This window comes from Variovorax sp. 10N420, assembly GCF_056394705.1.
Genome location: NZ_JBFTIJ010000012.1, coordinates 1 through 56,846 on the forward strand (window position 1 = coordinate 1; position 56,846 = coordinate 56,846).

At 65.2% G+C, this 56,846-nt stretch carries 53 protein-coding genes and 1 pseudogene (1 of these 54 running past the window's edge); 21 read left to right on the forward strand and 33 right to left on the reverse strand.

All coding sequences use genetic code 11. The annotated features are described in order from the left end of the window. The 3 genes from garD to AC1DEK_RS24500 all read right to left on the reverse strand — a co-directional run. Window positions 1–1,484 (reverse strand): galactarate dehydratase (gene garD / locus AC1DEK_RS24490; protein WP_478127906.1); only part of this gene is annotated, 1,484 nt, incomplete at its 3' end. Window positions 1,485–1,507: 23 nt separating this feature from the next. Beyond that, window positions 1,508–2,806 carry an MFS transporter gene (locus AC1DEK_RS24495; RefSeq protein ID WP_478127907.1) on the reverse strand — a complete coding sequence of 433 codons (1,299 nt, stop codon included), beginning with the start codon at window positions 2,804–2,806 and terminating at the stop codon, window positions 1,508–1,510. After that, a complete protein-coding gene (locus AC1DEK_RS24500) occupies window positions 2,803–3,612 on the reverse strand; it encodes an NAD-dependent epimerase/dehydratase family protein (protein WP_478128028.1) in 810 nt (269 codons plus the stop codon). Before AC1DEK_RS24500 ends, AC1DEK_RS24495 begins: the two co-directional genes overlap by 4 nt. Window positions 3,613–3,859: 247 nt before the next feature. Between AC1DEK_RS24500 and AC1DEK_RS24505 the strand changes: the two genes are divergently transcribed. Further along, entirely contained in the window at window positions 3,860–4,696 is an 837-nt protein-coding gene (locus AC1DEK_RS24505) for a FadR/GntR family transcriptional regulator (RefSeq protein WP_478127908.1), read from the forward strand. Window positions 4,697–4,703: 7 nt separating this feature from the next. Here the strand turns inward: AC1DEK_RS24505 and AC1DEK_RS24510 are convergent, their stop codons facing one another. Continuing rightward, a complete protein-coding gene (locus AC1DEK_RS24510) occupies window positions 4,704–5,807 on the reverse strand; it encodes an ATP-dependent DNA ligase (RefSeq protein ID WP_478127909.1) in 1,104 nt (367 codons plus the stop codon). Between the two features lie 91 nt (window positions 5,808–5,898). Here AC1DEK_RS24510 and AC1DEK_RS24515 point away from each other — a divergent pair, with 91 nt between their 5' ends. From AC1DEK_RS24515 to AC1DEK_RS24525, 3 genes are all read left to right on the forward strand, one after another. Beyond that, the gene (locus AC1DEK_RS24515) at window positions 5,899–6,954 is read left to right on the forward strand and encodes an RNA methyltransferase (protein WP_478127910.1); all 1,056 of its coding nucleotides are present in this window, start codon (window positions 5,899–5,901) and stop codon (window positions 6,952–6,954) included. A gap of 216 nt (window positions 6,955–7,170) precedes the next feature. Next, window positions 7,171–7,452, forward strand: a complete 282-nt coding sequence (locus AC1DEK_RS24520; RefSeq protein WP_478127911.1) for an immunity protein Tsi6 family protein — start codon at window positions 7,171–7,173, stop codon at window positions 7,450–7,452. A gap of 34 nt (window positions 7,453–7,486) precedes the next feature. Next, the gene (locus tag AC1DEK_RS24525) at window positions 7,487–8,620 is read left to right on the forward strand and encodes a serine hydrolase domain-containing protein (RefSeq protein WP_478127912.1); all 1,134 of its coding nucleotides are present in this window, start codon (window positions 7,487–7,489) and stop codon (window positions 8,618–8,620) included. A 31-nt stretch (window positions 8,621–8,651) separates the two neighbouring features. On the opposite strand, the gene AC1DEK_RS24530 is transcribed toward AC1DEK_RS24525, so the two are convergent. Beyond that, window positions 8,652–9,098, reverse strand: coding sequence for an SRPBCC family protein (locus tag AC1DEK_RS24530; RefSeq protein WP_478127913.1), 447 nt, complete (start codon window positions 9,096–9,098; stop codon window positions 8,652–8,654). A 199-nt stretch (window positions 9,099–9,297) separates the two neighbouring features. On the opposite strand from AC1DEK_RS24530, the gene AC1DEK_RS24535 reads away from it, so the two are divergent. The 3 genes from AC1DEK_RS24535 (at window position 9,298) to AC1DEK_RS24545 (ending at window position 10,990) form a co-directional block, all read left to right on the forward strand. After that, window positions 9,298–9,654 (forward strand): hypothetical protein, encoded by a 357-nt coding sequence (locus AC1DEK_RS24535; protein ID WP_478127914.1) that lies wholly within the window; start codon window positions 9,298–9,300, stop codon window positions 9,652–9,654. 115 nt (window positions 9,655–9,769) lie between these two features. After that, complete coding sequence (locus AC1DEK_RS24540; RefSeq protein ID WP_478127915.1) at window positions 9,770–10,315, forward strand: gluconokinase; 546 nt, start codon at window positions 9,770–9,772, stop codon at window positions 10,313–10,315. A 306-nt stretch (window positions 10,316–10,621) separates the two neighbouring features. Then, window positions 10,622–10,990, forward strand: a complete 369-nt coding sequence (locus AC1DEK_RS24545; protein ID WP_478127916.1) for a M23 family metallopeptidase — start codon at window positions 10,622–10,624, stop codon at window positions 10,988–10,990. 62 nt (window positions 10,991–11,052) lie between these two features. On the opposite strand, the gene AC1DEK_RS24550 is transcribed toward AC1DEK_RS24545, so the two are convergent. The 14 genes and pseudogenes from AC1DEK_RS24550 to AC1DEK_RS24615 form a co-directional block, all read right to left on the reverse strand. After that, on the reverse strand, window positions 11,053–11,871 hold the full coding sequence (locus AC1DEK_RS24550; RefSeq protein WP_478127917.1) for an ABC transporter substrate-binding protein: 819 nt from the start codon (window positions 11,869–11,871) through the stop codon (window positions 11,053–11,055). Then, window positions 11,868–12,488: pseudogene (locus AC1DEK_RS24555) on the reverse strand (ATP-binding cassette domain-containing protein); the annotation flags it as partial. The pseudogene AC1DEK_RS24555 and the gene AC1DEK_RS24550, both read right to left, overlap by 4 nt. A gap of 62 nt (window positions 12,489–12,550) precedes the next feature. Beyond that, window positions 12,551–13,300 (reverse strand): ABC transporter permease, encoded by a 750-nt coding sequence (locus AC1DEK_RS24560; protein WP_478127918.1) that lies wholly within the window; start codon window positions 13,298–13,300, stop codon window positions 12,551–12,553. Beyond that, the gene (locus tag AC1DEK_RS24565) at window positions 13,297–15,228 is read right to left on the reverse strand and encodes a molybdopterin biosynthesis protein (protein WP_478127919.1); all 1,932 of its coding nucleotides are present in this window, start codon (window positions 15,226–15,228) and stop codon (window positions 13,297–13,299) included. Before AC1DEK_RS24565 ends, AC1DEK_RS24560 begins: the two co-directional genes overlap by 4 nt. Further along, window positions 15,225–16,478: a molybdopterin molybdotransferase MoeA gene (locus AC1DEK_RS24570; protein ID WP_478127920.1), complete on the reverse strand. Its 1,254-nt coding sequence runs from the start codon at window positions 16,476–16,478 to the stop codon at window positions 15,225–15,227. Before AC1DEK_RS24570 ends, AC1DEK_RS24565 begins: the two co-directional genes overlap by 4 nt. Window positions 16,479–16,566: 88 nt before the next feature. Beyond that, complete coding sequence (locus AC1DEK_RS24575) at window positions 16,567–16,965, reverse strand: hypothetical protein (RefSeq protein WP_478127921.1); 399 nt, start codon at window positions 16,963–16,965, stop codon at window positions 16,567–16,569. Then, window positions 16,962–18,158, reverse strand: coding sequence for a formate dehydrogenase subunit gamma (locus AC1DEK_RS24580; RefSeq protein WP_478128029.1), 1,197 nt, complete (start codon window positions 18,156–18,158; stop codon window positions 16,962–16,964). Before AC1DEK_RS24580 ends, AC1DEK_RS24575 begins: the two co-directional genes overlap by 4 nt. Before the next feature lie 18 nt (window positions 18,159–18,176). Then, window positions 18,177–18,428 carry a hypothetical protein gene (locus AC1DEK_RS24585; protein WP_478127922.1) on the reverse strand — a complete coding sequence of 84 codons (252 nt, stop codon included), beginning with the start codon at window positions 18,426–18,428 and terminating at the stop codon, window positions 18,177–18,179. Continuing rightward, complete coding sequence (gene fdh3B / locus AC1DEK_RS24590; protein ID WP_478127923.1) at window positions 18,425–19,051, reverse strand: formate dehydrogenase FDH3 subunit beta; 627 nt, start codon at window positions 19,049–19,051, stop codon at window positions 18,425–18,427. Before fdh3B ends, AC1DEK_RS24585 begins: the two co-directional genes overlap by 4 nt. A gap of 8 nt (window positions 19,052–19,059) precedes the next feature. Next, complete coding sequence (locus AC1DEK_RS24595) at window positions 19,060–22,047, reverse strand: formate dehydrogenase subunit alpha (protein ID WP_478127924.1); 2,988 nt, start codon at window positions 22,045–22,047, stop codon at window positions 19,060–19,062. Window positions 22,048–22,407: 360 nt separating this feature from the next. Continuing rightward, window positions 22,408–23,025: a TorD/DmsD family molecular chaperone gene (locus AC1DEK_RS24600; RefSeq protein WP_478127925.1), complete on the reverse strand. Its 618-nt coding sequence runs from the start codon at window positions 23,023–23,025 to the stop codon at window positions 22,408–22,410. Then, complete coding sequence (locus tag AC1DEK_RS24605; RefSeq protein WP_478128030.1) at window positions 23,022–25,100, reverse strand: 4Fe-4S binding protein; 2,079 nt, start codon at window positions 25,098–25,100, stop codon at window positions 23,022–23,024. The genes AC1DEK_RS24600 and AC1DEK_RS24605 overlap by 4 nt, the downstream gene beginning before the upstream one ends. Beyond that, entirely contained in the window at window positions 25,060–25,698 is a 639-nt protein-coding gene (locus tag AC1DEK_RS24610) for a DUF3306 domain-containing protein (protein WP_478127926.1), read from the reverse strand. The genes AC1DEK_RS24605 and AC1DEK_RS24610 overlap by 41 nt, the downstream gene beginning before the upstream one ends. Then, window positions 25,691–26,281: a DUF3305 domain-containing protein gene (locus AC1DEK_RS24615; protein ID WP_478127927.1), complete on the reverse strand. Its 591-nt coding sequence runs from the start codon at window positions 26,279–26,281 to the stop codon at window positions 25,691–25,693. Before AC1DEK_RS24615 ends, AC1DEK_RS24610 begins: the two co-directional genes overlap by 8 nt. Before the next feature lie 217 nt (window positions 26,282–26,498). Between AC1DEK_RS24615 and AC1DEK_RS24620 the strand changes: the two genes are divergently transcribed. From AC1DEK_RS24620 to AC1DEK_RS24630, 3 genes are read left to right on the forward strand one after another with little or no spacing between them, the layout of a single operon-like run. After that, window positions 26,499–28,397, forward strand: coding sequence for an NADH-ubiquinone oxidoreductase-F iron-sulfur binding region domain-containing protein (locus AC1DEK_RS24620; protein ID WP_478127928.1), 1,899 nt, complete (start codon window positions 26,499–26,501; stop codon window positions 28,395–28,397). Then, window positions 28,394–31,279, forward strand: coding sequence for a formate dehydrogenase subunit alpha (gene fdhF, locus AC1DEK_RS24625; RefSeq protein WP_478127929.1), 2,886 nt, complete (start codon window positions 28,394–28,396; stop codon window positions 31,277–31,279). Before AC1DEK_RS24620 ends, fdhF begins: the two co-directional genes overlap by 4 nt. Next, the gene (locus tag AC1DEK_RS24630) at window positions 31,276–32,193 is read left to right on the forward strand and encodes a formate dehydrogenase accessory sulfurtransferase FdhD (RefSeq protein WP_478127930.1); all 918 of its coding nucleotides are present in this window, start codon (window positions 31,276–31,278) and stop codon (window positions 32,191–32,193) included. The genes fdhF and AC1DEK_RS24630 overlap by 4 nt, the downstream gene beginning before the upstream one ends. Window positions 32,194–32,415: 222 nt before the next feature. On the opposite strand, the gene AC1DEK_RS24635 is transcribed toward AC1DEK_RS24630, so the two are convergent. After that, entirely contained in the window at window positions 32,416–33,279 is an 864-nt protein-coding gene (locus tag AC1DEK_RS24635; RefSeq protein ID WP_478127931.1) for a LysR substrate-binding domain-containing protein, read from the reverse strand. Between the two features lie 172 nt (window positions 33,280–33,451). Here AC1DEK_RS24635 and phnD point away from each other — a divergent pair, with 172 nt between their 5' ends. From phnD to phnY, 6 genes are read left to right on the forward strand one after another with little or no spacing between them, the layout of a single operon-like run. Further along, on the forward strand, window positions 33,452–34,333 hold the full coding sequence (gene phnD, locus AC1DEK_RS24640) for a phosphonate ABC transporter substrate-binding protein (protein WP_478127932.1): 882 nt from the start codon (window positions 33,452–33,454) through the stop codon (window positions 34,331–34,333). Then, window positions 34,330–35,145, forward strand: coding sequence for a phosphonate ABC transporter ATP-binding protein (gene phnC / locus AC1DEK_RS24645; protein WP_478127933.1), 816 nt, complete (start codon window positions 34,330–34,332; stop codon window positions 35,143–35,145). Before phnD ends, phnC begins: the two co-directional genes overlap by 4 nt. 2 nt (window positions 35,146–35,147) lie before the next feature. Next, window positions 35,148–35,963 carry a phosphonate ABC transporter, permease protein PhnE gene (gene phnE / locus AC1DEK_RS24650; RefSeq protein WP_478127934.1) on the forward strand — a complete coding sequence of 272 codons (816 nt, stop codon included), beginning with the start codon at window positions 35,148–35,150 and terminating at the stop codon, window positions 35,961–35,963. Then, on the forward strand, window positions 35,963–37,201 hold the full coding sequence (gene phnA / locus AC1DEK_RS24655) for a phosphonoacetate hydrolase (protein ID WP_478127935.1): 1,239 nt from the start codon (window positions 35,963–35,965) through the stop codon (window positions 37,199–37,201). Before phnE ends, phnA begins: the two co-directional genes overlap by 1 nt. Before the next feature lie 8 nt (window positions 37,202–37,209). Continuing rightward, a complete protein-coding gene (gene psrA / locus AC1DEK_RS24660; protein ID WP_478127936.1) occupies window positions 37,210–38,307 on the forward strand; it encodes an iron-containing alcohol dehydrogenase PsrA in 1,098 nt (365 codons plus the stop codon). Beyond that, a complete protein-coding gene (phnY, locus tag AC1DEK_RS24665; RefSeq protein WP_478127937.1) occupies window positions 38,304–39,749 on the forward strand; it encodes a phosphonoacetaldehyde dehydrogenase in 1,446 nt (481 codons plus the stop codon). The genes psrA and phnY overlap by 4 nt, the downstream gene beginning before the upstream one ends. A gap of 5 nt (window positions 39,750–39,754) precedes the next feature. Here the strand turns inward: phnY and AC1DEK_RS24670 are convergent, their stop codons facing one another. The 13 genes from AC1DEK_RS24670 to dctP form a co-directional block, all read right to left on the reverse strand. Beyond that, window positions 39,755–41,209 carry an amidase gene (locus AC1DEK_RS24670; RefSeq protein ID WP_478127938.1) on the reverse strand — a complete coding sequence of 485 codons (1,455 nt, stop codon included), beginning with the start codon at window positions 41,207–41,209 and terminating at the stop codon, window positions 39,755–39,757. Beyond that, window positions 41,173–42,594, reverse strand: a complete 1,422-nt coding sequence (locus tag AC1DEK_RS24675; RefSeq protein WP_478127939.1) for an enolase-like domain-containing protein — start codon at window positions 42,592–42,594, stop codon at window positions 41,173–41,175. Before AC1DEK_RS24675 ends, AC1DEK_RS24670 begins: the two co-directional genes overlap by 37 nt. 57 nt (window positions 42,595–42,651) lie before the next feature. Next, window positions 42,652–43,521: an ABC transporter ATP-binding protein gene (locus tag AC1DEK_RS24680; protein WP_478127940.1), complete on the reverse strand. Its 870-nt coding sequence runs from the start codon at window positions 43,519–43,521 to the stop codon at window positions 42,652–42,654. 5 nt (window positions 43,522–43,526) lie between these two features. Next, window positions 43,527–44,552 carry an ABC transporter substrate-binding protein gene (locus AC1DEK_RS24685; RefSeq protein ID WP_478127941.1) on the reverse strand — a complete coding sequence of 342 codons (1,026 nt, stop codon included), beginning with the start codon at window positions 44,550–44,552 and terminating at the stop codon, window positions 43,527–43,529. Window positions 44,553–44,603: 51 nt separating this feature from the next. Next, window positions 44,604–45,374 (reverse strand): ABC transporter permease, encoded by a 771-nt coding sequence (locus AC1DEK_RS24690; RefSeq protein WP_478127942.1) that lies wholly within the window; start codon window positions 45,372–45,374, stop codon window positions 44,604–44,606. 22 nt (window positions 45,375–45,396) lie between these two features. Next, entirely contained in the window at window positions 45,397–46,455 is a 1,059-nt protein-coding gene (locus AC1DEK_RS24695; protein WP_478127943.1) for a dihydrodipicolinate synthase family protein, read from the reverse strand. Between the two features lie 4 nt (window positions 46,456–46,459). After that, window positions 46,460–47,329, reverse strand: a complete 870-nt coding sequence (locus AC1DEK_RS24700) for a GNAT family N-acetyltransferase (protein WP_478127944.1) — start codon at window positions 47,327–47,329, stop codon at window positions 46,460–46,462. Then, the gene (locus AC1DEK_RS24705; protein WP_478127945.1) at window positions 47,316–48,395 is read right to left on the reverse strand and encodes an NAD-dependent epimerase/dehydratase family protein; all 1,080 of its coding nucleotides are present in this window, start codon (window positions 48,393–48,395) and stop codon (window positions 47,316–47,318) included. Before AC1DEK_RS24705 ends, AC1DEK_RS24700 begins: the two co-directional genes overlap by 14 nt. A gap of 128 nt (window positions 48,396–48,523) precedes the next feature. Continuing rightward, window positions 48,524–49,174, reverse strand: a complete 651-nt coding sequence (locus AC1DEK_RS24710) for a TetR/AcrR family transcriptional regulator (protein ID WP_478127946.1) — start codon at window positions 49,172–49,174, stop codon at window positions 48,524–48,526. Window positions 49,175–49,271: 97 nt separating this feature from the next. Further along, window positions 49,272–49,715, reverse strand: coding sequence for a type II 3-dehydroquinate dehydratase (aroQ, locus tag AC1DEK_RS24715; protein ID WP_478127947.1), 444 nt, complete (start codon window positions 49,713–49,715; stop codon window positions 49,272–49,274). A gap of 36 nt (window positions 49,716–49,751) precedes the next feature. Beyond that, complete coding sequence (locus tag AC1DEK_RS24720; RefSeq protein WP_478127948.1) at window positions 49,752–51,050, reverse strand: TRAP transporter large permease; 1,299 nt, start codon at window positions 51,048–51,050, stop codon at window positions 49,752–49,754. Continuing rightward, window positions 51,047–51,559 carry a TRAP transporter small permease gene (locus AC1DEK_RS24725; RefSeq protein WP_478127949.1) on the reverse strand — a complete coding sequence of 171 codons (513 nt, stop codon included), beginning with the start codon at window positions 51,557–51,559 and terminating at the stop codon, window positions 51,047–51,049. Before AC1DEK_RS24725 ends, AC1DEK_RS24720 begins: the two co-directional genes overlap by 4 nt. A 45-nt stretch (window positions 51,560–51,604) precedes the next feature. Then, window positions 51,605–52,591: a TRAP transporter substrate-binding protein DctP gene (dctP, locus tag AC1DEK_RS24730; protein WP_478127950.1), complete on the reverse strand. Its 987-nt coding sequence runs from the start codon at window positions 52,589–52,591 to the stop codon at window positions 51,605–51,607. A 202-nt stretch (window positions 52,592–52,793) separates the two neighbouring features. Here dctP and AC1DEK_RS24735 point away from each other — a divergent pair, with 202 nt between their 5' ends. From AC1DEK_RS24735 to AC1DEK_RS24755, 5 genes are all read left to right on the forward strand, one after another. Next, window positions 52,794–53,477 (forward strand): GntR family transcriptional regulator, encoded by a 684-nt coding sequence (locus tag AC1DEK_RS24735; protein ID WP_478127951.1) that lies wholly within the window; start codon window positions 52,794–52,796, stop codon window positions 53,475–53,477. A gap of 22 nt (window positions 53,478–53,499) precedes the next feature. After that, window positions 53,500–54,522: a Gfo/Idh/MocA family protein gene (locus AC1DEK_RS24740; RefSeq protein ID WP_478127952.1), complete on the forward strand. Its 1,023-nt coding sequence runs from the start codon at window positions 53,500–53,502 to the stop codon at window positions 54,520–54,522. 14 nt (window positions 54,523–54,536) lie between these two features. Beyond that, window positions 54,537–55,232 (forward strand): hypothetical protein, encoded by a 696-nt coding sequence (locus AC1DEK_RS24745; RefSeq protein WP_478127953.1) that lies wholly within the window; start codon window positions 54,537–54,539, stop codon window positions 55,230–55,232. Between the two features lie 104 nt (window positions 55,233–55,336). Then, window positions 55,337–56,197 carry an HTD2 family dehydratase gene (locus AC1DEK_RS24750; RefSeq protein ID WP_478127954.1) on the forward strand — a complete coding sequence of 287 codons (861 nt, stop codon included), beginning with the start codon at window positions 55,337–55,339 and terminating at the stop codon, window positions 56,195–56,197. Between the two features lie 33 nt (window positions 56,198–56,230). Continuing rightward, on the forward strand, window positions 56,231–56,846 hold the 5' portion of the coding sequence (locus tag AC1DEK_RS24755; protein WP_478127955.1) for a CaiB/BaiF CoA transferase family protein. Its footprint extends 575 nt past the window's final position; the window shows 616 of its 1,191 coding nt (coding positions 1–616); it begins with the start codon at window positions 56,231–56,233; the stop codon falls past the right edge of the window.

Here is a 56,846-nt window from a genome sequence, read left to right on the forward strand (position 1 = left end):
AGCATCAGCCTGAACATCTCCCAGCCGACGTCGGCGATGGTCTTCTCTCCGGTGGCGATGGTTCCGGCATTGATGTCCATCAAGTCGTGCCAGCGGCGCGCGAGGTCTTCGCGCGTGGCGACCTTGATGACCGGCACCTGCGCCAGGCCGTAGGGCGTGCCTCGGCCCGTGGTGAACACATGCAGATTCATGCCGGCAGCCAACTGAAGCGTGCCGCAGATGAAATCGCTCGCCGGTGTGGCCGCATAGATCAGCCCCTTCTGGCGCACCTTCTCGCCCGGCGAGATCACGCCCGAGATCGGCGCGCTGCCCGACTTCACGATCGAGCCCATCGCCTTCTCGACGATGTTGGACAGGCCGCCCTTCTTGTTGCCCGGCGTGGTGTTGGCGCTGCGGTCTACGCGGCCCTTGTCCAGGTAGGCGTCGTACCAGGCCATCTCGCGGATCATCGCTTCGGCCACTTCGGGCGTGGTCGCGCGCGAGGTGAGCTGGTCGATCCCGTCGCGCACTTCAGTCACTTCAGAGAACATCACCGTGGCGCCCGCGCGCACGAGCAGGTCGGTGCAAAAACCCACTGCCGGGTTGGCCGTGACGCCGGAGAACGCATCGCTGCCGCCGCACTGCACGCCCACGACCAGTTCACTCGCAGGCACGGTCTCGCGGCGCCGCGCGTTCAGGCGCTCCAGATGCTCTTCGGCCTGGCGCATGATCGAATCGATCATCGACATGAAGCCCACGTGCGCTTCGTCCTGCAGGCAGACGACGTCGAGCTTGCTGTCCGCGTTCTCGCCGACGTCCGCCACATTTCGCTCGTCGATCAGAGGAATCGTGCCCGGCGGCATCAGGCGCTCGGGCTGCAGCTTCTCGCAGCCCARGCTCACCAGCATCACYTCGCCGCCGAAGTTCGGATTGAGGCTGATGTTGCGCAGCGTGCGGATCGGCACGACGGCGTCCGGCGCATCRATGGCCACACCGCAGCCGTAGGTGTGCTCCAGCGCCACCACGTCATCGACGTTCGGGTATTTCGGCAGCAGCTCAGCCTTGATGCGCTGCACCGCGAAGCCTGTCACGCCCGCCACGCACTGCACGGTCTGCGTGATCGCCAGGATGTTGCGGGTGCCGACGGAGCCGTCCGGATTGCGATAGCCCTCGAAGGTGTAGCCCTCCAGCGGAGGCATCTCGGGGGGCTTGACCGTCGCGATGGGCAGGCCCGTGAGCTCTCGCGCGGCCGGCATCCTGAGCAGCCGCTCGTGCACCCAGCTGCCTGCGGGGATGTCCTTGAGCGCATAGCCGATGGTGACGTTGTAGCGGCGCACTTCGCCGCCTTCGGGGATGTCCACCAGGGCTACCTTGTGCGCCTGCGGGACCTTGTCGATCAGCGTCAGCCCCGAGGGAAACACGGTGCCGGCGGGCAGGCCGCCGTCGTTGGCCACGATCGCGACGTTGTCACGATCGTGCATGGTGATGTAGAGGGGCTTTGTCATATTGCCCGAGTTGCTCAGGTCGCTCACTTGGCCATCGCTCCTGCGCCCACGGGCGCCCAACGGGCGGTAGGTGTCCGATCGCCGCTTCGAGCCAGCAGGCACACGACCACTGCCGCGATGATGTCGAAGACCGCGAGCACGACGAAGAGCGGGCTGTAGCCGATTTGCGTGACGAGCACGCCGAACAACGCCGTGAACGCGGCAGCGCCCAGGTAGCCCGCCATACCGCCCATCCCCGTCGCCGTGGCGACCTCGTTCTTCCCGAACATGTCGGAGGTGATTGAATACAGCGCGCCCGAGAGCGTCTGGTGCGCGAAGCCGCCGATGCACAGCAGCGCGATCGCCATGTAGGGGCTCTCGACGAAGCCGACGCTGGCCGGGCCGATCATGAACAGCGCGCCGACGACGAAGACCATCTTGCGCGACGTGAACAGCGACACGCCGAAGTACTTGTGGAACAGCGGACTGAGATAGCCGCCCAGCACGCAGCCGATGTCCGCCGCGAGGAAAGGCATCCACGCGAACATCGCCACTTCCTTCAGGTTCATGTGCCGCTCGGTCATCATGTAGAGCGGGATCCAGGCGTTGAAGGTCTGCCAGGCGGGCTCGGAGAGAATGCGCGGAATGCCGATGGCCCAGAAGTCGCGGCTGCGGATCATCTCGGTCCAGCGACGCTTGGTCGCGCCGGCATCGCTGTGCTTGGCTTCCTGGCCGGCGAGGATGTAGTCGCGCTCGGTGTCCGACAGGCGCTTCTGGTCACGCGGATGGCGATACAGCAGCATCCAGACGAAGCTCCAGACGATGCCCAGGCCGCCGACGATCAGGAAAGCCCATTGCCATTGCCCGTGCATCAGCGACCACACCACCAGCGGCGGCGCGAGCAGTGCGCCGATCGACGAGCCGATGTTGAACCAGCCGATTGCAACCGACCGCTCCTTGGCGGGGAACCATTCTGTCGTCGCCTTCACGCCCGCCGGAATGCCGGCCGCTTCGGTGAGCCCCAGCAGTCCGCGAAAGAACGCAAGGCTCTGCCAGTTGGTCGACCAGGCCGCCGCAGCGCAGGCCAGCGACCACGCCAGCGCGAAGAGCCCGAAGCCGAGCTTGGTGCCGATCGTGTCGAGCAGATAGCCCGCGACCGGCTGCATGAATGCATAGCAGAGCTGCCAGGCCACCACGATGTGCGAGTACTGCTCGGTCGTGATGTTCAGGTCTTTCATCAGCGTGGGGGCCGCCACCGAAAGCGTGTTGCGCGCGAGGTAGTTGACGATCAATCCGGCCGAAACCAGAGCGACCATCCACCAGCGAATGCCCTTGATCTTCATTGCGTGTCTCCTTGGTCTTTGCGCGAGTAGTCCAGGCCGACGAAGCTGCCGCCCTGAAAACGTTGGCCCAAGGCATCGAGTGGGTTCGGCCGGGCCAGGATTTCCGCGGCGTACGCCTCCGCGTCTTGCGTGGGCCGAAAGCCCAGGTGTTCGGCGCCGCGGTTGTTCCACCAGCTGCGCTTGTTGGCCGAGACGCCCCACACGACGGTGAACCCCACGTGCTCGGCTTCGATGCAGCGATCGATGAAGTGCAGGAAATCCTCGTGGCCGAACCACGTGCTCAGGTGGCGCGGTTCGGTCGGCCGTTCGAGGCAACTGCCGATGCGCACGCAGACGCTTTCGATGCCGTGCTTGTCCCAGTACATGCGCGCAAGCGCTTCGCCCCAGACCTTGCTCAGCCCGTAGAAACCGTCGGGGCGCAACGCGCAATCGAGGCCGAGATGCTCGGTGACCGGGTACATGCCGATCGCATGGTTGGAGCTCGCGAAGACGACGCGGCGCACTCCCTGCCGGCGCGCACCTTCATAGACCGCGACCAGGGCGCTCAGGTTGTTGTCGATGATCTCGGGCAACGGGCGCTCCACGCTCGTGCCTGCAAGGTGGATCAGCACGTCGACGCCTTCGAGCAGCCGGTCGACCACGGCGCCATCGCGCAGGTCGCCGTGCATCACGTCTTCGCCGTCGACCAGCGGCACGAGCGCCGTGCGGCCGGCGGCGGAGCGCAAGGGGAGCCCTCGGGCGACCAACGCCTTGCGCAGAACGGCGCCGAGCTGGCCGCCCGCGCCGCTCAACGCGATTTTTTTCAACGTAATTTCGGGTGAAGGGGGCATGAAAGTCTCCGTCTACTCATCAGATGTCCTATGACAAGTAGCGACTATGTTCGATCTTCTGGCCGGCTTTTATCAGGGTAAACCCAGGTTTATGCGGGGGATTTGTAGCTGAATGCTGCCACGTGATTGCGAAAACGCGCAACCCATCATTGGATGTCCTACAACAAAGCGACTTGTTGTTGGAAGTGCTAGGACAACCTCCGCACAGTTCTATGATTGGCGCATGCAAGAACCTTCGCCCACCCTTGAGGAAATCTCCGCGGACACCAATCTGCGCGCCGCGTCACTGGCCGGCCGCCGACCGGGCAAGGGGCTGACGCACGAGCTGGTCGAGGCTCTCGGCGGGCAGCTCAAGAGCCGGGCGATCAAGCCAGGAGACAAGCTGCCGACGGAGGCGGTGATCATGCAAACCTTCGGCGTCAGCCGCGGCGTGGTGCGCGAAGCCTTGTCCCGCCTGCAAGCCGCCGGCATGGTCCAGACGCATCACGGGGTCGGAACCTTCGCCCTCGAAGTGGCGGCGCCGGGCCGCTTCCAGTTCGGCAATGCGGCATCCAGCGGCGGCGGCATCTTCGACATGCTGGAGATGCTCGAACTGCGCACCAGCATCGAATCGGAAGCTGCCGGGCTCGCGGCACTGCGCCGAAACGACGAGCATCTTCAGGAGATGCGCAGCGCGCTCGACGACTTCGAAAAGCACCTCGCGACCGTCGGTGAAACGGTATCGCCCGATTTTCGATTTCACCTCACCATCGCACGGGCCACCGGCAACCATTACTTCGGCGAATTGATGAGCCATCTGGGGCTGGAAGTGATCCCGCGCACGCGGATCTCATCGTCATGGCTGAACGTCGAGCAACGCGAACAGCATCTGCAGAAGGTCAATCAGGAGCATCAGGATATCTATGCGGCCATCGAGCGCCGCGATCCCGATGCGGCGCGTGCAGCCATGCGCATCCATCTGGTCAACAGCCGCGAGCGCCAGCGCAAGGCGCACGCGGAGCCCTCGCGCGCGAATTCGGGCGCGAATTCGAGTGCGAGCTCGAACTTGCCCGAGGGCTGAGTCGCGCTCAACGCTCGCCGGCGAACACCTCGGCGAGCGCATAGGGCGCGACCACTTCCAGCTGGTCGAAGCGGCATGCATCGGGCGGCTTGTCGAAACGCCAGCGCATGAAGATGGCGGCGTGCCGGAAGCGCCGTCCCTGCAGATGGTCGTACCTGGCTTCGCACACACGCTCGATGCGCAGCGGTTGCCAGCTCAGATCCTTGCCGCTGCTCCATCGGCTCTGCGCCCCAGGCATGCGCTGCACCGCCTGGCCGTTCGGATCGCCCCAGCGCGCCCACGGATGGCCGTCCAGTGTCTTCGGCCGCAATGGCGCCAGTTCCTTGGCGAGTGCGCGTCGCGTCTCCATGCTGAAAGCCGACGTCGAACCGACATGCTGAAGCACGTTGTCGTCGTCGTAGAGGCCCAGCAGCAGTGAGCCGACCGCATCCTCGCCGCTCTTGTGCCAACGAAAACCGGCGACCACGCAATCGGCGCTGCGCACGTGCTTGATCTTCAGCATGGCGCGCTGGCCCTGGCGATACGGGCTGTCCGCCGGCTTGGCGACAACGCCGTCGAGACCGGCCCCTTCGAAAGACTGCAGCCATCCGACGGCCGTGCCGTGCGAAGTGGTCATGGGCGTGAGATGGATGGGCGGTGGCACGTCCATGAGCAGCGCCTCCAGCAGCATCCGACGCTCATCCTGCGGCCGGTCCGATATGTCCGCGCCGTCCACCGCGATCAGGTCGAAGGCGACGAAAGAGGCCGGGGTCTCGTGCGCGAGCCGCTCGATGCGGGACGCAGCCGGGTGAATGCGCTGCTGCAACGCGTCGAAGTCCAGGCCGTTCGTGCCGGCGACGACGATCTCGCCGTCGAGCACGCAGCCCTCGGGGAGCGCACGCGCGAGCGCTTCGAGCAGTTCCGGAAAGTAGCGATCGAGCGGCTTCGTATCGCGGCTCTGAAGGCGCGCCGAGCCGCCTTCCCGAAACACGATCGCGCGGAAGCCATCCCACTTCGGCTCGTAGAGCCAGCCTTCACCTTCGGGCACTTGCGCCGCAACGGATGCGAGCATCGGTTGCACGCTGCCGAAACGAGGCGCAAATGAATGCTCGGAAGGAAGCTCGGACGCCATGATCGACCCTAGCGCCCGACGCGAAGCGGCTGCTGTAGTCGCAAGCAGACTCAATGCCTCGGCTTCTGTCTCATCCATCACAATCGGCCGGATGTCGACGCGAATCCAGGAAATCAAACGACGGCTGCAGGACGCCGGAGCGGGCCCGCTGCACGAACATCGCGTCCTCAGGCTGTGGTCTCACGCGCTGCCGCGCAGCAGCGGAAAACGCCGGCCGGAGAGTTTCTTCCCGTCATCATTGCTTGCGGCGCTGCCTTCCATCGAGGCTGAACTCGCGGGCCTGGCGCGCATTCAGGCCATCCACCCCGGCGCCGATGGTTCAGAACGCCTGCTGGTCGCCTTGGCGGACGGGCAGACCGTCGAAAGCGTGTTGCTGCCCAGAGAGGGTCTGTGCGTGTCCTCGCAGGTCGGATGCGCCGTCGGTTGCCAGTTCTGCATGACCGGTCGCGACGGACTGCTGCGCCAACTCGGGAGCGCGGAGATCATTGCCCAGGTCGCTCTCGCGCGCACCCGCAGGCCCGTGCGCAAGGTGGTGTTCATGGGCATGGGCGAGCCGGCACACAACCTCGACAACGTGATGGAAGCAATCGATCTGCTCGGCACCGCGGGCAACATCGGGCACAAGAACCTGGTGTTCTCCACGGTGGGCGATCCTCGCGTTTTCGAGCGACTGCAGCAGGGCCGCGTCAAGCCGGCGTTGGCACTGTCGCTGCATACGACCAACGCCGAGTTGCGCAGAAGGCTCCTTCCGCGCGCGCCGAACCTGAGCCCCCAGGAACTGGTTGCCGCCTGCGAGAGTTATGCGCGCGCGACCGGCTATCCGATTCAATACCAGTGGACGCTGTTGGAAGGCATCAACGACAGTGAAGAGGAAATCGAAGGCATCGTGCGGCTGCTCTCGGGCAAATACGGCGTGCTCAACATGATTCCCTTCAACGCCGTGGAGGGCGTGGCGTTCAGTCGCCCATCGGGAGAACGCTGCAAGGCGATTGCGCGCACGCTGCACGAGCGCGGCATCCTGACGAAGCTGCGCTATTCGGCCGGGCAGGACGTCGACGGCGGCTGCGGGCAGCTGCGGGCGCGCGCAGCCGGCGTGCAAGCCGGTGCGCAGGTGAAGTTTCACCGCGCACCGTCCCTGGAGGCATAAGTGGAGTTCCGAGTCGCCGGAGGCTCGCAAAGGCGATCGGGGTGGCGCGGAATCGGTCACTGCTGCCATCTGGCGCGAAGCCTACTGGCGAATGCGTCTCACGCCTAGCCCAACGTCGGGCGTGCAATTGTTTGAACTCCGTCGTTCAATCGCACGCGCGCAAGGTACCCCCACCCGCCATACAGCACCCGTCCCCCCAGATTTCAGGAGACCATTTTGGATGCGACCGCCACTGTTGGAGCTGCCCTCGATATGGCGCGCAGCCGCCTGGCTGGAGCGCCCTCGGTGGCGATCTATGCGGCCAGCGTGATGCAGCTCGAGTACCTGATGGCCGTGCTCGAACGAAAGGCGGCGGTCGACCGTGCCAAGCTGCGCGACATCATGGTCGGGCAATACAGTACGAGAGCGCTTCAACGCTCCGACGCCGTGTTCGCCAACGCGCTGACGGACGCGCAAGGGGTTGCTGCCAGGCTGGCGCAGGGACTCAGGCCCGATTGACCGCGTCAGATTCATGTGGGCCAATGGAGGCAACATGAGACGGCGCCAGTTTGCTTCACTCGTTGGCGGGACTGCGCTTGCATCCCTCCCCGGATTGCCGGCGTTCGCGGGTCCGCTCGCTCGCTGCGGTGCGCTGAACGCGGGAGACGACCAGCTCGTCGATGCCGCGGTGCTGTGCGGGATGGCTGATCAGCTCGCGGTCTCATCCAACATCCATGCCGTGCTGGTCGCCCGCGGAGGGAAGCTGGTGTTCGAGAAGTACTTCAGCGGTCCCGATGAGGTCCCCGGTTTCTTTTCTGGCAGCCGGGTCAAGGATGTCGTCTTCGACACCGACATGCTGCATGACCTGAAGTCGGTTTCAAAGAGCGTTGCGTCGCTTGCACTCGGGATCGCCATCGATCGCGGATTGATCCGCAGCGTCAACGAACCGATCTTCAGCTTCTTCCCCGAGTACGCGGATTTGCGTTCGCCTGAAAAGGATCGCATCCAACTGGTGCACGTGCTCACCATGACGATGGGCCTTGAGTGGGTGGAGGCGGCTCCGGCCACCGAGGAGAACAACGATGAGTCGCGCATGCGGCGGGCGGCAGATCCCTGTCGCTACGTCCTTGGCCTGGCGTCCACTGCGCCGCCAGGCCAAGAGTTTTTCTACAACACGGGGGCGCTTGCGCTGGTGTCCGCCATTGTTCGGAAGGCGACAGGACAGCCTCTGGACGAATTCGCCCGGGAAGTGTTGTTCGAGCCTCTGGGCATCACGCAGTTTGAGTGGCGCCGCGTCAAGGGGCATACGGATGCCGGAGGTGGATTGCGCCTGCGGCCGCGCGACATGGCGAAGATCGGACAGCTTGTGCTCGCGGGTGGGCGATGGAACGGCCGACAAATCGTCTCCAGGGAATGGATCGAGACCTCGACGACCCCAAAGGTCAAGACGACGGACGGTCAGAACTATGGTTATCTGTGGTGGCTCGGCCGCGTCCAGACTCCTGCAGGTGGGGTCCATTGGATTGGCGCACTCGGGCGAGGCGGGCAGTCAATCCGCATCGTCCCCGAGCGCGACCTCGTGGTCGTGGTGACGGCAGGCTACTACCAGGACTACAGCCCGGAAGCGTTCAAGTTGCAGTTCGGGGTTTTCAGGGATGTTCTGCGGGCGCTGCCGCCCCCACGCTGATCGCAGGCCGGCGAGCGCAACGGCGAGACCCTCAGCCCGGAATGTTCGGCTCGACCAGTTGGGCCAATGCGATGAGCGATTCCTGCCAGCCGAGGTAGCACATTTCCGGCGGGATCACCTCCGGGATGCCTTCCTGCACCACCGACATTTCGGTGCCACACGATACGGGCGTGAGCGTCACGGTGGTCTTCATGGCGCCGGGCAGGTTCGCATCATCGAAGGTGGCGTCATAGGAAATGCGCTGGCCCGGAACCAGTTCCAGGTATTTGCCGCCGAAAGAGTGGCTGTTGCCGGTGCCGAAGTTGGTGAAGGACATGCGCCAGGCTCCGCCGACCACCGGTTCCATGCTGTGGACCTTGCCGAGGAATCCGAACGGCGGCAGCCAGCGCTCGAAAGCGGCGGGATCGACAAAGGCGCGATAGATGCGCTCGGCCGGCGCGCGCAGGACGCGGTGCAAACGGACAGTATTGGTACCCATGGATGTTTTCTCCTGAAGTGCAGAGGACGGCCCTCGTTCATACGACGAACGAGCGCGGGGGAAATAGACATGCCGCACGCAGTCTACCTACGACATATGGCATGTCTCGGGCGGAATGGCCTCCGAAATGAACGCTGGATGAACTTTTTCCATTCGCACACCTTCAACTTGTCGGACGACGGCCGATAAAGGAGGAGCTATGGACAAGCCAGAATCAAGACCTTCGCCGGAACTGCTGACCCGCATCCCGAGAGAGAGCGTTCTCCAGGATGATGGGGAGCACATGCTCGTCTCGACGAGAGGCGTGGAGGGCTCGAAGAGCGATGGCCTCCTTCTCCGGCGATGCGATTTTTCGATCGCGGCGCCGCTCGGCTGTGAGTTCCTCGGCCAATACAGGCAGCGGTCGGACGGCCTCTGGCACGCGACCATGCGCACCAGCCCCAGCGGCAATGGCACCTTTGGGCCACCGCAGGCGGCGATCTATGCAACAGAGCTCGACGCGCTGGTCAATCTCTGGGCCAACCGCCGGCATTTTGGTCTGAGCATGCGGGTTTGAGGATGATCTGCCGGGTGCAGCCAGCGCTGCGCGCGCTGCGCGAGATTCGAACAATCATTGCTTGCACTGGCCCAGGCCAATGGGCACCATACCGCTTCACTTTCGAGGACACAGCTTGGCTGAACGAACATCCGCGTCCGGGCGACGCTCCCAGGCGCAACCTATCGTTCTGGTGCTCATGGGAGTCTCGGGCTGCGGCAAGACGACCGTCGCGGCGATACTCGCGGGCCGACTGGGTTGGCCTTTCGAGGAAGGCGATGAACTGCATCCGCCATCGAACGTCGAGAAGATGAAGGCCGGCCACCCGCTCAACGATGAAGATCGCGCGCCCTGGCTGGAGAAGATCGCCGACTGGGTCGACGCGCGCATCGATGCCGGGGAAAACGGCGTCATCACGTGTTCCGCCCTCAAGCGCTCTTATCGCAACGTGATCAACCGCCGGGGTTCGGGCGTGATGTTCGTCTATCTCGCCGGCTCTCGAGAAATGATTGCCACGCGGCTGGCGGCACGCCATGGCCATTTCATGCCGACGAGTCTGCTGGACAGTCAGTTTGCCGATCTGGAGGAGCCTTCGGAGCCAGAGCCGGCGGTCCGGATCGACATCGGACCAGCGGCTGCCGTGCTGTCGCAGTCGATCATCGAAACACTCGGCCTGGAATGAATCCGTCCAACGCGCCGACCGGTCAGCGACGCGCGGCGTCGACGACTTCACGGATCGCGTCGGCCACGATCCGCGGCGGCTGCGGGTCTCGGTGACATGCCTGGCGCCGGGGAAGCGCTTGGCGAGAGCGTCCTGCGCCGAGACTTGCGCCGACCACAGCGCCTCGATGAACTCGGCGGTCACGTTCGGCGGGAAGGCGCCGCTGGCGATGTCTTGGGCGGTGATCGGGGGCTGGTCGGCCGTCAGGATGGTTATCGGCACCTGGCGCACGCTGGCGCTGAAGTCACCTGCTCGAAAGAAGCCACCGTGGCGACGCGTTCCGGCAGGAGATTGATCGACTCGAGCACGTCGCGCCGTGCCGGCGTGAGGGCGTCGTACAAGCCGGGCGATCGCGTCGCGCGCGGGCAGCCGATGGGCAAGGCCGGCAGCTCAGGCACTGGCGGCGGGCCGCACGTGCACTTCCAGGTGATGGATCGCTTGTCGGTCCTGCACGCGAACGGCCTGCCCTACGAGTTCGACGCCTTCATGCTCACCGGACGCACGCCGCCGCTCGCCCAGGTGCTGCCGTACTTCGACACGCTGGAGCCAATCCCGATCTCGACCGCGGTCACGGGCGAACGGCGCAACGCGCTGCCGCTCGGCGGCGATGTCGTGAGCTTTCCGGCCGCTCCCTGAGGGGTCGCTCGATCCACGCTCGCCCGCTGGGGCTGTCGTTCGTTCGCGCGGCGTGAAGCGATCTAGTTGCTTGCATTGGGAAAGAACAACTGCTCGCCGCCGATCTTGTAGCTTGCAATCACCGATTGCCCGGCCGGCGAGGTCACCCAGTCGACGAACTTCTGTGCGCCCGCGCTGTTGAGCTGCGGGAATTTTGCGGGGCTGACGACCATCACGCCATACTGGTTGAACAGGCGCTTGTCGCCTTCGACGAGCACCGCCAGGTCCGCACGGTTCTTGAAGCTCAGCCAGGTGCCACGATCGCTCATCACGTAGGCACCGCTCGATGCAGCGATGTTGAGCGCCGGTCCCATTCCGCAGCCGCATTCCTTGTAGCCAGCCCCCTTTTTGTCGTTAGGCAAAGACTGGGCGGATGGGGCCATGCCGGTTTGCGCCCACAACCGGCGCTCGGCCGCATCGGTGCCGCTGTTGTCGCCGCGTGAGACGAAGGGTGCGTTGGCCGCGGCGATCTTCTTCAGCGCGACGACGATGTCCTTGCCCTTCACGCCGGCCGGGTCGTTCTTCGGCCCGACAAGGACGAAGTCGTTGTACATGACAGGCAGGCGCCTGGCTGCAAAACCTTGCGCGACGAATTTCTCTTCGGCCGCCGTGTCGTGCACGAAGAGCACGTCGGCATCGCCCCGTTTGGCCATGTCGATCGCCTGGCCGGTGCCGACTGCCACGACCTTGACGTCGATGTTGCTGGCCTGCTTGAACGCTGGCAGCAGATGCGCAAACAAACCCGACTGCTCTGTCGAGGTGGTCGATGCCATCGTGATCGTCTCTGCTTGTGCAGCCAAGGCGCTCGCCGAGATGACGAGCGCACAAAATATCTTTCTCATACCAACTCTCCTTTGAGGAACAGGGCGGCTTCGTCCGGCAAAGGGCCGGCGAAGAATTCATGAACAGGCAGATCGACCACGATGCGACCGTGCTCCAGGTAGATGACACGGCTTGCGAGCCGCTTCACCTGACCCAGGTTGTGGCTGGCGAACACCAGCGTGCGGCCATCGGCTGCGGTGCCGATCAATCGCTCGACCTCGCGCTTGGCAGTGGGGTCTAGGCTCGCGGTCGGCTCGTCGAGGAACAACACGTCCGGCTGCAGCACCCATGCGCGCGCGAGCGCCACGCGCTGCTGCTGCCCGCCCGAGAGCGTGCGCGCGTTTCGCCGCGCGAGGTCGGCCAGCCCGACCCGATCGAGGGCAAGGCTTGCCTGGAACTGCGCCTCGCGCCATCGCGTGCCGTGCAGCCAGAGCGGGAGCGCGACGTTGTTGCGGACGCTGGCGCGCAGCAAGTGCGGCCGCTGGAACAACATGGCCTGTGCCCAGCGCTGAACCTTGTTGTCGAATGTGCCCTCGGCATGCGCCACGAGGCCGTGCAGCACGCGCAGCAAGGTGCTCTTGCCGCTGCCGTTCGCGCCGATCAGTGCGACCCGTTCTCCGGAGCGGATCGACAAACTGACCCCGACGAGGGCCTGCACGTGGCCGAAGCGCACGTCGACACCTTGCAGATCGAATAGCTTCACGAGGCCACCTCGATCCGGCGCCGCGCAGATGCATCCAGCGCGCCGCCGTCGACGCGCTCGCGCCAGCCGCGCAATATTGCAATGCCGATGTTGAGCAACAGCACCACTGCCAGCAGCACGAACCCGAGCGCCAGTGCGAGGGGCAGGTCGCCCTTGCTGGTTTCCAGCGCGATGGCTGTGGTCATCACCCGTGTGAAACCGTCGATGTTGCCGCCCACGATCATCACCGCACCGACTTCCGACACCGCACGGCCGAAGGCGGCGATGACCACGGTAACCAGCGCATAGCGCTCGTCCCACACGAGCAGCAACGCACGCATGAATGAGCCGGCGCCCAGGGAGCGCAACTGCTCGCCGTGAGCGCGATCGGCATCTTCGATGGTCTGGCGGGTGAGGGCGGTGACCACGGGCAGCACGAGGATCGTCTGCGCGATCACCATCGCCTTGAAGCTGAAGAGCCAGCCCAGGAAGCCGAGCGGCCCCGAGCGCGACAGAAGCAGGTAGACGACCAGCCCCACCACCACCGAAGGCAATGCCAGCAGCGTGTTGAGCAGTGTGAGCAACACGCCGCGCCCGGTGAAGCGGGTCACCGCAAGGCAAGCGCCCATCAAGAGGCCGAAAGTGCATCCCGCAACGCAAGCCGCTGCGCTGACCGCGAGCGAACGACCGACGATGGCCAGCAATACAGGATCCACCGATACAACGAGGCCCCCCGCCGCAGCGAAGCTATCCGCAAAGGTGTTCACGCTCGGCTTGCAATGTCGATGCGAAAGCCCAGCCGGCTCAGTGCCTCGCGAGCCGCTTCCGATTGCAGCAGGGCGATGAAGGCTTGCACCGGCGCACGGTCCCTGCGCGCCTTCGGCACGACGAAGTCATAGCGCTCTTCCTGGACCGGGATGAAGCCGAGGCCGTATTGCCGCGCGACAGTGTCGATCGCCAGGCCCCAGTCGGCGCGCTGCTGCGTGACGGCGACCGCCACTGCGTTGTGCGACTTGGTCTGCACGCCGTAGCCTGCCGGCCTGGCGCCGTCGAGCAGGCGGTCAATGAGGATGCGCGTTCCGCTGCCGGCGTTTCGATTCACCATCGTGCAACTGGGCTTGTTGATTGCCGCTGCGATGGCGGCGGCAGCATCACGCCCCTCGAAGCGCGCATCCGACGGGCGGTAGACGATGCCTTGCATGCGACCGTATCCGGTGATCAATTCGAGCGCCGGCGTGAGCAGCGGCAGGTTGTAGACACCGGTCGCCGGGTCCATCAGATGAATGCCCGCCAGATCGCATTCGCCGCGCTTGGCGGCCATCAGCCCGCCGGTGCTGCCGACGTTCATGGCCTTGACGCGAAGCCCCTGGCGCGTCAGCTCGCCGATCAGCCAATCGAGCCCGACGCAATGGCTGCCGATGAAGATGAGGTCGGCAGCATCGAGCCTCTGGCTCAGCAACTGCACCTGCACGGGCGCGCCCGCATCGACGATTTCCGTGTGCTGGCCGATGGTGATGAAGCCATCCGCTCCACTGAAGGTGGTGACCGAGCCCGAACCCTTGCCCATCGGATAGGCCGCCATGCCTGCTTCGCTCGGCACCAAGCCGACCAGGAGGTATTCGGTCCGGCCACGCTCGGAATTCACGCGCATGGGCAGCGTGGCCGCCACATGGTTGCGTCGCTCCGGAGGCAGGCCTGCGAAGGCGCGGATCACTGGCGCCAGGAACTCATGGAACGTGAAGACCGCCGAAGTCGGAAACCCCGGCAGGATCACCACAGGCTTGCCCCGCGTGACAGCCAGGCACACCGGCTTGCCAGGCTTGAGCGCGACACCGTGCGCCACCACGCCCGGGTCGCCAAGCGCGGCGACCACCCGATAGGAGAGGTCGCCTTCGCCCTTGGATGTCCCGCCCGAGAACACCACCGCATCGCAATCGAGCCCCCGCATGAGCGCCGCCGACAGCGCAGCCTCGTCGTCCGGAATCACGCCCAGGCGCACGGGCTCGCCACCGAGTTCCTCGACGGCGGCGCTGATGATGGCTGCGTTGGAGTCGTAGACGGCTCCCGTGGGCAATGGCGCGCCGGGCGCAACGATCTCGTTGCCGGTGGAGAAGATGGCGACGCGCGGCTTGCGGTGGGCGCTGACCTTCGCAAGACCGAGCGCCGCGAGCACGCCGATCTCGCGCGAACTCAGAACCTGCCCAGCGCGCAGCACGGTTTCGCCGCGCGCGATGTCGGTGCCGGCGTAGCTGACGTTCTCGCCCGCCGTGGCGACGCGGCGGATCTGCACTCGGCCATCGTCCGCATCGGCATCGGTGTATTCGACCATCACCACCGCATCGGCGCCGCGCGGCAGCATGCCGCCTGTGGCGATCGCCGTCGCCTGGCCGCTTGCCACCTCGTGGCGCGGAACCATGCCCGGCGCCAGCGTCTCTCCGGTGAGCGCCAGCGTGCGCGCCTGCTCCTCCATCGCGCCCCAGGTGTCGGCGGCCTGCACGGCAAAGCCGTCGACATTCGAACGATCGAAGCCGGGCACGTCGATGGCGGCGATCACGTCTTCGGCGAGCACCCTGCCCAGAGCGTCGGCGAGAGAAATGGTCTCGGAGCCCAGTGGCGAGAGCTTCAGGTGCTCGCGGAACCGGCGCTCGGCCTCGTCGCGCGTGACGACATCGAGAAATTGCGATTGGGCTTTCACGGGCACTCGTAGAGATGAACAGTGACTTCAGTCCCGGGCCCGAAGCCTTCGCTTTCGGCGGGAGCGACCACGAAGCCATCGGCCCGCGTGGTCGAGCTCAGCATGGACGCGCCGGACAGCGCAAGCGGCTCGATACCCGATGTGCCGATCTTCACGCGGACGTAGTCGACGCGTCCCACTTGCGAGACGATCTTGCGCGCCACGATGGCGCGTGTCTTGGGGTAGGGCCAGTCGGCGGGCCGCCCGCCGAGTCGACGAATCGCGCGGCCGGCGAAGAAGTCGTAGGCACACAGGCACGAGACGGGATTGCCCGGCAGAAGAAACACCAGCGCGTCGCCCACGCGGCCCATGCCCGCCGGGCTCGAAGGCCGCATCGCGATGCCGTGGATCGCCAGTTCGCCCAGTTCGGCCAGAAGGCGCGGCGCATGGTCCTCGGCGCCCACGCTGGAGCCGCCGGAGACGAGCACGACGTCGGCACCCGCCGCTCCCAGCGCCTGTGCAATGACCCGCGGGTCGTCGCCCAATCGCTGATGCGATTCGAGCAGGCCACCGTCGCGCGCGACCAGGCCACGCAAGGTCATCGAGTTGGCGTCGTAGATCTCGCAAGGCCCCTTGGGTTCGCCGGGCGGGCGCACTTCGTTGCCGGTCACCAGCAGTCGCACACGGGGGCGGCGGACCACCTCCAGATGAGCGAAACCGAGCGAGGCGGCCAAGCCTGTGTCCTGCGGCCGCAGACGCCGGCCGGCGACCAGCGCCGTGGTGCCGCACGCAATGTCTTCGCCGATGTGGCCCACGTGCTGGCCCGGGGCGACGGCCCGCGTGATGGTCAGGCGCCCATCCTGTTCGCTCGCGTATTCGGCCGGCACCACGGCATCCAGTCCGTGCGGCACCGGGGCGCCGGTCATGATGCGCAGCGCTGCGCCCGCGGGCACTGCGCCCTCGAAAGGCCGGCCGGGCCATGCATGCCCCACGAGCGCGAACTCCAGCGGGTTGTAGTCGCCGGCGCCTGTGGTGTCGCTGCCGCGCAGCGCATAGCCGTCCATGGCCGCGCGCTCGAACTCGGGCACCGCGATGGGGGCGATCAGATCACTCAGAAGCACCCGGTCTGTGGCCTCTTCGACCGCCACGGATTCGCCATGCAGCAGCGGCGTATGGGCGTCGATCCAGGCGAGCGCCGCGGGCACCTCCGCGCGCTGCGTGAAGCCGCGCATGCGCACATCGGCGGGGACGGTTCGTTCGGGTGTCGGCATGCGGCCAGTATAGGATTTGGACGCAGCGGCCTCGCGGACGCGGCGCTTGAGAGATGGCCAGCGCTGCGCTTGCGCGAGAGCGGCGGAATTACTTCTTCGGAGCGGGATTGGTCTCGGCCGAGGTCTGGTTCGAACTCGGCGGGGCAGTCGCCGTGGTGGATGGCGAATGCGCGCCCGAGGCTTCGATCGGCTTGGTCTCGCCCGTCGGCGCCGGGGCCACATACGGGCCCGGGTCCACGCAAGGTGGCGTCGTCATCGCCGTCGGCAACGGCTTGCCGGCTGCTTCGGCACTGGCGCGGTACTTTGCTGCGACCCGGTCTTGCGCCTTGCAGAGCTGGTATGCGTCTCTCTTGGTGTTCCACGCCGTGCGGGCGGCTGCTTCCGCTGCCTTGGCCTGGGCTTCGGGCGTGGGTGCCGGCAGCTTGGCGAACGCCGATGACCCGATCAATGCGAGTGCCAGCGCAAATGGCGTCAGTTCGCGCTTCATACGGAGCTTCCTCGCGCGCTCAGCGGCGTCACATGGGCCGGGCCCGGATCGCCGGGCTTCGGCGTGCGCTGCGCCGGGATCTTGCCCGCCGCGATGTCGTCGTACCAGAGCCGATGGTGCTCGCGCGCCCAGGTCTCGTCGACGTAGCCTTCGCGCATCGCCTTGTAGGCACCCGTCATGCCCAGCGTGCCGATGTAGATGTGACCCATGATCAGGGCCATCATGCACAGCGTGGCGACGGCATGCACCATGTGCGCGATCTGCATCGCGCCACGCGTGTAGACGATGCCTGGCAGCAGCTTGTCCAGGAACAGTCCCGAGCCGATGACGATGCTGCCGAGAAAGAGCACGCCGCCCCAGAACACCAGCTTCTCGCCGGCGTTGAAGCGATGCGACGCCGGCTCCTTGCCGCCGAACAAGCCGCCGCCATGGCGCAGCCAGGTGATGTCCTCCGCGCGCGGCCAGTTGCTTCGAATGAAGGTGAAGATCATGAAGATCGTGCTCACCACAAACAGGGGCCCGACAAAGTTGTGCACGGTCTTGAGCACATAGGTGAGATAGCCGAACAGAGATCCGCCAAGCACTGGCAGAAGGAAAAACCTGCCGAATGCCATCACGATGCCCGACAGCGCGAGCACGACGAACGCGATGGCATTCGACCAATGCGTGGCGCGCTCGAAGGGCGTGAAGCGCTCGATCTTGCGGCCAGTCTTCGCACCATGCAGGCGCATCGGGCCGCGGGTGAAGTAGAAGATCGCCAGCGCGAGCAGCGTGACGAAGAGCAGCGCTGCGCCATATGGAATGATCCAGTCGTTGCGCACCTGGCGCCAGGCCTCGCCGGCGTTGGTGAAGCGCGAGCCTGGATACTGCACGAAGCGCTGGATCAGGTTGCCAGCTTCCGGCGCCTCGCTCGAGGGCAGGCTGCTGTAGCCGGTGACGCCGCCGCTCACCTGGCGCCACATCGGCGCGTTGTTGCCGGGCTGTACCCGGTTGCGCTCGCCGTTGGTCTGCGTGAGGTAGTTCGGGTCGGCGCTGGCCTCGGGCTTGACCTCGAAGATGTTCTGGCTACGGATGCCGCCTTCTGTTTGTGGCGCCGGCTCGGCGGCCTGTGCCAGCGCCGCCGCACCGCACCCCAGCAGCGTGGCTGCCAGCGCTGCGGTCAAGGCCTGGCGGATGCGGTCGGTGAAGCTCATGCTCATGCGGCCTCCGGCTCAGTTTTCCTTGGTGTACTCGTTCTGACCGTCGGAGCGAAGCTTGATCTGCTGCTCCCACGAACTCTTGTCGCCGACCTTCCAACCGGGCGCGGTGAAGGCTGTTGCGGTGTTGGGCTGCGTGCCCGTGCCACTCCAGGGTGTCGCGTCGTACTTCACGCCCTCGGCGTTCGTCTGCGGCTTCTCGGTGCAGGCAGCAAGGAGCGTCGCACTGGACGCAAGCGCGAGGAAGGCCACTGTCGCGGACCTCACTTCTTTTCTCCAGCAGGGGCAGGGGGGTTTCCGGCCTGCTGCGAACCGTAGGCCGTGCCCCAGCCCCAGACCTCGGCGCCTTTGCCGCGATGCAACACGCGAGTGCGAAAGATGTCCGCCACCACGTCCCCGTCGCCGGCCAGGAGCGCCTTTGTCGAGCACATCTCGGCGCAGGCGGGCAGCTTGCCTTCGGCCAGGCGGTTGCGGCCGTACTTCTCGAACTCCGCTTCCGAGCCGTTGGCTTCGGGGCCGCCGGCGCAGAAGGTGCACTTGTCCATCTTGCCGCGCGCTCCGAATCTTCCCTCCGACGGAAACTGCGGTGCGCCGAATGGACAGGCGTAGGAGCAGTAGCCGCAGCCGATGCACACGTCCTTGTCATGCAGCACCACGCCTTCCTCGGTGCGGTAGAAGCATTGCACGGGGCACACCGCCATGCAGGGCGCGTCGGAGCAATGCATGCAGGCCACCGAGATCGACTTCTCACCCGGCACGCCGTCGTTGAGCGTGACCACGCGGCGGCGGTTCACGCCCCATGGCACCTCGTTCTCGTTCTTGCATGCTGTGACACAGCCGTTGCACTCGATGCAACGCTCGGAATCGCAGACGAACTTCATTCTTGCCATGGCAGCTCCTAGGCTTTCTCGATGTTGCAGATCGTGGTCTTGGTCTCTTGCATCATGGTGACGCTGTCATAGCCGTAGGTGGTCGACGTATTGATCGCCTCGCCGCGCACGATCGGCGCCGCGCCGCTGGGGTAGTAGGCGAGCAGATCCGCGCCCTGCCAGCGGCCCGAGAAGTGGAACGGCATGAACACCGTGTCGGGCCCGACGCGCTCGGTCACTAGCGCCTGGACGTTGAGCTTGGCGCCCGTAGGCGTATGCACCCAGGCACGCTCACCGTTGCGGATGTTCTTCTCGGCCGCGACCTTGGGATGGATCTCGATGAACATCTCCTGCTGCAACTCGGCCAGCCAGGGGTTGGAGCGCGTTTCCTCGCCGCCGCCCTCATACTCCACGAGCCGCCCCGAAGTCATGATGTACGGGAACTTCTCGGCCAGCTTGTCGGCAATGTTCTTCTGCTGGATGCTCTTGTAGAGCGTGGGCAGGCGCCAGAACGCCATCTTGTCGTCGTGCGTCGGATACTTCACTGCCAGGTCGGGCCGCGTGCCGTAGAGCGGCTCGCGGTGCTGCGGAATTCCGTCCGGGAAGTTCCACACCACCGCTCGCGCCTTCGCATTGCCGAAGGGATGGCAGCCGTGGTTCTTCATGAACACGCGAATCATCCCGCCGGAGTTGTCCGTCTTCCAGTTCTTGCCTTCAGCCTTGGGCTTCTCGGCTTCGGTGAGTTCGTCCCACCAGCCGAGTTTCTTCAGCAGCAGGTGGTCGACCTCAGGGTAGCCCGTGGTGATGTCGGCGCCCAGCGAGCAGGAGCCGTCTTCGGCCAGGAGATTCTTGCCGTCGCGCTCCACGCCGAAGTTCGCACGGAAGTTGCCCCCGCCGTCCATCACGTGCTTGGAGGTGTCATAGAGATTTGGCGAGCCGGGATGCTTGAGTTCCGGAGTTCCGTAGCAAGGCCACGGCAAGCCGAAGTAGTCGCCTTCGATGTCGTAGCCGTTGACCTTGTCCTTGACAGAGCCCTTGGCCTTGAGGGTACGCACGTCGAAGGCACTCATGTTGCGCATGTGGGCCTGAAGCCGCTCGGGGCTCTGGCCGGTGTAGCCGACCGCCCAGCAGGACCTGTTGATCTCGCGCAGGATGTCGTCCGGCAAGGGCTCGTCCATGCCCTTGACCTTCTGCATCTTGTAGTTCTTGCTGAGCTCCTTGCCGAAGCCAAGGCGATCGGCAAACTGCTGCATGATCATGTGATCGCTGCGGCTTTCCCACAGCGGATCGATGACTTTCTCGCGCCACTGCAGGGAACGATTGGAGGCCGTGACGGATCCGCTGGTCTCGAACTGCGTGCAGGCCGGCAGCAGATAGACCGCGCGGTTCGGGTTCTGGTCCTCGGGCCGGCCCGGCATCGCGGCCATCGCCGCCGTGGCCGATGGATAGGGGTCCACCACCACCAGCAGGTCGAGCTTGTCCATGGCCCGCTTCATCTCGAGCCCGCGCGTCTGCGAATTGGGCGCATGTCCCCAGTAGAAGACGCCGCGCAGGTTCGAATCCTGGTCGATCAGCTCGTTCTTCTCGAGCACCCCGTCGATCCAGCGCGACACGGTGATGCCTGGCTTGGTCATCATCGCGGGCGACGCGAAGCGGCCTTTGATCCATTCGTAGTCCACGCCCCAGACCCCGGCGAAGTGCCTCCACGAACCCTCGAGCAGCCCGTAGTAACCCGGCAGTGAATCGGGATTGGGGCCGACATCGGTGGCACCCTGCACGTTGTCGTGGCCGCGGAAGATGTTGGTGCCGCCGCCTGCCATGCCGACGTTGCCAAGGGCCAGCTGAAGGATGCAGGAGGCTCGCACGATGGCATTGCCGATCGTGTGCTGCGTTTGCCCCATGCACCAGACGATGGTGCCCGGGCGGTTCTCGTTGAGCAAGGTTGCGACCTTGAGAACCTGGGCTTCGTTGACGCCGCAGGCCTCCTCGACCTTGTCGGGCGTCCACTTCGAGAGAACCTCCGCGCGAACCTCTTCCATCCCGTAGACCCGGTCATTGAGGTACTTCTTGTCTTCCCAACCGTTCTTGAAGATGTGGTGCAGGATTCCGAACAGAAACGGGATGTCCGAGCCCGAGCGAATGCGCACGTATTCGTCCGCCTTCGCTGCCGTGCGTGTGAATCGCGGATCGACCACGATCATCTTGCAGCCGGTTTCCTTGGCGTGCAGCATGTGCAGCATGCTCACCGGATGCGCTTCGGCCGCGTTCGAGCCGATGTACATCGCGACTTTCGCATTGCGCATGTCGTTGTACGAGTTGGTCATGGCGCCGTAGCCCCATGTGTTCGCGACACCCGCGACCGTGGTGGAGTGACAGATGCGCGCCTGGTGATCGCAGTTGTTGCTCCCGAAGAAGCTGACGAACTTGCGCAGCAGGTAGGACTGCTCGTTGCTGTGCTTGCTCGACCCGATCCAGTAAATGGCGTCAGGACCGCTCGCCTTGGTGAGTTCCTTGAGCCTGGCGACGATTTCGTCGAGCGCGGTGTCCCAGCCGATGCGCTCGTACTTGCCGTTGACGAGCTTCATCGGATAGCGCAGCCGGTACTCGCCATGCCCATGCTCGCGCAATGCCGCACCTTTTGCACAGTGAGCGCCGAGGTTGATGGGGGAGTCGAACACCGGCTCCTGGCGCACCCAAACGCCGTTCTCGACCACCGCATCGGAGGCGCAACCGACCGAGCAATGCGAACACACCGTGCGCTTCACTTCGATCTTGCCGGCACCGACGCCTACGGGCGTGGCGTCGGCCGCTTGCGCCTTGCGCATCAGCGTGAGCTGGCCGGCAGCCACGCCGACCCCGACGCCGAGGCCCGAGCGCCGCAGGAAGGCGCGCCTGTCCATGGTCGGCAAGGCATTCGCGAGACCGCGCCGAAGACTGTCGACGAACGGCGAGACGGCTGCAGACCCACCGGCGGCGGTTCGACCGGGAGTGCCTGGAGCTTTTTTTGTCAGCAGCATCGGGAGTTCCTCAGGCAGACGCGGTCTTGTAGTACCGCTTGACGTGCTCGCTAAGGGAATACCCGCCTCCTTTCTCAGGCGCGGGCGGCAGGGCTGAAGGAGCGACCGCCGGCGGCGGGTCGACGACCTTTGGCAACACGGAGACGGCCGTGACGGCGGCGCCAAGGGACGCACCGCCAAGGAAGAATCTCCGACGGGATGCCGGCTTGGGGCCGGCGCACTGGCTGTCCTGCATATTGACTCCAGGAATGGCTAGAGTTAACGAGACGTCGAATCCGCTACTTGTCCTGAAATGCTAGTCCAGGCCGCATCCGTGGGCAACCGCGTATTCCGCTAGCTCCGGTTCAGCACGACCTTGTTTCAGGCCAGCATGTCAAAAGCCTGCGTCTCCACTTCCGCGAACGCGCGCGTGAAGGCAGCGAGCGCCGCGTAGAACCGCGCCTTCGGATGCTGAGACACCGTCTCGCACAAGGCCGGCAGCCACGGCTGGATGTGCTTTGCGAACACGGCCTGCTGCTGGGTCAGGTTCGCGACCTCGACGTCGTCCCCGGCGATCAGGTAGCGCATCACTTCGAACAGGCAGGCGATATGGTCTTCAGTTTCGGAGATGGTCTCGGCACGCGTGAGGCCCAGCCGATCAAGATCGTTGCGCAGCTGCACGAGTGGCTTGTCGTTGAGGAAGCCACTCAGGTAGTGCGAGCCGAAAAGGTCGATCTCGGGCTTGCCGAGGCCGCCGAAGAGCGCGTCGTATTCGTCGTGCGCGGCGGCGGCGCTGGTGTCGCTCGCGATGCCCACGAGTCGGCGCCACGGTTCTTCGAGAAAGGCACCCGCGACAGGCGCTTCCGTTGGTGCAACCCGGAAGGCATCGAGCAGCTCGGCGTCCGGTGGCGCATACCAGAGCCGCGCCAGCAGGCCGTAGAGCTCGGCGCGTGCGATCTCCTCGTCCAGTGCCGAGGACGTGGGAAGCTGGTGGCTCATAAAGGCGCGATCTTCACTTCGTCGGTGGCGCTGTAGATGTCGATGACCCGACAGTCGCTGCACATCTTGAGGCGCTCGATCGCTTCGCCCTGGAACATCGCGTGGCCAGCCAGTCTGCCGAGCATGGCCTCGATCGCCTTTTGCGTGCCGAAGGGCTTGCCGCAGCGGATGCAAGCCCAAGGCTTTGCCTCGTTCAGAAGGACCGACTGCTTGCGCTCGGGCGAAGCCAGCAAGCGTGGCACGAGCGAGATCGCGTCCTCGGGACAGGTCGTCGCGCACAGGCCGCACTGAACGCAGTTCTTCTCGATGAAGCGCAGCTGTGGCGCACTCTGGCTGTCCTGCAATGCGCCGGCAGGACAGGCGCTGACGCAGGCGAGGCAAAGGGTGCACTTTTCCTTGTCGACCGCGACGGCGCCAAGCGGAGAGCCCGCGGGCAGCGCGACCGCCAACGATGCTTCGGCCTGCGCTGCCAAGGCGGGCGCTGCGTTCATCAGGTGATCGAGCGCCATCTCGAGCCGGTTGCGCTTGTCGGCTCCTGCCGTGAAACGGGCCGCGATGGCGGGCACGCGCTGCGCCGTCGTGCTCAAACCCGCAAGCGCGGCATCCAGCACGGCCGTCGAGTTCGTCTCGACCACGTGAAAATGCGTGCCGGAGTAGCCCAGGCCCCGCAACAGCGCCTGTGCGATTTCCATCTGCTTCTTGAGCGCCGTCACGTACTGTGGCGCTTCTTCGCCGGTGCTCAGCGCAATCACCTGAGAGGCGCCAAAAGCGATGGCACCGAGCCAAAGGTCGACGCCCGTGCTCGCCACATGGAAGAGGCCAACCGGAATCACCCGCGCCGGCAGGCCCTGCGCCTTGCCAAGTTGCGCCTGCCTTCCGAGCTGTTCGACCAGCGCCTGGCCGCCCTCCTGGCTGTGCAGCAGCAGTGCCGCATCGCGGCCGCCCGACGCGCCATAGGTCGCCAGCAGCGTGCGCAGCTTGAGCCCTTGGTCGGACGCACGTGGATAGGTGTACCCCAGCGCACCCGTGGGGCACACGGTGGTGCAGGCGCCGCACCCGATGCACAGGTTCGGGTTGACCACGATGCGCTGCCGGTCCTTCTCGCTGCTGATGGCATGGGCCGAGCACACTTCGACGCAGGCGTTGCAGCCGACCACCTCGTTGCGGCTGTGCGCGCAAAGACTCTGCCGGTAATCGAAGAACTTCGGCTTTTCGAACTCCCCGACCATCTCGCGCAGGCGCAGCAGCGTCTGCAGGCCTTCGGCATGCGCGACTCCGCCTGGCAGGTGAAAGTAGCCCTGCGGCGGCGCGTGCCAGTCGATGCGCGGCTCAGTGCCGAGATCGAGCACCAGGTCGAAGGCCGCGTCGAGCACCTGCGGCTCGCGACTGAAATCGATCGCACCAGCGACGGTGCAGGCGCGCTCGCAATCCCGGTGCGATGTGCACTTGGCGTTGTCGACCTGGTAGTCCAGCCCGATCGCCTGTTCCGGGCAGGCGGCAACGCAGGCGTTGCAGCGGGTGCACAGGTCGAGGTCGATCGCGTTGTCGCGCGTCCAGCGAAGCGTGAACGCGCCGAGCCAGCCCGTGAGCGAGTCGATATGCCCTGCGATCACGGGCCAACGGCGTTCCTGCGCGCCGCCAAGTACGCCGGGACCCTGCGCCAGGAGAGTCACTTCGAGCGTGTCGCCGACCAGCGTTGCAGCGCGCTCGGCCGCATCGAGTGCGCCGATGATCAGCAGCCGCCCTTGGCTCGTGTAGCCCACGGTCGCGACGGGCTCGGGCTCAGGCAGCGCGGCCGCTGCCAGCAGCGCCGCGATCTTGGGCATTGCATGTTTCGCGTCGCGGCTCCAGCCGCCGGTTTCGCGAATGTTGACGAAGCGGATCGGCGAGACAGCGTCGGGCGTGCTCGTGGCGAGTTCGCCGAACAGCCGCTTTTCCTGGGTGCAGGCGACCACCACGTCGTCGCCGGACTGGATCGCGCGCTGGAAGGACGCTGCTTCGCGGCGGCACAGCGCCGAGTGCAAGGGAAGCGTTTCAGCCAGCGCCGTTCCGAGGGTTTTGGCCTCGAGTGGCATCGTCTGGTTGCAGTCGCAGATCAGCGTGGTCGTCATCGCTCTCTTGGCTGGCCGGCTGCGCTTCGGCAACCGGCGGGCTTGGAATTTCACCGGAATCCTGAGACTGTGCCACGTCCTCCTCCTCCGTGGTCCTAGGGGGTTCCGCGGGGGGCGGCTCGCGCACTTCGTCGAAAAGCTTCAGGAAGCTGGCGCTCGCCATTTGGCGCAGGACGCTGTCGGGCAGCGGCGTGGGCTTCGAATAGTCGTCGACGTAGGTGTCGAGGCCGTCCATTGTGTTGAAGTGGGGATCGGAGAAAAGCTTTTTGAAGGCCGCATTCCTGACCTCGGGCGCGACCTCTTTGGCCACGAAGGGCCTGTAGTCCGATTCGACACCCAGCCCCTGCACATCCACGAGGGTGAGCGCCGGTGTCGCCGGAGGTTTTTCTCCTTCGGCTTCGGGCCCGGAGGCTGGGGCGGAAGCGGCCGGCGCACTCGCAGCCGCTGTCGCCGGAACAGGCGCCAGCGCGGGCACCGGCACGGGTGCTTCTTCCGGTGCTGTCTTTCCGACCCGCATCTCCTGCTTGCGCCGCGACCATCGCCCCATGAAGCCTTCAGACATCGCCAGCCCCCCGTCCGCGCCTCTTTTCAGTGGTCACGCTCGCGGCATTGCCGAAGCGGTCCACCAGCGGCCGGAAGCTCTCGGGCCGCCGACGGCGCTTGGGCTCGATCACGTAGTGCGCGTCGACGAACGCGCGCAGCCAGTCGATCACCTCCGGCGGCGCCGGCACCTGCTCGACCGTTTCCTGCGCGTCCAGCCAGCGACCGGCTTCGTAGTAGCTCAAGGTCACGACGACCGGGCGGGGGATTGGCTCAGGGCCGAGCGTCGCCTCCTCGTCCATGCGCCAGAGAACGAACCAACACGGGGCCGGCGCGGTGGCGTTCAGATGGTAGCCCTCGGCTTCGTCCCGAAACAGTTCGACCTTGAAGCCGGGGTGCAGCCAATGCTGCTCGCCACTTTCGCAGTGCAGCATGCGCGGCTCGGTGCCGAAACCCGGCTCGTCGGGCATCACGCGCTCGAGGCGCCAGCGCCACTGCTGCCAGCGGCTAGAGGGGCCATGCAGGCGCTCGCGGCGCATGACGACGGCCACGTCGAGCGTTGGGCGACCGGCGCCATCGGGCGCTGGAGTTCCGGACGAGGGCATGAAGTGAACAATAGCCGATGCCGATGGTTGCCGTCATTCATTCCTTGAATCGGCCTATTGCGCAATCGTATTTGACCCAGCGGGCGCGCTCGACGACAGTCCGCACCACGCAAAAAGGGCATCGCATGCCCAGGCATCGACAGCGAACGTATCACTGTCAGCCTGGGCTTGAGCCATCGATAACAATCAAGCCGATACAGCAGGAACGACCCACCCTATGAATCACCCAGGTCAGCGCAACGAGGTCAAGGCGGTGGCAATCGCGTCGGCCGAAGATCTTCGCCAGCGCATTCGCAGCAAGAGCAAGCTCAAAGGCCGTCAGCCCGATGAGGTTTCGATTGCCGAAGTCCGCGCCCTCATCGGCGAGCGCCCCGCGGAAGGCCATCGGCGCGACTTGCTGATCGAGAACCTGCACAAGATCAACGACGCTTGGCGGGGCCTGCAAGAGCGGCACATGGTGGCCCTGGCCAAGGAGATGAACATCCCGATGGCCGAGGTCTACGAAGTGGCAACCTTCTATCACCACTTCGATGTCATTCGAGCCGGCGACCAGGCCGCGACATTGACCGTGCGTGTGTGCGACAGCCTGGCGTGCGAGCTGGGCGGTGCGCAGGACTTGCTGGCAAGGCTGCCTTCAATCCTTGGCAGCGAAGTGCGTGTGATTGCCGCGCCTTGCATCGGTCGGTGCGAGCAGGCGCCCGCCGTCGCGGTGCATCAGACGGCTGTGCCACTGGCGACTGTGGAAAAGGTCGCGCAGGCTGTCGAGGTGGAACGCAAGAGGTCCGCCGCAGACATGCCCGCACGCCCTGGACACTCTTCTCCGATGCCTTTCGACATCGCGTCCTTCGCTGAAAAGAGCGTTTCGCCTCCAGTCGCCCAAGTCGAAGCGACACCCCCGGCGACCGGCTACGCAAGCTACCGTGCGAACGGCGGCTATGCGCTCGCGGCAGCAGTCGCCAGCGGAACGAAGGCGCACGAGTCCATCATCAAGGCCATGGAAGATTCGGGCCTGCGCGGCCTCGGCGGCGCGGGCTTTCCGGCGGGCCGCAAATGGCGCATCGTCCGCGACCAGCCGGCACCGCGACTGATGGCAGTGAACATCGACGAAGGCGAGCCGGGCACCTTCAAGGACCGAACCTATCTCGAGCGCGACCCCCACCGCTTTCTCGAAGGCCTGGTGGTTGCGGCGCAGGTGGTGGGCACCGACGTTTGCTACGTGTACCTGCGCGACGAATACCACGACTGCCGCGCGCTGCTGCAGTCCGAGCTGGACAAGCTCTATGCGGACCCGCCCTGCGCGCTGCCGCGGATCGAGCTTCGGCGCGGCGCTGGCGCCTACATCTGCGGCGAGGAGTCCGCGATGATCGAAAGCATCGAAGGCAAGCGCGGAGAGCCTCGCATGCGGCCTCCTTACATCGCGCAGGTCGGCCTTTTCGGTCGGCCGACGCTGGAGCACAACTTCGAAACGCTCTACTGGGTGCGCGACATCGTGGAGAAGGGGCCGCAGTGGTTTTCGGGCTTCGGCCGCAACGGACGCAAGGGACTGCGATCGTTCAGCGTGAGCGGCCGTGTCGCGGAGCCCGGCGTCAAGCTGGCTCCCGCAGGCATCACGGTGCGCGAGCTGATCGACGAATACTGCGGCGGCATGTTGCCCGGCCATGAGTTCTATGCGTACCTGCCGGGCGGTGCTTCGGGCGGCATCCTGCCGGCCTCGATGGGCGACGTGCCGCTTGACTTCGACACCCTGCAGCCGCACGGCTGCTTCATCGGTTCGGCCGCGGTCATGGTCCTCGGCCACCAGGACAAGGCGCGTGACGCGGCACTGAACGTCATGCGCTTCTTCGAGCATGAAAGCTGCGGCCAATGCACGCCGTGCCGCGTCGGTACAGGCAAGGCCGCGGCCCTGATGCAGGCGCCCGTCTGGGACAACGTCACGCTCGAAGATCTGAGCCAGGTCATGGGCGATGCATCCATCTGCGGCCTGGGCCAGGCGGCGCCGAATCCGATCCGCTGCGTGCAGAAATACTTCCCGCAGGAAGTCGGCGAAAAGGGCACGCCGCCCTTCGTTCCGCCACTGAAGAACCCCGCGGCAACCGAACAAGGGAAAGCAGCATGAACGCCCCGGCACGCATCGCGGAATTGACGCCGCAAACCGTGGAGTTCCGACTCGACGGCCAGACCATCCAGGCCTTCGAAGGCGAAACGATCCTCGCCGCAGGCGCCCGGCACGGCATCGACATCCCGCGCCTCTGCTTCAAGGACGGCTACCGGCCTGACGGCAATTGCCGGGCTTGTGTGGTCGAGGTCAAGGGCGAGCGCACGCTCGCGCCGAGCTGCTGTCGCAACGTCACGGCCGGCATGGAAGTGCAATCGACCAGCGAACGCGCACTCAAGAGCCAGAAGATGGTCGTGGAGATGCTGCTGTCCGACATGCCCGACCAAGGCTACAAGTGGGTCGGCGACGATGAATCGCAGCAGCACGGCGAACTCAGCGCCTGGGCCAGCAAGCTGGGAATCCAGGTGCGCCCCGAACTCAGGGCCCTGAGGCGGGAGCAGCCGGCGTCGGACGTCAGCCATCCCGCGATGGCGGTGAACCTGGACGCCTGCATCCAGTGCAATCGCTGCGTGCGTGCATGCCGCGAAGAGCAGGTCAACGACGTGATCGGCTATGCCATGCGCGGCGAAGCGAGCAAGATCGTGTTCGACCTGGACGACCCGATGGGGGCGAGCACGTGCGTGGCTTGCGGGGAATGCGTTCAAGCCTGCCCGACCGGCGCGCTGATGCCCAAGTCGCACATCGGGCCGCAGGCGGTGGACCGCAAGGTCGATTCGGTCTGCCCATTCTGCGGCGTTGGCTGCCTCATCACCTACAACGTCAAGGACGAGAAGATCGTCAGCGTCGATGGCCGCGACGGCCCGGCCAACCACAGCCGCCTGTGCGTCAAGGGTCGCTTCGGCTATGACTACGTCGACCACCCGCAGCGCCTCACCAAGCCGCTGATTCGCAAGCCCGGCTTCCCCAAGGACGAAACGGACGCACCGCGGCCCGGCCACTGGAGCGAAGCCTTTCGGGAAGCAAGCTGGGAAGAAGCGCTCGCCTACACATCGGGCGAACTGGTGCGGCTGCGCGACACGCATGGCAAGAAGTCGCTGGCCGGTTTCGGCTCGGCCAAGGGCAGCAACGAAGAGGCATACCTTTTCCAGAAGCTGGTCCGCACCGGTTTCGGCAGCAACAATGTGGACCACTGCACGCGCCTATGCCATGCATCGAGCGTCGCGGCATTGCTGGAGGGCGTGGGCTCGGGCGCGGTGAGCAATCAGGTCAACGATATCGAGCACTCGGACATGGTGATCGTGATCGGGTCGAATCCGACGGCCAATCATCCGGTCGCCGCGACCTGGATGAAGAACGCGGCGAAACGGGGCACGAAGATCGTCCTCGCCGATCCACGCATCACCGACATCGGCAAGCACGCATGGCGCACGCTGCAGTTCAAGGCCGACACCGATGTCGCCATGCTGAACGCGCTGATCCACGTGATCATCGAAGAGGGCCTGACGGACGAGCAGTTCGTTCGCGAGCGCGCGAACAACTTCGAAGCGCTGCGCGAGAACGTCAAGGGATACAGCCCTGAGGCGATGGAGCCCATCTGCGGCATTCCTGCGCAGACTTTGCGCGAAGTGGCTCGCGAGTTTGCCAAGGCCAAGGGTGCCATGATCTTGTGGGGCATGGGCATCAGCCAGCACGTGCATGGCACCGACAACGCGCGCTGCCTGATCGCGCTGGTCACCGTTGCGGGGCAGATCGGCAAGCCGGGCTCCGGCTTGCACCCTTTGCGCGGACAGAACAACGTGCAGGGCGCCAGCGATGCCGGCCTGATCCCGATGATGTTCCCCAACTACCAGCGCGTCGACAACGCCGGCGCGCATGCGTGGTTCGAGGATTTCTGGGGCATGAAGCTCGACGAGAAGCCGGGCTACACCGTCGTCGAAATCATGCACAAGGCATTGGCGCCCGACAGCGATCCCCACAAGATCCGCGGCATGTACATCATGGGTGAGAACCCCGCGATGAGCGACCCCGACCTGAACCACGCGCGGCATGCATTGGCCTCGCTGGAGCACCTGGTGGTGCAGGACATCTTCATGACCGAAACCGCCTGGCTGGCCGACGTGGTGCTGCCCGCAACCGCCTGGCCCGAGAAGACCGGCACCGTGAGCAATACCGACCGCATGGTGCAGCTTGGCAAGCGCGCGCTGAACGCGCCGGGCGAAGCGAAGCCGGACCTGTGGATCATCCAGCAGATCGCGAAGCGCATGGGCCTCACATGGGACTACCCGGGCGAAGAGAGCGGCGTGGCTGCCGTGTATGAAGAAATGCGCCAAGCCATGCATGCGGCCATCAACGGCATCACGTGGGAGCGGCTGCAGCGCGAATCGAGCGTGACCTATCCGTGCCTTTCCGCGGAGGACCCGGGGTCGCCCACGGTGTTCATCGAGAACTTCCCGACAGCGGATGGCCGCGTGACGCTCGTGCCGGCGGACATCATTCCGGCCGATGAGCGTCCGGACGCCGAATATCCATTCGTTCTGATCACGGGCCGTCAGCTGGAGCACTGGCATACGGGCAGCATGACCCGCCGCGCGACAGTGCTCGATGCGCTGGAGCCGATGGCCACCGCGTCCATGAATGGCAGTGACCTGGCTGCCATGGACCTGGCACCGGGCGACGTCATCACCGTGCAGTCGCGCCGCGGCGAGGTGGCGATCCACATCCGCCGCGATGACGGCACGCCGCACGGCGCGGTCTTCATGCCCTTTGCCTACTACGAAGCGGCGGCCAACCTGATGACCAATGCGGCGCTGGACCCCTTCGGCAAGATTCCGGAGTTCAAGTATTGCGCGGTGCGCATCCAGCGCGGCGGCGAGCCGAAACCGGCGGCAGGCTACGGCACGGGATCGATCAACCCGAGGACGAACGAGCCCGTGCTCCCATGACCGATCAGCAATGCGCGTCGGCCGGCGAACTCGACGAACTCGAGGCCGAGGACGAAGCGCCCTCGGCCTTCGAAGCCGTCTCGCTTCCGAGGCAGGCAGACGCGCCTCGCATGAGCCAGGCGAGCGCCGCGCTGCTGCGCCGCATCGAGATCGTCGACCAGCACGGTGAGCATCGCCCGATTCATATTCCGGCCGAGCGGCCGTTGACGGTCTTCGTCGACAAGCGCGAACTCGTGACGTTGATGACCTTGGGCGCGTCGCCGGAGTTGCTGGTGCTCGGCTACCTGCTCAATCAGAACCTCATAGAGCGTGCGAGCCAAGTCGAGAGCATCCACGTCGACTGGGAGGTTGGCGCGGCGGCCGTCAAAACGCATGCGGGCGTCAAGGACCTCGGCAAGAAGACCGCGCGACGGGTCGTGACGACAGGGTGTGGGCAAGGCACCGTCTTCGGCGATGCAATGTCGCAGATCGATGCGGTGCGCTTGCCGACCGCGGAAACGGCACGCATCGCCCAGGGCACGTTGCTGCGCATCCTGGAGCTGATGCGATCGCGGAACAGCGTGCATCGGCAGGCGGGTTCGGTGCATGGCTGTGCGCTTTTTCATGGAAGCGACATGCTGGTCTTTGTCGAGGACGTGGGACGTCACAACGCGATCGACACCATCGCCGGGTGGATGGCCATCCACGGCATTTCCGGCGGTGACAAGACCTTCTACACGACCGGTCGCCTGACGAGCGAGATGGTCATGAAGTCGGCCCATATGGGTGTGCCGATCATCGTTTCGCGCAATGGCGTCACGGCCATGGGGCACGAACTGGCAGAAAAGCTGGGCATGACGCTTTTCGGGCGTGCGGCCAATCGCCACTTTCTTTGCTATGTCGGGTCTGAGAGGTTCGATGCCGAACGGATGTAGGCCGGCCGGGACCCTGGCCTTCTACTGAGGCAATACCGGAAGCCGCCGCGCGACGTCCAGGATCTGCTCGCGCTAGGGCGACCGTGAACCGCCGCGCGAAGTGGTTCGCGTGCAGAACGAGATCATTGCCGCGTTGTGCAACGCGCATTCCCATCGGTCGCTCGGGCTCGACAGGGTTGCGCTGCAGCGTCCAGAGATGGACGCGATGGGGAGCGCTGATGCTCAGGCGTCCTTGCCGATGACTTCGTAGAAGGCGCGGACCATCCGCGTATCACGCCGCTCGGCAAGGCACATCACGTGAGCGAACGTGCGCACCTGCGCATCGCTGATGCGCACTGCGTGCAGGCCAGGACCGGGCACGTACTCGACTTCCGACACGGCCGCGATGCCAAGGCCCTGCAGCACCGCCTCGCGGATGATCTCGCGGCTCGCTACCTCCATCACCACCTCGGTCTCCACGCGCGCCGTACGCAGCGCGGACTCGATGGCCTTGCGGGTCGTCGAACCCTGCTCGCGCAGGATGAGCCGCTCGCCTTGCAACTCCGCGGTACGAATGCTGCGCCGATGCGCAAAGCGGTGCTCGGCGTTGCAGAAGATCACCACCGGGTGCTCGGAATAGGGGGCCGATACGAAGCGCCGGTCCTTGAGTGCCTGTGCCAGCACGCCGACGTCCGCGGAATAGTTGAGCAGCCGGTCCATCACGTCCTGCGAATTGCCGGTGCTCACCGACACCTTCACGCCGGGGTATTGCTGATTGAACGCAACGAGCATTCGCGTCACATGCGACGGCCCTACGGCCGCCACGCGCAGGTGCCCGCTGCGCAGTTCGCCCGACTCGCGCAGCAACTGCACGGCCTCACTCTCGAGGCTGAAGATCTGGCGGGAGAGGTGCAGCAATCGCTCGCCCATCTCCGTGAGCCGCACGGGTCGACCCGTGCGATGGAACAGTTCAACTTTGTAGAGCGCCTCAAGCTGGCCGACCTGCGTCGTCACGGTCGGTTGGCTGACGTGCAGGCTCTGCGCCGCACCCGTGAAGCTGCCGGTGACGGCCACCGCGTGAAATGAGCGCAATTGTGTCAGCCGCATGAATCCAGCCTTGGTGTTATCCCGGCCGAACTATAGGTTCAGTCAATACATAGGTCAAAAAACTTGAATTGGCTGAATGTGGTGCAAGCGCCGAAAGTGCGGCCATGCGTCACGGATTCGTCATGTGGCGCTACAACAGTGACGGTTCCTCAGTTCCGCATCGGAGACCTCGATGAAATTCACGCGTCGTTCCCTTCTTGCCTGTGCACCTGCCGTGCTGGGCGCTCCCCTTGTCGGTTTGGGTTCAAGCCCCGCGCAAGCCGCCAACGTGCTCACGGTGGGCCTCATCCCTTCCGAAGACTCTCGCGCCATGATCGCAAACAGCCAGGCCATGATGGACATGCTGTCGAAGGCGCTGGGCATGCCGGTCAAGCCCTTCGTGGCCGCCGACTACAACGGCGTCATCGAAGCGCTGCGCTCCAAGCGGCTGGACGTCGCCTACCTGGGCCCGTTCTCGTACGTGATGGGCACGACCGTGGCGCCGATCGAGGCATTTGCGGTCGCCGAGACCAAGAAGGCCGGCCGGACTTCGTATCACTCCTTGATCGTGGCTCGCAAGGACAGCGGCATCAAGACGATCGCCGACCTCAAGGGCAAGACTTTCGCCTTCGTCGATCCGACCTCGACCTCGGGCCACCTGTTCCCGAAGGCGGGGCTGATGAAGGCGGGCTTCAATCCCGACAGCGACTTCGGTCGCGTCATCTTCTCGGGCTCGCACGATTCCAATGCCGTGGCCGTGCAGAACAAGAAGGTCGACGCGGTGGCGATCGCGGACCGCATCCTGGACGCCGCCATCGCGAAGGGGCTCGCCAACCGCGAAGACCTTGTGGTGGTGTGGACCTCCGATCCGATCCCCGAATCGCCGACCGTCTGGCGCAAGGACCTCGACCCCGAACTGAAGAAGCGCGTGCAGGCAGCCTTCCTCGAAGTGAAAGACATTCCGTGGTCGGACCAGGGAATGCTCAACGGCTTTCATCCCACCAACGACAAGGCTTACGACGTCATCCGCGAGACTGCCAGCATTCTCCACCTCGACCTGAAGGCAATGAAGTGATCGAGATTCGTGGCCTCACGAAGCGCTACGGCGCTTTCGATGCTCTCAAGAGCGTCGACCTCGACGTGAAACCGGGCGAATTCCTGGTGGTGCTCGGACCTTCGGGCGCGGGCAAGTCGACCCTGCTGCGCTGCATCAACCGGCTCGTCGAGCCCAGCAGCGGTGACGTTCGCATCGACGGCAAGCTCGTCAAGTCCGACGCCGCCAGTCTGCGCCGGCTTCGCTGCCAGGTGGCGATGATCTTCCAGCACTACAACGTGGTGCCTCGCCTCTCGGTGCAGAAGAACGTGCTGACGGGCCGGCTCGGCGCGGTGCCTTCGGTGCTGTCATGGCTCCAGATCTTTCCGCGCAAGGACGTGGAGATCGCGCTCGAATGCCTGCGCCGCGTGGAACTGGAGGACAAGGCGGAACTCCGCACGGACACGCTCTCCGGCGGCCAGAAACAGCGGGTGGGCATTGCGCGCGCGCTGGCGCAGCAGCCGAAGATCATCCTCGCCGACGAGCCCGTTGCCAGCCTCGATCCCAAGACGTCGCGAACGGTGCTCAACTACCTCAAGCAGGCCAGCCGCGAACTGGGCATCTCGGTGGTGTGCAACCTCCACCAGATCGACTATGCCAAGGAGTTTGGCGAGCGCATCCTGGGTGTTTCCGGCGGCCGCATCGTGTTCGAGGGCGGACCGGAACAGCTCACGGGGGATGTCCTGCACCGCATCTATCCGGGCCTTGACGAGAGCGAGTCACGCAACGCGGCGGCGCTCGCGGCGTCGGCACCTGAACCCGTACTGCGCCACCTGGCGCTGGAGGAGGCCTGATCATGCATGTCGGTTCCTACACCTTCCTCGTGTCGCGGCCTGGCGGCAGTCTCGGCTGGGCGCCTCGCATCACAACCGGCGTGGCCATGATGGCCGTGCTCTGGTGGGCGGCCCTGGGCGCGCAGGTCAGCTTCGGCGAACTGGCCAAGGGCTTGCCCTGGATCGGTGACTTCCTCTCGCGCATGCTGCCGCCCAACTGGGCGTTCGTCGAAAAGCTGATCACCCCCGCCATCGAAACGGTGCAGATTGCACTCTGGGGAACGCTGCTGGCCGTGATCCTGGCAGTGCCGGTGTGCTTCTTCGCGGCGCGCAATCTCACGCCGAACGCGGTGGTCTACCAGATCACGCGGCAGGTGTTCAACGTCACGCGCGGCGTCAACGAGATCATCCTGGCGCTCGTGTTCGTGGCCGCGGTCGGGCTGGGTCCGTTCCCGGGCGTGTTGGCCTTGGCCGTTCACGGCGCGGGCATGCTGGGCAAGTTCTTTGCCGAATCCATCGAGGAAATCGATCAGGGGCCCATCGAGGCACTGCGCTCGACGGGCGCGGGGCCGATCCAGACCATCGTCTTTGGCGTGCTGCCACAAGTCGTCACGGCCTGGATCGCAGTGATCCTCTACCGATTCGAAACCAACCTTCGCCAGGCGACCGTCCTGGGCATGGTCGGCGCGGGCGGCATCGGTTTCGAGCTCGTGGGCAGCATGAAGCTGTTTCAGTACCGGGACACGGCCACTTGCATCATCGTGATCATCGCCATGGTGATGGTCGCGGACTACGTCTCCACGCGTCTGCGCGCCTGGATCCAGAAAGGAACCCACTGATGAACTCGCAAGCGGAAGCAATTCAGGTCAACGGGCGGCATTACGCCAAGCCGAGCGCGCCGGTGGTGGTGGTCTGTGTCGATGGCTGCGAGCCCGACTACATCACCCAGGCCATCCAGGCTGGCTCTGCGCCTTACCTGCAGCGCATGCTGGCGCAGGGGAGTTCGCTGATCGGCGATTGCGTGGTGCCGAGCTTCACCAACCCGAACAACGTGTCGATCGTGACGGGCGTGCCTCCGTCGGTCCATGGCATCTGCGGCAATTACTTCTATGACGTCGAAGCGGACCGCGAAGTCATGATGAACGACCCCACCTACCTGCGCGCCCCCACGCTGCTGGCGGCCTTCGGCAAAGCGGGTGCACTGGTGGCGGCAGTGACGGCGAAGGACAAGCTGCGCACCTTGCTGGGCCACGGCCTGAAGGGCATCTGCTTTTCGGCGGAGAAGGCGGACCAGGCCACCATGGCCGAGTGCGGCATCGACAAGGTGCTCGACCTGGTGGGCAGGCCCGTTCCGTCGGTCTACAGCGCTGATCTCAGCGAGTTCGTCTTTGCGGCGGGCGTGCGGCTGCTGGAGACCCGGCGCCCGGACCTGATGTATCTGTCGACCACCGACTATGTGCAGCACAAGTGCGCCCCGGGCACGCCCGAAGCAAATGCCTTCTACGCCATGATGGACGGCTACCTCGCAAGGCTCGATGCCCTGGGCGCCGTCATCGGCCTCACGGCCGACCATGGCATGAGCCCCAAGACGGACGCCGCGGGCAATCCTCGCGTGCTCTACCTCCAGCAGGAACTGGACGCGCAGCTCGGCAATGGCACCACCCGCGTGATCCTGCCCATCACGGACCCCTACGTCGTCCACCACGGCGCCCTGGGTTCGTTTGCGACGGTGTACGTCAACAGCAACGCGCGCGAAGGCGTGCAGGATCTCTTGGCGGCGCTCCCTGGCGTCGAACTGGTGGTGACGCGGGAAGAGGCGGTCAGCCGCTTCGAGCTGGCGGCGGACCGCATCGGCGACCTGGTCGTCATCGGCGATCACCTCACGGTGCTCGGCACGAGCGCCGCCAAGCACGACCTGAGCGGCCTGACGGTGCCCTTGCGTTCCCATGGCGGCATCTCCGAGCAGAAGGTTCCCTTGCTGTTCAACCGGCCCGTTCGGGGCGTGGCATCGCATCGTCGTCTTCGCAACTTCGATGTGTTCGATCTGGCCCTGAATCACACCACCGACTTGAGCTGAACCTTTCCATGTCCAACGAATACTTCAATCCCGTGCGCAGCGTGTACGGGGTAGGGGCCCTGTCGTCCCTGCCGAAGCTGCTGGAGGGCCGCAAGGCCGTCGTCGTGACCTTTCCGGAAGCGCGCCAGCTCGGGCTGGTAGCACGTCTTGAACAGCTGCTCGGAACGGCGCTCGCCGGCGTGATCGACAACGTGCAGCCCAACCCCGACGTCGCCGAGTTGCGCCCGCTCTATGACGCCTTCTGGCGCGACCCTGATAGTGCGGAAGTGCTGGTTGCCGTGGGCGGCGGCAGCGCGATCGACACCGCCAAAGCGCTCATGGTCGGCACGGCCAGTCATCGCTTCGACGAACTGGTCGCGGCGCTCGCGGCAGGCAAGAGCGTCACCCCCGCGCACGTGAAGACGCTGATTGCCGTGCCCACGACCGCCGGCACCGGCAGCGAAGTCACTCCATGGGCCACGGTGTGGGACCGCGGAGCCGGCAAGAAGTACTCGTTGCATCTGCCCGAGACCTGGCCCAGCATCGCGCTGATCGACCCTGCGCTGATGCTGTCCCTGCCGGCGTCGGTGACGTTGCAAAGCGGGCTGGATGCGCTCTCGCATGCACTGGAATCGATCTGGAACGTGAATGCGAATCCGCTTTCGGACACCTTTGCCGTGGCGGCCGTGCATGACGTCTTCGATGCCTTGCCGCGGCTGATGGAGAGGCTGGATGACGTCGAGCTGCGCGGACGCATGGCGCTGGCCGCGCTCAAGGCCGGCATGGCGTTCTCCAACACACGCACGGCTCTGGCGCATTCGATCTCCTACGAGATGACGTTGCGCTACGGCGTTCCGCACGGCATTGCCTGTTCGTTCCCGCTGCCGATGGTGCTGGAGCGCGCCATCGGGCGCCATGCCGGACGCGATGCCGTGCTCCAGCGGGCCCTGGGCCCTCTCGACGATGCACCGCAACGTCTGGCGACATTCATCGAGCGGCTGGGCGTGAAGACCCGCTTTGCCGATTACGGCGTGACGGACGAGCAGGCCGAGCAAATGGTCGCCTTCGCACTGAATGGTGCGCGAGGCAAGAATTTCATCGGCACAGCCATGGAGGAGACAGCATGAACGCCGTCCTGGAAAGCATCGAGTTTCGCGCCGAGGCGCTGCGCATCGGTGGTGAAAGGGTACGCACCAGCCGAGCGATCGACGTGCGCAACCCGTTCAACGGCGAACGCGTAGGCAGTGCGCCGATGGCAAGCCTGGAGGACGTGCGCCGCGCGTTCGACATCGCGCATGCCTATGTGCCCACTCTCACGCGCTACGAGCGGTCCGCAATCCTCAATCGCGCCGCTTCGCTCTTGCGCGAACGAACCGAGCAGGCGTCCGATCTCATCACGGCTGAATCGGGCCTGTCGAAGAAAGACAGCATCTACGAGATCGGCCGTGTGGCCGACGTGCTGAACTTCGGCGCCAATGAGGCGTTGCGCGACGATGGGCAGGTGTTCTCGTGCGACCTCACGCCCCACGGCAAGAAGCGCAAGGTGATCACCACACGCGAGCCGCTGCTGGGCGTGATCACCGCCATCACACCTTTCAACCATCCGATGAACCAGGTCGCGCACAAGGTGGTGCCCGCCGTGGCCACCAACAACCGCATGGTGCTCAAGCCATCGGAGAAGGTGCCGCTGTCGGCCTACTACTTCGCCGACCTGCTCTACGAGGCGGGGCTGCCCCCCGAGATGCTGCAGGTGGTGACGGGCGATCCGCGGGAGATCGCCGACGAGCTTCTCACTCATCGGCACGTGGACCTTGTCACCTTCACCGGCGGCGTTCCCATCGGCAAATACATTGCCGCCAAGGCCGGCTACCGGCGCATCGTGCTCGAACTCGGCGGCAACGATCCTTTGATTGTCATGGACGACGCCGATCTGGACAGGGCGAGCGATCTCGCTGTGCAGGGCTCGTACAAGAACTCGGGTCAGCGCTGCACCGCCGTCAAGCGCATGCTGGTGCACGAGAAAGTCGCCGCCGCCTTCACCGACCTCGTCGTCGAGAAGTCGCGGGCCTGGAGGTACGGCGACCCCATGGATCGGGACAACGACATGGGAACCGTGATCGACGAGCCTGCAGCGCAGCGCTTCGAGCAACTCGTGAACGAGGCAGTGTCGCAAGGCGCTCGACTGCTCGTGGGCAACAAGCGCGAGGGCGCCCTCTATTCACCCACGGTGCTCGACCGGGTGCGGCCGGAGATGACATTGGTGCGGGAAGAGACCTTCGGGCCGGTGTCGCCCATCATCACCTTTGGCAGCATCGACGAAGCGATCGCGATCTCGAACGGCACCGCCTACGGACTTTCGTCCGGCATCTGCACGCATCGGTTCGAGGACGCCACTCGCTTCGCCAGGGAGCTGAAAGTGGGCACCGTCAACCTCTGGGAAGTGCCCGGCTACCGAATCGAGCTGACGCCCTTCGGCGGCATCAAGGACTCTGGCCTGGGCTACAAGGAAGGAGTGCAGGAGGCGATGAAGTCGTTCTGCAACGGCAAGACCTTCACGATGCCTTGGTGACGCACTCACACGTGTGCCATTGCCGGTCGTCGATGCACCCAGGGCCGCGCCTCTTCGAGTTGCGCGGCCAGGCTGAACAGCAGACCCTCGTCGCCATAGCGCCCCGCGATCTGGCATCCAATCGGTATCTGGTCGTGCGTCCAGTACAGCGGGACTGAAGCCGCGGGCTGCCCCGTCACGTTGAACGGATAGGTGAAGGGAAGGTAGGCGACCATCCTTGCCATCCACGCGGCCACGTCGCCGGATGCGGTATCGAACCAGCCGATCGGCCGCGGCGTTTGCGCCAGTGTGGGTGTGAGCCAGACATCGAAGCGATCGTGAAAGCCGGCGATGCGCCGCGACTGCCGATGCAGCATCTGCAGGTTGAGCACGTACTCGCTCGCGCTGAAGCGTCGGCCTTCTTCGGCGAGTGCCGCGGTGAGGGGCTCGACGGAACCTGGCGGCGGCATCGAGCCGCCGGTGGCTCGGGCGATATTGGCCATCGTGTTGACGGCGAACACCATTCGAAAACCGTTCTCGACGGCCTCGGCGTCGTAGTCGGGCGAGGCTTCCTCGACGTGATGGCCGAGCGATTCGCACAGCTTCGCCGCGTCCTGCACCGCTGCTACGCATTCGGCGTCGACGGGCACTCCCGTGGGAGCCCGTACTGCGAACGCGATGCGCAGCCTGCCCGGGGGTTGGCTGGCGCTGTCGAGAAAACGGCGAGGCGGCGGCGCCGCCGCGTAGGGGTCACCCGCCATTGGCCCCGCGAGCGCATCGAGCATCGCGGCGCTGTCGCGCACGCTACGGCTCACCACGTGCTGGTGGGCCAACCCGTTGAGCCCTTCGCCGCCCTCCGGTCCGGCCGTGATGCGCGCGCGCGTGGGCTTGAGGCCGAACAGCCCGCAGCACGACGCCGGAATGCGGATCGAACCACCGCCATCGGTCGCGTGCGCGATCGGCACCATGCCGGCTGCCACCGCCGCGGCCGAACCGCCACTGGAGCCCCCGGGCGACAGGTCCAGCCGCCAGGGGTTGCGCGTCACGCCATAGAGTTGCGATTCCGTCATCGGCGAAAGGCCGAATTCGGGCGAATTGGTCTTGCCGAGGATGACCATTCCCGCGCGTCGCATGCGCGCCACGATCTCGCTGTCGGTCGTCGCGATGTTCTTCGCATAGAGCCGCGAGCTCGCGCTGGTCGCCGTGCCCGCGACCGAGGCAACGAGTTCCTTGACGAGCATCGGCACGCCGCGGAAGGGGCCGTCCGGCAATCCCGCCGTGATGGCAGTGCGCGCCGCGTCGTACAGCGGCGTCACGATGGCGTTGAGCGCCGGGTTGCGCGCGTCGATGCGCGCGAGGGCCGCATCGAGCAGGTCCTGGGCACTGATGTCGCCCCGCCGCACGAGCGCGGCGAGCGAGAGTCCGTCGTGGGATTCGTAGTCGATCATGGCGGGGGCAGGTTCGCGGCTGGCGGCGGCCATTGCGCGCTCGGCATCGTTTCGGTGGCGGAAAGGTCCATGTCGGCGGCCGTTGCGAATCCGGTCCATGCGAGCGATCCGATCGACACCTGGCCCTCATGAATGCGCAAACGTACGCGGCCGTGCTCAAGGTGATAGAGGTCCGGGTGCGCCCGCAGGAACGCCGCCGCCTCGGCCGGTGGCCGGCCCGCAAAGCCATCGAGAAAGTGATGCGCGTTGCGCTCCACATGCGCGATTCCGAGCAGGCTCACGAGCGCCAGGTCCTGCTGGAGCGACACGCCAGGCTGCGTGGTCAGGTCTTCAGCCGACATGAAGTAGCGTTCGCCGTTCGCCGCGTTCCAGGCGCGGCAGCGAGCGAGGTTGAGCACCGACTTGTAGAAGCCCTTGCAGGCCTTGGTCGATACGCCCTGATAGCCGAGCTCGCGCGCCCGCGGAAAGGCGTCGAGGTCGCCGTCCGATTCGTCAATGAGGACTGGCTTGTAGCGCGCCAGCGGGGCCACTGGCGCCGACAGCGCGGCCTGACGTGCGATGGGCTGCTCGATGAAGAGCGTCGCGGCACACAGTCGCTCGAGCGTCGGCTCGCTCGCCATGGTCCGCCATAGCTCTGCGGCCGCATCGGCATCGGGGTACTGCTCGTTGCCGTCGAGCGTGACCTGCAGTTCGCCGGGCACCGTGTCGAGCACCGATGCGATGCGTCGAAGCCGATCGAGGTCGGCGTCGAGCTGGCCGGACACCTTGAGCTTGAAATAGCGATGGCGATGCCGCGCGACCACTTCTTGCAGCGTCTCGGGCAAGCCATCGTCGACGCGGCTGCCGGGGAGCTGGTCGGCCGCGACGATCGGATCGAGCAGGCCCACCGTGTGTCGCACATGCAGCGAGGTCGCCGGCTGCAGTTCGCGAAGGAACGACGGCAGCGCGAAGTCGCCAAGATCGGGCGCGACCGCTTGCGTTTCCATGCCCGGCAGGTTGACCTGCATTGCGCGCCAGAAACTCAGGCCTTCGATGCGGCAGAGCGCATCGAGCACCGCTCGGTCGAGCAGCGCGGGGCCGTAGCTGGTGACCAGAGCCGGCAGTGCTTGCGAAGCGCCAGCGTCGAGTAGCGGACGGTAGTGATGCGCGAACAGACCGAACGCCGTCGAAGGCCCGGCCGCAAGGTACGCGTCGCGCGCGAGTTCGAGTGCCCGGCACAACTGGTGCTGGTTGTCGCTGTCCGACAGGCGCGGGTCCTTGTCGAACCACTTCGCAGACAGGGCCTCGGCGGCGTAGCCCGCGCCCTCGCGGCCATCGGCGTGGCGCACGCGCACACGCACGATGGCCTGCCGGCCTTCGGTCACGGTGATGACGCCGAAGCGGAACGGCATGCGCAGCCGGTATGGCGATTCGAACATGTCGACCGCCACAACGCGGAGCCGGGGCGCGGCAGGGTGCATCGCGTTCACCGCGCGCTACCAGTGCGGGCCGGCGCGCGTATCGCCGCGTCCGGCGCTGCCCGACAGCTCCGTGTAGATCTCGAACGAGAGCCGTCCCATCTCGCTGGAAGCACGCGACTCGGCGGTGCGGGGACGCGCGATCGGTACGGCATGCACGTTGGCGACGCGCCCGGGACGCGGCGACATGACGACGACGCGATCCGCGAGGAACACCGCTTCGGGAATCGAATGCGTCACGAACACGATCGTCTTGCGCTTGCCGTGGTGCGCGGCCTGGTCCTCGCCCCAGATGCGCAGGAGTTCGAGGTTCATGTCGTCGCGCGTCATCGCATCCAGCGCGCCGAAGGGCTCGTCCATCAGCAGGATCGGCGGATCGAGGATCAGCGCACGGCATAGCGAGGCGCGTTGCTGCATGCCACCGGAAAGCTCGCCCGGCCGCTTGGCAGCGAAGTCGCCCAGCCCCACGAGCTTGAGCAGCTGATGCGCCCGGTCGCGGTACTTGCCGGTATCGAGCCCCGAGAGTTCGGCGGGCAACAGCACGTTGTCGAGCACCGAGCGCCACTTGAGCAGCAGCGCAGCCTGAAACACCATGCCGACCTTCGGGATCGGCCGCTCGACGACGGTGCCGTCGACGCGGATCGCGCCGCTCGTGAGAGGCCGCAGCCCCGCAATCGCCCGCATCAGCGTCGATTTGCCGCAGCCACTCGGCCCCACGAGTGCGACGAACTCACCCTCGTGGATGGTGAGCGAGATGTCGCGCAGGGCTTCCACCGGGCCGCTCTCCGCGGGGTAGACCATGCCCGCACGATCGACCTCGATGAGGGGCCGGGTTGCGGGCGCATGGGCGAGGTTCGCGGCGGCCATGCCTTCGGCTGCTTCGGCCATGTGCCTCACTTCACGGACAGCGGCATGGCCACCTTGGTGAAGTAATCGGTGGTGTAGACCGCCTTGCAGTCGACCTTCTTCGGCAGGCCCATGTAGGTGTTGACGATGTCGGTCGAGCCGCACATCTTCTTCTCGTCGATGAAGCCGATGCCCGAGTCCGCATAGGTTCGCGTGCGCATCAGCTCGAAGCCGAGGAGCATGTTCGCCTCGATGATGCCGGGGTCGATTTCAGGCACCCGCTTCTTGTAGATCTCGAGCGCTTCCTTGGGGTTCGCCATCACGTCGCGCCAGCCCATGTACGACGCTTCGAGAAAGGCCTTGAGCTGCTTGGGCTTGTCGGCCATCGTCTTCTCGCCCGCCATGATCGCCATTGCGTAGAGATCGAAGCCGTAGTCCGACCAGGCCAGGCGTGCGACCTTGCCCGGCCCGCCCATCGCCTTGTCGTAGAAGGGCAGACCGGTGGTGTAGTCGGCCACGCCATCCACGCGCTTTTCCGCGATCGCCGCCTGCTTGGCGGTCGGCTCGATATTCACCCAGCTGACCTTGCTCGGATCGATCTTGTTGAGCCGCGCGAAAGCCGGGAAGGCAAGGCGCTGGCTGTCGCCGGCCGGAGCGCCGAGGGTCTTGCCTTCCAGATCGGCGGGCTTGAGCAGCGGCGTGTCGATGCGGCTGAAGAAGGTCATCGGCGTCTTGTCGAACACCATGCCGACGATCTTCACCTTGGCACCTCGCGACACCGCCGAGATGATCGGCACGGCGTCGGCAAGGCCGGCATCGGCGCGGCCGGTGTCGACCTTGGCGATCGAATCGCCCGAACCCTTGGACGCTTCGATCTTCACATCGAGACCGCGCTGCGCGTAGTAGCCCTTGTCGAGCGCCACCCAGTAGGCCGCGTGATCGCCCACGGCGAACCAGTTGAGCGCGAAGGTGAACTTCTCGAGCGGCTGCGTCTGCGCAAAGGCGGGCGCTGCCAGCAGGGTGACGAGCGCCGCACAGGCGGCGACGAGGGGAACGGCGATCCGGGAGGTCATGGTGGCTTCCTTTCGATGTCGTGACGATGATGAAAGACGGGCAGGCATGGATCAGGCGGGCTTGTCCTCGGCCCAGGGCGCGAGCAGGCGGGACAGCACTGCGACGAGGCCGTAGAGGAGCAGGCCGAGGATCGAGATCCACACCAGCGCGGCGAACGCGGCCGGCGTGTTCATGCTGCTCTGCGTGGTGATGATCACGTAGCCCAGCCCGCGCTGCGAAGCGACGAACTCGCCCACGATCGCGCCGACGACCGCCGAAGTCGCGGTCACCTTGAGAGCGCTCAGGATGTAGGGGTAGGCATTGGGGATGCGGATCTTGAGGAACACCTTCCACTTGGGCGCGCTGAAGACGCGGCCCAGGTCCACGAGGTCCTGGTCGATCTGCGTGAGGCCGACGGCCGTGTTGATGACCACCGGAAAGAAGCCGATGAGCGCGCCGATGAGCATGTTCGGCAAGATGCCGTAGCCGAGCCACATCAGGAACAGGGGCGCGATGGCCACCTTGGGCAGTGTGTTCACGAAGACCAGGAAGGGCGTGAGCGCGCGCGAGATGCCGGCCGACCATGCGATCGCCATTCCGAGCAGCACGCCGGAGAGGCCCGCCAGCAGGAAGGCACCGAGGATCTCGATCGCGGTGATCCACGTGTGGCTGAGCCAGGGGATGTCGCCGCTGGTCATCGCCTGGAGCACCGCGAGCGGGCTCGGCAGCAGGTATTCGCGAATGCCGAACACCGACACCGCCAATTGCCAGAGCACGATGAAGGCCGCGAACAGCCCGAAAGCGGGCAGGTAGTGCAGGAGGGTCTTGCCGAATCGGTTCATGTCAGGGGGACTCGTGCATCTTTCAGGCCAGCCATCGGTCCAGATGGGCCGCGATGAACTCGTCGTCGGCCAGATCGGCGTGCATCGCCAGCACCCGGTCGATCTCCTCCCGCTGCCCGGGGCTCAGTCCCTCGTTCGGATCGAGGCACCAGATGCCTTCGAGCAGGCCTTGCCGGCGCAGCACCTCGTGGCAACCGGCGATGCAGCCGTGGAAGTTGTGCGCGACGTCGAAGAAGGCGCTGTTGCAGTCGGTGACGCGGCTGTCGAGCGCGAGCATTCGTGCATCCACGGGACGTCCCTGGTCGACGGCCGCTTGGCATTCGGCCAGCAGCTTCACGGCGCCGGAGGTCCACACGGACCAGTGTCCGAGCAGCCCGCCGCGGAAGCGCACCGTCACCGGCGCCCCGTCGCGCATCACGGTAAAAGGCGTCACGAGATCAAGCACGATGTGATCGTCGTTGCCCGTGTAGAGCGTGACGCGCGACTCGGCGCGGGCATCGACGACGCCCCGGACCACGTCGAGCGTGCGGTAGCGGTTGAAGGGCGCGACCTTGATGGCGACCACGTTCTCGATCGCCGCGAAGCGCGCCCAGAAAGCGGCGCTCAGGTCCATGCCGCCGACAGCCGGCTGCAGATAGAAGCCGATCAGCGGGATCTGCTCGGCGACGGCTTCGCAATGTTCGATCAGCGCGTCTTCGCTATCGCCCTTGAGCGCCGCGAGGCTCAGCAGGCCGGCCTGGTAGCCAAGGTCTCGCGCGAGCCGGGCTTCACGCGATGCCTGGGCGGTACGTCCGCAAACGCCGGCCACCATCGCGAGTTCGCGATCGGGTTCGATCCAGGCGCGCGCCGTTTCGGCAGCGAGCCGAAGCACCTCTTCGTAGAGGCCAACCTCACGGATGGCGAACTGCGTCGTGTGCACGCCCACCGCGAGCCCGCCCGCACCGGCGTCGAGGTAATAGCGCGTCAGCGCACGCTGGCGGCGCGCATCGAGTGCGCGGCGAGCGTCGAGTGCCAATGGATGCGCCGGGATTGCCAGTCCGCGTTGGAGCAACTGGCGGATGTCGGGGGTGAATGGCTTCATGGATCTATCCGAACTCGGGGCCTGCGATCACGAACGATCGGTCATCGACACACGCGATGCCGTCCGGCAGCGCTGCAGCAAGCGCCATACGCACGAAGGGGCGCTGGACGCGCAGGCCGCGTTCGCGCAGGTCATCGGCCAACGTCGTCCAGCGTGAGGGGAGGTCGAGGAAAACGCGGCCATTGCAATGTGCGAAGGCAGCGTCGAGCAAGGCCGCGGCCTGGTCCATCGTCTGCGCGACCAGGGGGCCGATCTGGAAGGCGCTGCGGCCGCGGCGGGCGATCACGAATCCAATTGCTCCGCGGGCGTCATCGAGCAACATCCACGCGCGGGTGCCGTTGCGTTGCAGGAAGTTGCCAAGCACCGTACGGCGTTCCAAGCCCGAGGCGGCTGTATCGAGTGCGATGATGGTGTCGACGTCACCGGCATCGGCCGGGCGAACGCGCTCATCGTGGCGCGCACTGGGCAGGGCCACGACCTCGCCCTCCCATCGCTCGATGTCGAAGCCCGACTGGAAACCGAGCCGCCGGTAGACCGGCTCGCCCGCTGGCGTCGCGTCGAGCACCGGAGTGATGCCTTCGCGCTGCAAGTGGTCGATGCAAGCCCCGAGCAGGTGCGTGGCGAGACCGCCATGTCGCCATTCCTTTGCGACCAGCACCATCGAGATCCAGCCCAGCCGCCCATAGCCCAGAGCGGCGGCCGTCGCGACGAGCTGGCTGTCGGCCGTGCGCCATCCGAGTGCCTCGCCGTGCTGAACGAACAGCTGCCAGTCGTCCGCGGTCTGGTTCCAGCCGGACGCATCCGACAGGGCCATGCCCGCCAGAACGTCGGCCGAGTCGAGCCTGACTTGCGTCAGCGACTCAGAAGGTGCCATCCCGCACCTCGAACTTGGTCGGCTTGTTGAAGCTCTCGCGCTCGTTGCGCACCCAGTCGGCCACCCAATCGAGCATGGCGCCGAGCGGCACGAGCGGATAGCCGAACAGCCGACTGGCTTCGGTGGTGTCGGAAAGAAGCGCCGTCGGAGCCTCCTGCCCGGTGATGTGCACGTCGACGCCGAGCCTTGCCGCGAACTCGTTCGCGAGCCATCGCACGGAAATCGTCTCGGGGCCCGTGCAGTTGATGGGGGAGGGCGGCACCGTGCAGTGGCGCAGCAGGCGCAGCACCTGCGCATTGGCGTCGCCCTGCCAGATGACGTTCACATGGCCCATGCTGACGTCGACCGGCACGCGGCGATGCACCTTCGATGCAATGTCGAACAGCACGCCATAGCGCATGTCGATCGCGTAGTTGAGCCTGAAGATGCGCCCCGGCGTGCCGTGCCGGGTGCTGAAGTACTCGAACATGCGCTCGCGGCCCACGCAGGACTGGGCGTAGTCGCCCAGTGGTGCGGGCGCAGTGCGCTCGCTCGCGCCTTGCTGTCCCAGCGGTGTCAGCGGATAGATGTTGCCGGTCGAGAAGCTCACGATGCGGGCTTCGCGGAAGGTGTCGGCCACCAGGGCCGGCACGTGCGTGTTCATGGCCCAGGTGAGTGACTGGTTGTCCTTGGACCCGAACTTGTGACCGGCAGCGAAGACGATGTTCGACACGCGCGGCAAGGCTTCGATGGCCGAACGGTCGAGCAGGTCGCAGGCGATCGTCTCGATGCCCCAGCCTTCGAGGCGACCGCGCACGGCCGGGTCGCTGAAGCGCGCGACGCCGATCACGCGCTTGTGCGGCGCGGCATTCTTCGCGAGGCGCGCGAGCGTGGGGCCCATCTTGCCGGCCACGCCGAGGATCATCAGGTCGCCCTCGACCTGCGCAAGGTCGTCGACCAGCGCCTGGCTCGGTCGCGCCAGGAACTCGTCGAGCGCGTCGACAGATTCGAAACGCTCTGGCAGGGCGGTGGGATCGAGCAGCGAAGCGGTGCTGCCGGATGGGCTTGGCAATGACGATGTCTGCATGGGATACGACCTCGGACTTCAAACGCGTTGCAGCTTAGGAGGCGCGCGAGGTCGTGTCAACCGTTTGGTTGAAATCTCAGGGAAGACGATGAGTCGACGAGTCGATCGCCTCGCGCCGAATGCGTTCGCTAGGCGCGCAGACCGGCCATGGCGAACGACACCACGTGGCGCCGATATCCGTCCACGGCCTTTGCGTCGCCGAGGTCGCGCGCGAAGATGGACGACAGCGTGAGCCGGTTCGAGAAGTAGAAGTACGACATGCCCGCGACGGAGATGTAGAGCTCGACCGGGTCCACGCCGCGCCGGAACACCTTGGCGGCGATACCGCGCTTGAGCGTCTGGGCGATCAAGGCGATCAGCGGCGAGTTGGTCTCGCGAATCGCGCGCGAGTCGCGCACGTGCCGCGCGCCGTGGGCGTTCTCGTGGTTCAACAGGCCGATGAAATCGGGATGCCGCGCCAGGTAATCGAACGAAAAGCCGATCAGTGCCGCCATCGCCTCGGCCGGCTTCATATCGCCGAGATTCAGCTCGCGTTCGAGCGAACGGATCTCGGTGTAGACCACTTCCAGTGCCGTTCGATAGAGGTCTTCCTTGCTTCCGAAGTAGTAGTAGATGAGCTGCTTGTTGACGCCCGCGCGCGCCGCAATCTCATTCACGCGGGCGCCGGCGAGCCCCTTGGCGGCGAACTCGCTGCGTGCCGCCACGAGGATGGCCGTGCGCGCCGCGCTCGAATCGCCTTCGGCCTGGACGGATGTGGGAGCGGCGCGGCGAGGGGGCATCGGCTGTCAGGTCGGATCGAAGTGCGCGGATTATCCGCGCGCCGGCCAACAAGGAGCGCCATTGCGCCGCCGGTCCAAAAACCGGCTGACCTGCCGATCAGGTCGTCGCTCCGTCGAGCATCTCCAATATCGCCTTGATGGCAGCGCGATATCCACCGGGGCCGAGGCCGGCGATCACGGCCGTTGCCACTGCGGACATGTAGGAGTGGTGGTACATCTCTTCGCGGCGATGGATGTTGGACAGATGGACCTCGATGATCGGACCCGGAAACATCTTGAGCGCGTCCATGATGGCCATCGAAGTGAACGAATAGGCCGCCGGGTTGATGATGATTCCGCTGGCCGTGTCGATGGCTTCGTGAATCCAGTCGATCAACTGCGTCTCGCTGTTGGACTGCTGGAACACCACCGGGACCGCCCCGGCTTCGTCGCGGCACATGGCTTCGATCTCCGCGAGCGTGGTCTTGCCATAGATCGCGGGCTCGCGCTTGCCGAGACGGTTGAGATTCGGACCATTCAGGATGAAGAGCGATTTCGTCATGGTGAGTACGCTTTCGACGCAGACAGGGAGACAGGCCTACCCCTTGTAGCCCATCAGGCGCGGGAGCCACAGTACCGTTTCGGGGACGAGCGTGAGGATCGCCAGCACGACGATGGCCATGCCGATGAAGGGCGCAGCCTCACGCACCACGACCATCAGCGGCTGCTTGGTCATGTTGGCCACGACAAATAACAGCAAGCCGAACGGCGGGGTCAGCAGGCCGAGCATGATGTTGACCACCACGACCACGCCGAAGTGCACAGGATCGATACCGAGTGCCTTCGCCGCCGGAATCAATATCGGCACGATGATAAGCAGGATGGTGGAACCCTCGAGCAGGCAGCCCAGCGCCAACAGGATCGCATTCACCAGCAGCAGATAGACGAGCGGCGTCAGGTGGAAGGCGCTGATGAACTGCTGCACCGACAGTGGAACTTGCTCGATCGTGACCACGTAGTTGAAGACCAAGGCCCCGGCAATCAGCATGCCGACCGAGGTGGTCGACCGGGCGCTCCCGAGCAACACGTTGTACAGCTGCCGCCATGTCATCGAGCGATAGATGATCGCGGATGCGAGTAGTGCGTAGGCAGCCGCGGCCGCGGCGCCTTCGGTCGGCGTCATGACGCCGCCGTAGATGCCGAACAGCAGCACCACGGGCAACATCAATGCAGGCAACGCGTCAAGGGTGATGCGCGGAATCTCGCGCATCGGCACAGGCGGCTCGACAGGGTAGTTGCGGCGCCTGGCAATGAAGGCGTTGGTGATCATGAAGACCAGGCCCAGCAGAAGCCCCGGGACGACCCCGCCCAGGAAGAGATAGCCGATGGATGTGTCCGACACCAGCGCATAGATCACCATCGGAATCGAAGGCGGAATGATCGGACCGATGACGGCCGCCGACGCGGTAATGGCACCCGCATAGGCGACCGGATAGCCATTGCGCGTCATCATGCCGATGATGACCTTGCCGATGCCCACGGCGTCGGCAATGGCCGAGCCGGACATCCCGGCGAAGATGATGTTGGCCACCACGTTGACGTGGCCGAGGCCACCTCGAAATCGTCCCACGAGCAGGAGGCAGAACTTGAGCAGCCTGTCCGTCAGGCTGCCGCTGTTCATGAGCTCGGCCGCGAGAATGAACAAGGGAACCGCCAGCAGCACATAGCTGTTGAAGAGCCCGTTGAGGATCTGCTCGGCAGCGGTGCCGAGATCGAGCCCCGCAAGGACGAGGTAGAAGATCGAGGCGCCGATCATCGACAGCCCTATCGGCAGGCCGAGGATGGCCAGCATGACGAGGACGATGATGCACAGGGTGAAGTGGCTGGGCATGCTCATGCCGCGCTGTCCGACATGTTGCCGGCTTCAGGCGGCGCGCCCCTGATGGCCCGCCAGGCAAGCCTGACGTGCTTGAAGATGATGGCCAGCGAGAAGATCACGTAGACGGCATAGAGGATGTCGAATCGCATGTGCAGGTAGGCGCTGTGCTCGCGCTTCATGAAGGTCACGTAGTTCCAGCTGGCAGGGAGCGATATGACAAAGAGCACGGCGATGGCGATGCTGGACACCGCCGTAAAGGCCCGCTGCGTACCCGGAGAGACCACCCCATAGACGATGTCGAACCGGATCTCGTCCCGGTCCGCAAGAACGAAAGCCGCGCACCAGAGCACGGCCCACACCCAGCAGAGAACGGTCACTTCGTCGGTCCACCCCAACGGCTGGTTGAGGACATAGCGAAATCCGATCTGGAGCAGAAAAGACACGAACATGAGCGCCATGAGCGCCACCGCAACATCGTTGGCGCGCCTGTGCAGCCACGAACCCGTCGTGCGAAGTCGATTGAGCATTGTTTGAGTTGATGCCGCACGCCGCGCAGTGCGGCGATGCGGACGTCAAAGGGCGTTGATGCGCTCGAGCGCGCCCTTGGGCCACTCGCTGCCGTACTTGTCGACGTATTTCTTTTGCGCGAAGGTACGGAAGGCGGCGAGGTCCGGGGTGTAGACCTTCTTGCCTTCCTTCTTGAAGTAGTCCTGTACTTCCTTTTCCTGGGCCACGAACTTGGCCGTGTAGTCGTCGATCGCCTTTTCCGCGGCCGCCTGGAATTTCGCCTGCTGCGCCGGCGTCATCGCGTCCCAGATCTTGGTCGTGATCACCATCACGTCATAGCCCAGCACGTGGCCGGTGAGCACGAACTGCGTGGTGACTTCGTCGAACTTCATGAGGCGACTCGCCACCAGCGGGTTGTCCTGGCCGTCGATCGCGCCCGACTGCAGCGCCGTATAAACCTCGGCGTAGGCCACCGGCGTGGGATTGACGCCGATCGACTCGCCCAGAAACTGCCAGTACTCGCCCGGAGGCATGCGCAGCTTGATCCCTGCGAGATCGGCAGGCGTCTTGATTTCCTTGGTCGGCTTGAGGTTTACGTTGCGCGCACCGAAGTACACCGGCGTGATGACCTGGATGCCAAGCTGGTCGCGCGCCATCTTGATGAACTCGCGACCCACATCGCTCTTGAACGTCTTCTTCAAATGATCGACGTCGCGAAACAGGTACGCCGACGTCATGAGTGACCACGCCGGGATCTGTTTGCTGATGTCGGCTGGCGCGAGATTGCACATCTCGAGATTGCCGCGCTGCAGCGCGACCAGTTCCGCTCCCTGCTTGAACAGCGTGTTGCCCCAGTAGGGCTCGAAGTCGTAGCCGTCTTTGATGGCGGCGGCCAGATTTTTGTAGGCCTCCGTGCGCAGATCCTGTTCGGTGAAGGCGGAACTGAAGCGCAGCTTGGTGCGGTTTTGGGCGAATGCCGAGGGCAGGGCGCCCAGCGCCAACGCCGAGGCGCCGGCTGCGAGCGTCGCACGACGCGAAAAGGTCGAACTCATGAAGTCTCCGTTGTATGTGCCCCGAGGGCGACCATTGAGCCGTTGCCGTTCTCGACTGCGATGCGTTCGCGGCGGAGCGACATTGATATATTATGAAATCGTTGGAGGATTAGCAATGCGTCTGAGGATCAGGGTATTCTCTGATCCCGGCGCAGCTGCAACTGAAACCTGTGCTGAACTTCGATCCTTCCAGGAGCGACCCGTGTTGACCGACCTCTCCCTCGATTCCCCAGACAGTGCTACCGCCAGCGGGATTGCCTATCGCCGCATCCGCTCGGACATCGTGCTGGGCCGGTTGACGCCGGGGCGCCGTTTGCCGCTCGAGCGAATGAAAGAGGCTTACGGCGCCAGCGTCGGCACGCTGCGCGAGCTCTTCAACCGCCTTGCCACCGAAGGCTTGCTCGTGGCCGAAGGGGCGCGCGGTTTCCAGGTCAGTGCGGTCTCCTCAGCCGACCTTCGCGATGTGGCATCGATGCGGCTGCTTCTGGAGAGCCACGGAATCAAGGAATCGTTTCAGCGCGGCGACCTGGAGTGGGAAGGCCGCGTGGTCGCGGCCTATCACAAGCTCGCAACCATGGAAAAGAGAATGGCAGCCAACGAGCCTTCTCCTCCGGAAACCTGGCGCCAGTACGACTGGGCGTTTCACGGCTCGCTCATCTCCGCATGTGGCTCCGCCTTGCTGCTGCAGACCTATGCGTCGATCTGCGACAAGTATCTGCGCTATCAAATGATTGCCGCCGTCTTCCGCGGGGAAGAGGCGGCCGACGAGCACCAGATCCTGCTCGAAAGCGCGCTCGCCAGGGACTGGCAGCGCGCGCAACAGGCGCTGATCACTCATGTCGAGGATTGCGTCACGCAAATGGCATCGGTGCTGGACGCCGCCTGAAACAGATACTTGTGAGGACCGCATGACATCTTCTTCCGGTGGCCCGCTGCGCATGGGCATTCTGGGCGCCGCACGCATCGCACGTTTGTTTGTCGAAGCCGTGCGGCCCTCGGCAAAGGTCGTGGTCGCCGCCGTTGCGAGCCGCGACGTGGAGCGCGCTACTGCCTTCGCGCGCGAGTCCGGCATCGGCCGCGTCCATGCCAGCTATGACGCGCTATTTGCCGATGCAGACATCGACGCGGTGTACGTGCCGCTTCCCAACAACCTGCACGCGGAGTGGTCGATCCGGGCCGCCGACGCCGGCAAACACGTCCTGTGCGAGAAGCCGCTCGCTGCCAATGCGGCGCAGGCCCGGGCCATGTTCGCGGCCGCGGAGAAGAATGGCGTGTACCTTGTCGAAGCCTATCCGTATCGGGCTCAGCCGCAAACGCTCAAAGTTCGCGAACTCGTCGCGGCGGGCGCCATCGGCCGCATCCAACTCATCGAGGCGTCGTTCGGATTTCCTTTGACGGACGCTGCCAACATCCGCATGGACCCGAATCTTGCGGGTGGCGCGCTGATGGATGCGGGGTCCTATCCGGTGAGCTTCGTGCGCACCGTGGCAGGTGCCGCGCCGTCGCGCGTGTCCGCGCTGTCGCGCTGGGGCGCGACCGGTGTCGACGTGAGCACAATGGCCACGCTCGAGTATCCGGACGGTCTTCTCGCGCAGATCTCGTGTAGTTTCACCACGGCGCGGCATCGGCATGCGTTCATTGCCGGGGACGCGGGTTCGATCAGCACCACCTACTTCAACGATACCGGGCCCACATTTCCACCGCTCGTGAATGTGCGGCGCGGCAATGGATGGGATGCGGCGCATGAAGCGATCGAAACCGAAGCGCTCCCAGGCTTCCTGGCAGAAGCGGAGTCGTTCCACGATCTCGTGCGCTTCGGCTGGAGCAAATGGACCGGCGCCACGCCCACCGAATCGATCGACATCGCGATGACGCTCGACGCAATTGCGGCCAGCAGTCGCGATGGCGTGCCGGTTGAAGTCGGCCAATAAGCGGAGCAGAACACATGTCGCTTCTGGGCAATGCAGCGCTGGCCATGTGGTGGGACATGGCGCCCGAGATCAAATCCGAGTTCGAAGACTGGCACTCCCACGAACACTTTCCGGAGCGGCTCAGCGTGCCCGGCTTCCGGCGGGCATCGCGCTGGACGAGTGCCGACGGGGGCGAAGGCATCTTCGTCATGTACGAGCTCACGTCGTACGCGGTCCTTTCATCGACCGCCTACGTCAGTCATCTGAACACGCCATCGCCGTGGTCATCGCGGATGATGCCGCACCACAGGAACATGGTGCGCAGCCAGTGCCATGTGCTCGAGTCATCGGGCGCCAGCGCCGCACGGCATGCGTTGACATTGCGGGTCTCGCCACTGGAGGGCCGCGCTGACGACCTGCGCACATTCTTTAGGACACTCTCTGCCGTTCTGGTCCAGAGGCCGGGAATCGTGGGCGCCCATCTGTTGCGGCATCAGACGCCGCCCGTTGCCGAAACCACCGAGCAGCGCATTCGCAACTCCGCCGATCGCGTGGCTGACTGGGTGTTCGTGGCCGTTGGCTACGACGCGCTGGTCCTGGAGTCGCTGGTCCATGCCGATGTCGGTGTAGCGGCCTTGCGGGCGTCTGGTGCGGCCGAAGGCGCACTGAGCGGTCTCTACACGCTCTCGCATTCGGCAACGGTCGAGGACGTCGCCGGTTTATTGCGCTGATTGCATCAATAGGTCCAAACAATGCAATTCCGCTGATCTGACCTGCGCCGCACACTTGCTCCCCAGAACTGCTGCCGTTTGGCGCAGTCAACAAGGAGACAACAGTGGACGCACAGCGAGACCAGTTGCGATCGTGGATCGGACGCAAAGAGACGTTCGAAGACAGCATCTACTCCACGCCTGTCATTGCGTTGACGGCGACCCTCGACCATCTCGCGACGCCAGTCATTGCGGGTACTCCGCTTCCGCCACTTTGGCATTGGCTCTATTTCCTGCCGATGCATCGCCAGAGCGAGATCGGCGCCGATGGCCATGCCAGGCGCGGTGGGTTCCTTCCGCCCGTTCCTCTGCCTCGGCGGATGTGGGCTGGCGGTCAGTTCGAGTTCCGCTCCCCGATTCGAGTGGGCGACCGCGTGGTGCGCACCTCGACGATCGATGACGTCACAACGAAGGAAGGCCGCACCGGCAAGCTCGTGTTCGTGAAAGTGCGTCACGAGGTACGTTGCAATGACGCACTCGAGCCGGCGCTCGTGGAATTCCACGACATCGTCTATCGCGAAGCACAGGCTCCGAACGATGTCGTGCCACCACCCCAGGCGGCGCCGGCCGATGCCGCCTGGCGCCGCGAGATCGTGCCGGACGATGTGCTGCTGTTCCGCTACTCGGCGCTGACCTTCAATGGCCACCGAATTCACTACGACCGGCAGTATGTGACGCAGGTCGAGGGCTATCCGGGCCTGATCGTGCACGGTCCGCTGATCGCGACCCTGCTGATGGACCTTCTCCGCCGCGAGTTGCCAGATGCCTACGTGGAGAGCTTCCGCTTCAAGGCCGTGCGTCCGACTTTCGACCTGAACGCTTTTCAAGTCAGCGGCCAACCGCAGGCCGACGGCAAAACGATTCGTCTATGGGCCTCGGATCACGAAGGCTGGCTGACGATGGACGCCACCGCAGTGCTGCGCTAACCCTCCCGCCACGTCGTCAAGAGAGACAGACTCATGCAGCCACTCAAAGGCATCACCGTTGTCACACTGGAGCATGCGATTGCCGCTCCCTTCGCTACGCGCCAACTGGCGGACCTTGGCGCCCGCGTTATCAAGATCGAACGCCCCGGATCCGGCGACTTCGCCCGCGGCTACGACGAACGCGTTCGCGGCCTGGCGTCCCATTTTGTCTGGACCAATCGCTCCAAGGAAAGCCTCACGCTGGACGTGAAGCACCCTGATGCGGGAGAGGTGCTCGAACGGCTGATCATGGAAAAGGCCGATGTGGTTGTGCAGAATCTGGCGCCAGGTGCTGCAGCACGCCTCGGACTTGGCTACCGCAAGCTCTCCAGCGCCAAGCCAGGATTGATCGTGTGCGACATCTCCGGCTACGGCGACGACCCGCAAAACCCAGGCCCATACCGCGACAAGAAAGCCTATGACCTGTTGATCCAGAGCGAGGCCGGTTTCGTCTCCGTCACCGGTACGCCTGAGGAGCCTTGCAAAGCCGGCCCCTCGATCGCAGACATCGCTGCGGGCATGTATGCCTACAGCAGCATCCTCGCGGCGTTGTTGCAGCGCGGCCAGACTGGCAAGGGCCAGCGCATTGACATCTCGATGCTGGAGTCGC

Bases quoted from the DNA above. Each gene is read 5' to 3' on its own strand.
- AC1DEK_RS24600 (WP_478127925.1), bottom strand. From the start codon at position 23,025: ATGAGCCACCAGCTTCCCACGTCCTCGGCACTGGACGAGGAGATCGCA.
- AC1DEK_RS24700 (WP_478127944.1), bottom strand. From the start codon at position 47,329: ATGGCACCTTCTGAGTCGCTGACGCAAGTCAGGCTCGACTCGGCCGAC.
- AC1DEK_RS24630 (WP_478127930.1), top strand. From the start codon at position 31,276: ATGACCGATCAGCAATGCGCGTCGGCCGGCGAACTCGACGAACTCGAG.
- AC1DEK_RS24615 (WP_478127927.1), bottom strand. From the start codon at position 26,281: ATGCCCTCGTCCGGAACTCCAGCGCCCGATGGCGCCGGTCGCCCAACG.
- AC1DEK_RS24675 (WP_478127939.1), bottom strand. From the start codon at position 42,594: ATGTTCGAATCGCCATACCGGCTGCGCATGCCGTTCCGCTTCGGCGTC.
- AC1DEK_RS24690 (WP_478127942.1), bottom strand. From the start codon at position 45,374: ATGAACCGATTCGGCAAGACCCTCCTGCACTACCTGCCCGCTTTCGGG.
- AC1DEK_RS24680 (WP_478127940.1), bottom strand. From the start codon at position 43,521: ATGGCCGAAGCAGCCGAAGGCATGGCCGCCGCGAACCTCGCCCATGCG.
- AC1DEK_RS24575 (WP_478127921.1), bottom strand. From the start codon at position 16,965: ATGAAGCGCGAACTGACGCCATTTGCGCTGGCACTCGCATTGATCGGG.
- phnY (WP_478127937.1), top strand. From the start codon at position 38,304: ATGAACGCCGTCCTGGAAAGCATCGAGTTTCGCGCCGAGGCGCTGCGC.
- AC1DEK_RS24635 (WP_478127931.1), bottom strand. From the start codon at position 33,279: ATGCGGCTGACACAATTGCGCTCATTTCACGCGGTGGCCGTCACCGGC.
- phnA (WP_478127935.1), top strand. From the start codon at position 35,963: ATGAACTCGCAAGCGGAAGCAATTCAGGTCAACGGGCGGCATTACGCC.
- AC1DEK_RS24705 (WP_478127945.1), bottom strand. From the start codon at position 48,395: ATGCAGACATCGTCATTGCCAAGCCCATCCGGCAGCACCGCTTCGCTG.
- AC1DEK_RS24710 (WP_478127946.1), bottom strand. From the start codon at position 49,174: ATGCCCCCTCGCCGCGCCGCTCCCACATCCGTCCAGGCCGAAGGCGAT.
- fdhF (WP_478127929.1), top strand. From the start codon at position 28,394: ATGAACGCCCCGGCACGCATCGCGGAATTGACGCCGCAAACCGTGGAG.
- AC1DEK_RS24530 (WP_478127913.1), bottom strand. From the start codon at position 9,098: ATGGGTACCAATACTGTCCGTTTGCACCGCGTCCTGCGCGCGCCGGCC.
- AC1DEK_RS24535 (WP_478127914.1), top strand. From the start codon at position 9,298: ATGGACAAGCCAGAATCAAGACCTTCGCCGGAACTGCTGACCCGCATC.
- AC1DEK_RS24725 (WP_478127949.1), bottom strand. From the start codon at position 51,559: ATGCTCAATCGACTTCGCACGACGGGTTCGTGGCTGCACAGGCGCGCC.
- AC1DEK_RS24505 (WP_478127908.1), top strand. From the start codon at position 3,860: ATGCAAGAACCTTCGCCCACCCTTGAGGAAATCTCCGCGGACACCAAT.
- AC1DEK_RS24515 (WP_478127910.1), top strand. From the start codon at position 5,899: ATGTCGACGCGAATCCAGGAAATCAAACGACGGCTGCAGGACGCCGGA.
- AC1DEK_RS24610 (WP_478127926.1), bottom strand. From the start codon at position 25,698: ATGTCTGAAGGCTTCATGGGGCGATGGTCGCGGCGCAAGCAGGAGATG.
- AC1DEK_RS24595 (WP_478127924.1), bottom strand. From the start codon at position 22,047: ATGCTGCTGACAAAAAAAGCTCCAGGCACTCCCGGTCGAACCGCCGCC.
- AC1DEK_RS24580 (WP_478128029.1), bottom strand. From the start codon at position 18,158: ATGAGCTTCACCGACCGCATCCGCCAGGCCTTGACCGCAGCGCTGGCA.
- AC1DEK_RS24570 (WP_478127920.1), bottom strand. From the start codon at position 16,478: ATGCCGACACCCGAACGAACCGTCCCCGCCGATGTGCGCATGCGCGGC.
- fdh3B (WP_478127923.1), bottom strand. From the start codon at position 19,051: ATGGCAAGAATGAAGTTCGTCTGCGATTCCGAGCGTTGCATCGAGTGC.
- psrA (WP_478127936.1), top strand. From the start codon at position 37,210: ATGTCCAACGAATACTTCAATCCCGTGCGCAGCGTGTACGGGGTAGGG.
- AC1DEK_RS24550 (WP_478127917.1), bottom strand. From the start codon at position 11,871: ATGAGAAAGATATTTTGTGCGCTCGTCATCTCGGCGAGCGCCTTGGCT.
- AC1DEK_RS24495 (WP_478127907.1), bottom strand. From the start codon at position 2,806: ATGAAGATCAAGGGCATTCGCTGGTGGATGGTCGCTCTGGTTTCGGCC.
- AC1DEK_RS24685 (WP_478127941.1), bottom strand. From the start codon at position 44,552: ATGACCTCCCGGATCGCCGTTCCCCTCGTCGCCGCCTGTGCGGCGCTC.
- AC1DEK_RS24670 (WP_478127938.1), bottom strand. From the start codon at position 41,209: ATGGCCGCCGCCAGCCGCGAACCTGCCCCCGCCATGATCGACTACGAA.
- aroQ (WP_478127947.1), bottom strand. From the start codon at position 49,715: ATGACGAAATCGCTCTTCATCCTGAATGGTCCGAATCTCAACCGTCTC.
- AC1DEK_RS24525 (WP_478127912.1), top strand. From the start codon at position 7,487: ATGAGACGGCGCCAGTTTGCTTCACTCGTTGGCGGGACTGCGCTTGCA.
- AC1DEK_RS24695 (WP_478127943.1), bottom strand. From the start codon at position 46,455: ATGAAGCCATTCACCCCCGACATCCGCCAGTTGCTCCAACGCGGACTG.
- AC1DEK_RS24620 (WP_478127928.1), top strand. From the start codon at position 26,499: ATGAATCACCCAGGTCAGCGCAACGAGGTCAAGGCGGTGGCAATCGCG.
- AC1DEK_RS24745 (WP_478127953.1), top strand. From the start codon at position 54,537: ATGTCGCTTCTGGGCAATGCAGCGCTGGCCATGTGGTGGGACATGGCG.
- dctP (WP_478127950.1), bottom strand. From the start codon at position 52,591: ATGAGTTCGACCTTTTCGCGTCGTGCGACGCTCGCAGCCGGCGCCTCG.
- AC1DEK_RS24720 (WP_478127948.1), bottom strand. From the start codon at position 51,050: ATGAGCATGCCCAGCCACTTCACCCTGTGCATCATCGTCCTCGTCATG.
- phnE (WP_478127934.1), top strand. From the start codon at position 35,148: ATGCATGTCGGTTCCTACACCTTCCTCGTGTCGCGGCCTGGCGGCAGT.
- AC1DEK_RS24605 (WP_478128030.1), bottom strand. From the start codon at position 25,100: ATGCCACTCGAGGCCAAAACCCTCGGAACGGCGCTGGCTGAAACGCTT.
- phnD (WP_478127932.1), top strand. From the start codon at position 33,452: ATGAAATTCACGCGTCGTTCCCTTCTTGCCTGTGCACCTGCCGTGCTG.
- AC1DEK_RS24740 (WP_478127952.1), top strand. From the start codon at position 53,500: ATGACATCTTCTTCCGGTGGCCCGCTGCGCATGGGCATTCTGGGCGCC.
- AC1DEK_RS24510 (WP_478127909.1), bottom strand. From the start codon at position 5,807: ATGGCGTCCGAGCTTCCTTCCGAGCATTCATTTGCGCCTCGTTTCGGC.